Consider the following 56,003-nt stretch of genomic DNA (forward strand, 5'->3'; position numbering starts at 1 on the left):
GGAAACGCCCGGTTACATTCCGAACCCGGAAGCTAAGCCTTACAGCGCCGATGGTACTGCAGGGGGGACCCTGTGGGAGAGTAGGACACCGCCGAGCAATCTTTGGGGAAGGACCCCTGGCCACCAGCGTTCAGCTGGGACCAGGGGTCCTTTCGTTTTTACAATGCTTGTGTACCGAAGACAGGAGTCACCGATGTCCACCAACTCTCCCGACGACCGACCGGAGCGCGACCCGCGGCGACGGGACAGTGGTGACCGCGGCGATCGTGGCAACCGGGGGGAGCGCGGCGGGTTCCGTCGCGACAACGATCGCAGTGGCAGTGGCAGTGGCAGTGGCAGTGGCAGTGGCAGTGGCAGCGGTGCCGGCCGCGGTGGGTATGGCCGGCGTGATGACCGTCGTGACGATCGCCGCGGCGATGATCGCGGTGACCGTGGTGGCTTCCGTCGTGATGACAACCGCGGTGGTTACGGCGGCCGTCGCGACGACCGACGTGATGACCGGCGGGGCGGCGACGATCGAGGGGCTCGGCCGCCGTTCCGGCGCGATGACCGGCCTGCTGGTCCCCGTCGCGACGATCGCGACCGTGGTTTCCGGCGCGACGGTGACCGTCCTGCCGTCCGTCGGGACGATCGAGGCGAGCGCGGGGAGCGTCGTGACGACGACCGCGGTGGCTTCCGTCGTGATGACAACCGTGGTGGGTATGGCCGACGTGACGACCGCCGTGATGACCGTCGGAGCGATGACCGCGGTTACGGCCGACGCGACGACCGCCGCGACGGCGGGGACCGTGGCGACCGTGGTGGGCAGGGTCGGCGTGACGACCGTGACCGTGGCTTCCGTCGTGACGATCGCGGCGACCGTGGTGACCGCGGCGGGTTCCGTCGTGACGACAGCCGTGGCGGCTACGAGCGCCGTGATGACCGTCGTGATGATCGTCGGAGCGATGACCGCGGCGACCGTGGCGGGTTCCGTCGTGACGACAGCCGTGGCAGCTACGAGCGCCGTGATGACCGCCGTGATGACCGTCGTGATGATCGTCGAGGCGATGACCGCGGCGACCGCGGTGGCTTCCGTCGTGATGACAGCCGTGGCAGCTACGAGCGCCGTGATGACCGTCGTGATGATCGTCGGAGCGATGACCGTGGAGACCGCGGCGGGTTCCGTCGTGATGACAGCCGTGGGGACCGTGGTGGCTTCCGCCGCGATGACAGCCGGGGCGAGCGCGGTGGGTTCCGTGGGCGGGATGACCGACGGGACGACCGTGGTGCGCGCGGGCCGCGCAGGGACGACCGTGGCGGACGGCCCGGTGGCTTCCGTGGGCGGGACGACCGGCGCGGTGACGACCGGCGTGGCGGCGGCCGGTTCCGTGACGAGCGGGATCGGGACCGTGACCGCGAGCCGATCAAGCGGCTGCCGATCCCCGAGGACGTCACGGGCGACGAGGTCGACAAGGACGTACGGCAGGAGCTCCAGAGCCTGCCGAAGACGCTCGCGGAGGACGTCGCCAAGAACCTGGTGATGGTCGCGCGGCTCATCGACGAGGACCCCGAGGGGGCCTACGGCTACTCCAAGGTGGCCTTGCGGCTGGCGTCGCGTGTCGCCGCCGTACGTGAGGCGGCCGGGTTCGCGGCGTACGCGAACCAGAAGTACGCCGAGGCGCTCGCCGAGTTCCGGGCCGCGCGGCGGATGACCGGGACCGTGGACCTGTGGCCGCTGATGGCCGACTGCGAGCGTGGGCTCGGGCGGCCGGAGAAGGCGCTGGACATGGCCGGGGCGCCCGAGGTGCACAAGCTCGACAAGGCCGGGCAGGTGGAGATGCGGCTCGTCGCGGCCGGCGCCCGGCGTGACATGGGGCAGGTGGACGCGGCCATCGTGACGCTGCAGAGCCCCGAGCTGGCCTCCAACGCCGTACAGCCGTGGACCGCGCGGCTGCGGTACGCGTACGCCGACGCGCTGCTCGCCGCCGGGCGGCAGGGTGAGGCGCGGGAGTGGTTCGCGAAGGCCGTCGAGGCCGACAAGGACGGCAGCACGGACGCCTCCGACCGGCTCGCCGAGCTGGACGGTGTCGACTTCGTGGACGCTCTCGACGAGAACGAGGGCCAGGACGAGAACGGCGACAGCACTGGTGAGCAGGCTCAGGCCGACCCCGAAGAGGGCGACAAGGAGTGAGCCGCGAGTGAAGTGAGGGGCGGGATCCCGGGCCGGGGTCCCGCCCTTCGCCGTTCAGCCGTCCAGTGTGCGAAGGACCAGGCCCGATGCGGGTTTCGGGCCGAACGAAGTCGACTTGCGGGGCATCGTGACGCCCTGGCGGGCGAGGTCGCGTACGACGTCCTCGCGGACGGGGTGCATCAGTACGGCCGTACCGCCGTCGCGTTCCGCCTTGTCGACGGTCGCGGCGGCGTCGTGGATGTAGGCGATGCGGGTGGGGTCGTCCTCGGGGATGTGCCAGACGTGGGCGAGGAGGGTCGAGTGCAGGACCGTCGCGTCCAGGGTGCGCCAGGCTTCGGGACGGTCGGCGGGGACCGTACGGGCGAGGAGGTCCGGGTCCGGTCGGTCGACGAGGTGGAAGGCGCCGTCTCCGGCGAGGAGGTAGGCGTTGCCCGCGCAGGCGGCGTCGGCCAGCGCCTCCAGGGCCTCGGTCAGCGGGACTTCGAGGCGGCTCACGCGGAACAGGCCGTCGAGGGCGGCCAGGGCGTCCGGTACCGGCAGCGTGTGCAGAAGGCGGTGGATGGCGCGGACACGCAGGGGGTAGCGGGCCGTGTCGACCAGGAGGACCAGGCCGTAGTCCCAGGGGCTTGGCGAGCCGTGCTCCGCGCGTAGACGGAGATACGTGGCCCAGCGATGGTGGCCGTCGGCGATCAGGGCCTGGCGGTGGGTCAGGTCCGACTGGATGCGGGCCAGGTCGGCGGGGTCGGTGATCGCCCACAGGCGGTGGCTGAAGCCGTCCTCCGTGGTCGTCGAGAAGAGCGGTGGGCCTTCGATCGCGCGCTCGATCACGGACGTCGTGTCGGCCGCCGTTCCATTGCCGCGGTAGGTCAGCAGCAAGGGCTCGAGGTTCGCGGAGGTGGCGCGCATCAGGGCCGCTCTGTCCGCGACCACGTGCGGCATGACGTCCTCGTGCGGCAGGACCAGGCCCTCCGACGGCTCCGACACGCGCAGGGCGCCGATGACGCCGCGCTGGAGCATGCCCTCGCCGTCACTCTGTTCGTAGACGTAGAGACCGGGCTCGGGGTCCGTGATCAGTACGCCTTCGGACAGCCATTGGCGCAGGGTCTTCGCGGCCTGTTCGTTGCGGGCGGCGGGCGTCTCCGCCTGGGGGAGGATCAGGCGGACGATGTTGTGCGGGTCCGCGTCCTGGAGGTGGTGCAGGCCGTCGGGGCGGACGACGACGTCGTACGGAGGGGATGTCACGGCGGCCAGGCTGCCGACCCGGTCGGGGTCGTAGCGAAGTCCTCGGAACGGGGTGAGTTCGAGGCCTCGGCGCGCCGTTGCTTCCGGGTGACCTGCTGTGTTCATCCAGGCATCGTACGGGTGTCAGTGGTATGGGGGATGATCGGGGGAAAGCCGTCGAACGAGGAGCGATGCCAAATGAGCCAGAGCGTCAGGAGGAGCCCCGCGGGCAGTGGCCAGGCCCTGAGCGAGGCATACGACACGGCGCTGCTCGACCTCGATGGTGTGGTGTACGCGGGCGGGAACGCGATCACGCACGCGGTCGCGTCGCTCGCGTCCGCCCGGGCGGGCGGGATGCATCTGGCGTACGTCACGAACAACGCTCTGCGGACTCCGGACGTCGTGGCGGCGCATCTGACGGCGCTGGGGATACCCACGGGCGCGGATGACGTGATCACCTCGGCGCAGGCGGTCGCTCGGCTGATCAGTGACCATGTGCCCGAGGGCTCCCGGGTGCTGGTGATCGGCGGGGAGGGGCTGCGGGTGGCGCTGCGGGAGCGCGGACTGGAGCCGGTGGAGTCCGCGGACGACGATCCGGCGGCGGTCGTGCAGGGGTACGGCGGGCCGGAGCTGGCGTGGGGGCGGTTCGCGGAGGCGTGCTACGCCATCGCGCGCGGGGTGCCGTGGTTCGCGTCCAACACCGACCTGACGATTCCGAGCGCGCGGGGCATCGCGCCGGGTAACGGGGCGGCGGTGGAGGTCGTACGGATAGCCACCGGCGCCGAGCCGCGGGTGGCGGGCAAGCCGATGCCTCCCATGCACCGGGAGACGATCCTGCGGACCGGTGCCGAGCGGCCGTTGGTGGTCGGGGACCGGCTGGACACGGACATCGAGGGAGCGTTCAACGGGGAGGTCGACTCGCTGCTCGTCCTGACCGGCGTGACCGACGGCGCGCAGCTGCTGGCCGCGCCGCCGCAGCACCGGCCGACTTATGTCGACGCCGATCTGCGGGGGTTGCTCACCGGGCAGCCGGAGGTCACCGGGGCAGGGGAGGGCTTCCGGTGCGGTGGCTGGACGGCGACCGCGCGGGGAGAGCGGCTGGAACTCGACGGTGAGGGGGCGGCCTTGGACGGGCTGCGGGCGCTGTGTGCGGCGGCCTGGACGGCGGCCGGGGACGGTTCGTGCGCCTTGGACTCGGGAAAGGCGCTGGCACGGCTGGGATTGTGAGCCGTCGCACGGCTCCCGAGCGAGAGAGGACGCCCGGCGGGATCGTGGCCGAATGGCAGGGTAGGCTAACCTAACTGCGTGTTGGTCGACAGTCCTCCCGAACAGCGCGCGGAGTCCCAGTTCGCGCCCCCAACCCGACGGGCGATACGTGCCGTTGGGCTGCTCGTCTCTGTCCTGATCCTGCTGGTCGTCGTGTTGGCCAGCATCGCGATCGGGGCGAAACAGCTGTCTCTGGGGGAGGTCTGGCACGGGCTGTTCGAGAGTTCCGGGACCTACGGCGACGTCGTGGTGGACGACCGGATCTCGCGCACCGTCCTCGGACTGCTCGCCGGCGCGGCACTCGGTCTCGCCGGGGCCGTGCTCCAGGCGCTCACCCGCAACCCGCTCGCCGACCCCGGGCTGCTCGGCATCAACGCGGGCGCGTCCGCGGCGGTCGTCACCGCCATCACGTTCCTGGGCGTCACCAGCCTGCACGTCTACGTCTGGTTCGCCTTCCTCGGCGCTGCCGCGGTCGGGGCGCTGGTCTGGTTCCTCGGCGGCAGCCGGGGCGCCACACCGGTCCGGCTCGCGCTCGCCGGTACGGCGATCAGCGCCGCGCTCTACGGCTATCTCCAGGCCGTGATGATCATGGACGACGCGGCGCTGAACAAGATGCGCTTCTGGACGGTCGGTTCGCTGACCTCGGCGACGGACTCCACCATCAAGCAGGTGCTGCCGTTCCTCGTCGCCGGCATGGTCCTCGCGCTCGCCCTCGCCCGGCCGCTGAACGCCATGGAGATGGGCGACGACACCGCCAAGGCCCTCGGCGCCAACCTGAACCGCACCCGGGTGCTGGCGATGCTCGCCGCGACCGTGCTGTGCGGTGCCGCGACCGCGGCCTGCGGGCCGATCGTGTTCGTCGGCCTGATGGTGCCGCACGTCGTGCGCTCGTTCACCGGACCCGACCTGCGCTGGATCCTGCCGTACGCGGCCGTCCTTTCGCCGGTGCTGCTGCTCGGCGCCGACGTCCTCGGCCGGATGGTCGCCCGGCCCTCCGAGCTCCAGGTCGGCATCGTCACGGCGATCCTCGGCGGACCGGTCTTCATCTTTCTCGTACGACGGCGGAGGACGGCCCAACTGTGAAGACCGCAGTGAAGACCGCAGTGAAGAGCGAACCGAAGACCGCTGCGCCCGACGCGCCGAACCGCTCCAACCGCGCCGTGCGGACCGCGGGCGGGCTCTCCGTCCGCCTCGACGTCCGGGCGCTGACCGTCGTCGTGCTGCTGCTGCTCGCCGCGCTCGCCGCCGCCGTCCTGCTGATCGGCACCGGCGACTTCCCGATCGGGGCCGGCGACGTACTCAGAACGCTGTTCGGCGAGGGCAACGCGGGTCAGGAGTTCATCGTCAACGAGCTGCGGCTGCCGCGGGTCCTGGTCGGGCTCCTGGTCGGTGCCTCGCTCGGCGTCGGCGGGGCGCTGTTCCAGGCGCTGTCCCGCAACCCGCTGGGCAGCCCGGACATCCTCGGCCTCGGACAGGGGGCCACGGCCGGCGCGCTCGTGGTGATCGTGCTGTTCTCCGGGGACGCCGACCAGGTCACCGTCGGCGCGCTCGTGGGCGGACTCGCGACCGGGCTCGCCATCTATCTGCTCGCCTGGAAGCGGGGCGTGCACGGCTATCGACTGGTCCTGGTCGGTATCGGCATGTCCGCGATCATGACGGCGGTCAACGGCTATCTGCTGACCAAGGCCGACCTGGTCGACGCGGCCCGCGCGGTCGTGTGGATGACCGGTTCCCTCAGCGGCCGTGACTGGGCCCAGGTCTGGCCGCTGCTGGCGCTGTGCGCCGTCCTCGTGCCGCTCGTCCTCACCAATGCGCGGGGGCTGCGGATGATGGAGATGGGCGACGACGTCTCGTACGCCCTGGGGGTGCGCGTCGAACGCGTACGGCTGCTGCTGATGCTGTGTGCCGTGCTGCTCACCGCCGCCGCCACCGCGGCCGCCGGTCCGGTCAGCTTCGTGGCGCTCACCGCCCCGCAGCTCGCCCGGCGCCTGACCCGCTCGCCCGGCCCGAACCTGCTGCCCTCGCTGTGCATGGGCGCCGCCCTCCTGGTCGCCGCGGACTGGATCTCCCAGCGTGTCTTCGGCGCCGACCAGATGCCCGTGGGCGTGGTCACGGGCGTGCTCGGCGGTGTGTATCTGCTGTGGCTGCTGGTCACCGAACGCAAGGCGGGCCGGATATGAGGGCCGGCGGCAGCAACGGCGGCGAGAGCCTCAGCAGCGGGCCGAACCATGGGCTGAACAACCGAAGGAGCACTGTGAACCGCCTGTCCGCCGACCACGTCACCCTCGCCTACGACCAGCGGGTGATCGCCGAGCAGCTGTCGGTGGAGATACCCGACAACTCCTTCACCGTGATCGTCGGCCCGAACGCGTGCGGCAAGTCCACCCTGCTGCGGGCGCTGTCGCGGATGCTCAAGCCCAGCCAGGGCCGGGTCCTGCTGGACGGGCAGGTCATCCAGTCGATGCCGGCGAAGAAGGTCGCGCGCACGCTGGGTCTGCTGCCGCAGTCGTCGATCGCGCCCGACGGGATCACCGTCGCCGACCTGGTGGGCCGTGGCCGTTACCCGCACCAGGGGATCCTGCGCCAGTGGTCGACCGAGGACGAGCGGGTCGTACAGGAGTCGATGGAGCAGACCGGGGTCGCCGAGCTCGCGGATCGCTATGTCGACGAACTGTCGGGCGGTCAGCGGCAGCGTGTGTGGATCGCGATGGCGCTCGCCCAGCAGACACCGCTGCTGCTGCTCGACGAGCCGACGACCTACCTCGACATCCAGCACCAGATCGACGTTCTCGACCTGTGCGCCCAGCTGCACGAGGAGCAGGGGCGCACCCTGGTCGCGGTGCTGCACGACCTGAACCACGCCGCCCGGTACGCCACCCATCTGCTCGCCCTGCGCGGCGGGGCGGTGATCGCCGAGGGCGCGCCCCACGACATCGTCACGGCCGAGCTGGTCCAGGAGGTCTTCGGGCTGCGCTGTCAGGTCATCGACGACCCCGAGACGGGCACGCCGCTGGTGGTGCCGGCGGCGCGCAAGGCACGTACGGAAGCGAAGGTGGCGGCTACAGAAGCTTCCTGAGGAGCAGCAGGTCACGCACGCCCGCGTGCAGCGACACCCGGCCGGAGCCCCACGCCTTGGCGAAGCTCAGCTCGCCGCCGACCAGGGCGACGAGGTCGTCTCCGGTCATGCTCAGTCTGATCTGGGCCTTCTCGCGGGGCGGGCCCTCGAGCGTGTCATGGACGTGGATCCGGCCGTCCGCCATGCGGCCGACGAACGTGACGTCCAGGTCGGTGATGTGACAGCTCACCGAGCGGTCCAGGGCCGCGGCCGCCCGGGTGTCCCCTTCGGCGCGCTGCATGTTGTCCGAGAGCTTTTCGAGTGCGGCGCGGCACTCCTCAATCGTGGCCATCGCGATCGACGGTACCCCAGCGGTTCGGGGTAGCGTCTGGGCATGAGCGACACGGTTCCGGAGACGGAGATCCCGGTGGAGGAGGCGGCGGACGAGTACGCGGTCGAAGCGACCGAACCCGAGTACGATCCCGCCGCCCCCGCCCCGCTGAACGTCCCCCGCACCCCCACCGGCGACGCCGACGTCGATGCCCAGCTGGAGCGGCTCGGCGACGCCGACCACCTCGCCACCGACGGGCACCTCGAGGTGTACGAGGATGTACACCGGGGGCTGCGCGACGCGCTCACGGCGCTCGACGCCCGCCCGGGACCTCCGGCGCCCCCGTCGACGTATGGGACGAGGAGCTGAACCGAACGTGGCAGGAGTCGCACGCCGCCGTCTTGACGCGGAGCTGGTCCGCCGGAAGCTCGCGCGTTCGCGTGAGCACGCCAGCCAGCTGATCGCCGCCGGGCGGGTCACCGTCGGCAAGACCGTCGCGACCAAGCCGGCCACGCAGGTGGAGACGGCGGCGGCGATCGTGGTCCAGGCCGACGGCAGCGATCCCGAGTACGTCTCGCGCGGCGGCCACAAGCTCGCGGGCGCGCTGGAGGTCTTCGTGCCCCAGGGGCTCGCGGTGGAAGGACGCCGGGCGCTGGACGCCGGGGCGTCCACGGGTGGCTTCACCGACGTGCTGCTGCGGGCGGGGGCCGCGCATGTGGTCGCCGTCGACGTCGGATACGGACAACTCGCCTGGACTCTCCGAAGCGATGAACGCGTCACCGTCAAGGACCGTACGAACGTACGCGAGTTGACGCTCGAAGCGATCGATGGGGAACCAGTGGATCTTGTCGTGGGGGACCTGTCCTTCATCCCGCTCGGACTGGTGCTGCCCGCCCTCGTGCGGTGCGTGAAGCCGGATGCCGATCTGGTGATGATGGTCAAGCCGCAGTTCGAGGTGGGGAAGGAACGGCTGGGCAGCGGGGGAGTCGTACGGAGTCCGCAGCTGCGGGCGGAGGCCGTGCGCGGTGTCGCCGAGAAGGCGTGGGACCTCGGGCTCGGGGTGAACGGGGTCACGGCGAGTCCGTTGCCCGGACCCTCCGGGAATGTCGAGTACTTTCTGTGGCTGCGTGCCGGGGCGCCCGCTCTGGACCCGGCCGACGTTGACCGTGCAGTGGCGGAGGGGCCCCGTTGATGCAGAACCTGACTCGTACTGTTTTTCTCCTCGCCCACACCGGGCGGCCGGCGGCCATTCGCAGCGCCGAACTGGTGGTCAAAGGACTGCTGCGGTCGGGGATCGGCGTGCGGGTGCTCGAGGCGGAGGCGGAGGATCTGCCGCTGCCGGACGAGGTCGAACTGGTCAAGGAGGCGACTCCGCAGTGCCTCGACGGGTGCGAGCTGCTCATCGTGCTCGGCGGTGACGGGACGCTGCTGCGGGGCGCCGAGTTCGCGCGGGCGTCCGGGGTGCCGATGCTGGGCGTCAACCTGGGCCGTGTCGGGTTCCTCGCGGAGGCCGAGCGGGACGACCTCGACAAGGTCGTCGACCGGGTCGTGACCAAGGCGTACGAGGTCGAGGAGCGGATGACCGTCGATGTCGTCGTGCATCAGAACGGCGACATCGTCCACACGGACTGGGCGCTGAACGAGGCGGCCGTGCAGAAGGCCGGGGCGGAGAAGCTCCTTGAGGTCGTGCTGGAGATCGACGGGCGGCCGGTCACGGGGTTCGGCTGCGACGGGATTGTGCTGTCTACTCCGACCGGGTCCACGGCTTATGCCTTCTCCGCGGGTGGGCCCGTGGTGTGGCCCGAGGTCGAGGCGTTGCTGATGGTGCCGATCAGTGCGCACGCGTTGTTCGCGAAGCCGTTGGTGACCTCGCCGGATTCTGTGCTCGCGGTGGAGGTTCTGCCTCATATTCCGCCGGGGGTGCTGTGGTGTGACGGGCGGCGGACGGTCGAGTTGCCGCCGGGTGCGCGGGTGGAGGTGCGGCGGGGGGCTGTGCCGGTGCGGCTGGCTCGGCTGCATCATGCTTCGTTCACGGATCGGTTGGTGGCGAAGTTCGCGTTGCCGGTTTCCGGGTGGCGGGGGGCGCCGCATTAGCCCGTTCGCCGGGGTGTGAGAGGCACGTCGGGCGGCTGCAAGCCCGATGTGGCTGGTCGCGCAGTTCCCCGCGCCCCTGAGGGCGTGACACTCGCCTGGGTGACAATGTGCGGCCGATACCCATTCGTCACCTGCACCTTCACATCACGGACCCGGGGGCCGTCGCACTTCCCCGTGCTGACCTCGTAAGGTCGTGTCCGTGTTGGAGGAGATGCGGATACGGTCGCTCGGAGTCATCGACGATGCGGTCGTCGAGCTGTCGCCGGGGTTCACCGCCGTCACGGGTGAGACGGGTGCGGGCAAGACCATGGTGGTCACCAGCCTGGGCCTGTTGCTCGGTGGGCGGGCGGACCCGGCGCTCGTGCGGATCGGGGCCGAGAAGGCGGTCGTGGAGGGGCGGATCACCGTTCCCGCGGGCACCTCGGCCGTTGTGCGGGCCGAGGAGGCCGGGGCCGAACTCGACGACGGGGCGTTGCTGATCAGCCGTACCGTTTCGGCCGAGGGGCGGTCCCGGGCGCATCTGGGCGGGCGCAGCGTGCCCGTGGGGATGCTGGCCGAGCTCGCCGACGAACTCGTGGCCGTGCACGGGCAGACCGATCAGCAGGGGTTGCTGAAGCTGTCCCGGCAGCGGCAGGCGCTCGACCGGTACGCCGGTGACGCCGTCGCCGTGCCGCTCGCCAAGTACGGCGAGGCGTACCGGCGGCTGCGGGCGGTCTCCGTGGAGCTGGAGGAGATCGTCACGCGCGCGCGTGAACGGGCCCAGGAGGCCGACATGCTGCGCTTCGGGCTCGACGAGATCGCGGGGGTCGAGCCGCGCGCCGGTGAGGACGTGGAGCTCGCCGAGGAGGCCGAGCGGCTGGGGCACGCGGAGGCGCTGTCGTCCGCTGCCACGGCCGCTCACGCCGCCCTCGCCGGCAATCCGGAGGACCCCGAGGGCATCGACGCGGCCACGCTCGTCGGGGGCGCGCAGCGGGCCCTGGACGCCGTGCGCTCGTACGACCCGGCGCTGGCCGCGCTGGGCGACCGGATCGGGGAGATCGGGATCCTGCTGGGCGATGTCGCCGGGGAGTTGGCGGGGTACGCCGACGACCTGGACGCCGATCCCCTGCGGCTCGCGGCCGTCGAGGAACGGCGGGCCGCGCTGAACGCTCTCACCCGGAAGTACGGCGAGAACGTCGCCGCCGTGCTCGCCTGGGCCGAGGAGGGCAGCGCGCGGCTGACGGAGCTGGACAGCGACGACGACCGGATCGACGAGCTGACCGCCGAGCGGGACGCGCTGCGGACCGAGCTGGGCGGGCTCGCGCAGGCGTTGAGCGATGCGCGGGCGGAGACCGCCGAGCGGTTCGCTGCCGCCGTGACGGCGGAGCTGGCCTCGCTCGCCATGCCGCACGCGCGCGTGTCGTTCGCCATCCGGCAGACCGAGGACCCCGAGGGCGTGGAGGTCGGCGGGCGCGCCGTCGCCTACGGGCCGTCCGGCGTGGACGAGGTCGAGCTGCTGCTCGCCCCGCATCCGGGCGCGCCGCCCCGGCCGATCGCCAAGGGCGCGTCCGGCGGTGAGCTCTCCCGCGTGATGCTCGCCGTGGAGGTCGTGTTCGCGGGCACCGACCCCGTGCCGACGTATCTCTTCGACGAGGTCGACGCGGGCGTCGGTGGCAAGGCGGCCGTGGAGATCGGACGGCGGCTTGCCAGGCTGGCCAAGTCCGCGCAGGTCGTCGTGGTGACCCATCTGCCGCAGGTCGCCGCCTTCGCCGACCGGCAGTTGCTCGTCGAGAAGACCAACGACGGCTCGGTCACCCGCTCCGGTGTGAAGGTCCTGGAGGGCGAGGAGCGGATCCGGGAGCTGTCCCGGATGCTCGCCGGCCAGGAGGACTCGGAGACCGCGCGGGCGCACGCGGAGGAGCTGCTGGAGACGGCTCGGGCCGACGTGTAGGCCGGGCCTGGGGGCTGCGTAGGGTGACCGGATGATCAAGCCGGTCCTCTCCTTCGGTCTCTCCGCCACCCTCACCCGCGTCGCCGTCGCCGCCCTGCGGGCCAAGGCCCCCGGCGGCCGTGACCGCTGGGAGCGGAAGAACTACGCCGGGCGCACCGTGGAGTTGTACGCCGGGCCCGCCTCGGCCCTGGCCACCGCGGTCGGGGTCGGGCGGGTGTCGCCGGCCGCCGGGTTCGCCGTGGCCGTCGCGGGAATCTGCGGGGCGTACGACGACGTGGCCGGGGCGGGTGACGCGCGACGCGGGTTCGGGGCGCATCTGCGCGCTCTTCGGGACGGCGAAGTGACCAGCGGGGCCGTCAAGTTGTTCGGGATCTCGGCCGCCGGGCTCGTGGCGGGCGCCTTCCTGAAGGAGCGGCTGTTGGACAAGCTGCTCGCCGGGGTCGTGATCGCCGGCGCCGCGCATTTCGTCAACCTTGTCGATGTGCGGCCCGGGCGTGCCGTCGCCTCGGTGCTCGCGCTCGGCGCGCCGGGGCTGCTGCGCGCAGGGCCCGGCGCCGAGCCGGCCGCCACCGCCATGGGGGCCGCGGCGGCCGTGCTGCCCGACGACCTCGGGGAGCGGGCGATGATCGGCGACACCGGGGCTCATGCGCTGGGCGCGGCCCTCGGGGCGGCCGTCGTCGCCGGGAGCGGGCGTGCCGGGCTGGTCGCGCACGCCGCCGCCGTCGTCGCCGCGACGGTGTACGGCGACAGGGTGAGCGAGATCGCACGCGGGCCGGTTCGGTGACCGTCGTGGGCGGATGGAGTGTGCGCCACGCGCGCGTGTTCGTGCACCAACGCCGCCCCGACTCACTCGTGCAGGTGACTCCGTCCGCCGCGTTGCCCGCCCCGCGTCCCGCCGCGGTTCCCGGAACGCCCGTGCGTCCTGGCATCCTTGGCGTAAACACGTCGTACGCGTAGGGATCCTCGCGGTACACCCCCTCCGCCCGATCCTTCTGTACTTTCTTCGTGACCGCCCCACCCACAACCAGGAGCCCCGGCCACGTGACCCCCGTGAGCAGCCACTCACCGCACGGCCAGTCGTCGCTGCGCACCGTGCAGGTGCTGGGCGGCGGCAACGCCGGCAGCAGCGTGCATGTGCGATCGCTGGCCTCGGGGCTGGTCGCGCGGGGTGTGCGGGTCACGGTGTGCGCTCCGGTCGAGGCCGATCGCGCCTACGACTTCAGCGGAGCCGGCGCCGAGCACGTCCATGTGCCGCGCAGCAGCGACCCCGCCTCGGTGGCCGCCCTGCGGGCCGCCTGCGCGGACGCCGACCTGGTGCACGCGCACGGACTGCACGCCTCCTTCCGCGCGGTGCTCGCGCTGAGCGGGCGGCGCACCCCGCTCGTCGTGACGTGGCACGACCGGGCGCACGCCGAGGGCGCCCGCGCCCATCTGGTACGGCTGTTGGAGCGGCGGGTCGTCAAGGCCGCCTCCGTCGTCCTCGGGAGCACCTCGGCCCTGGTCGACCGGGCCCGCCGCACCGGCGCGCGGGACGCGCGGCTCGCCGCGGTCGCCCTGCCCGGCCGGAGCGGCCCCGTCGAGCAGGACGACCCCGACCGGCGGCGGCCCAAGGTGCGCGCCGAACTCGGCGCCACCGGGCGGCCGTTGCTGATCGCCGTCGGCTCGCTGGAGCGGCATCGCGGCTACGACGTACTGCTGGACGCCTCGCGCGCGTGGCGGCGGCTCGATCCCGCGCCGTTGGTGGTGATCGCGGGCGAGGGCGCGCTGCGGGCCGAACTGCAGCGCCGTATCGAGGACGAGGAGCTGCCCGTGCGGCTCATCGGACGGCGCGACGACGTCGCCGAGCTGCTCGCCGCCGCCGACATCGCGCTGCTGTCCAGCAGTTGGGAGTCACGGTCCGTCCTGGCCCAGGAGGCCCTCCACGCGCGCGTGCCGCTCATCGCCACCGACGTCGGCGGTATGCGGGAACTCGTCGGCGACGCGGCCGAACTCGTCCCGTACGGCGACCCGGACGCCCTCGCCGACGCCGTCGTAGGACTGCTCGCCGATCCCGAGCGGCAGGACGCGCTCAGGGAGCGGGGCGTGCGGCAGGCGGCCACCTGGCCGAGCGAGGACGAGACGGTGGCCCAAGTGCTCAGCGTCTACGACGAGTTGACGCAGCCTCGGCCCATGATCTAGACGGCCGGTTCGGCGGTCCGGCTAGGCGACATGCCGTCGCGCCCGCAGCGCCAGGCTCAACGCCAGTACCGTCTGCGGGTCGTCGAGGTCGGTGCCGAGCAACTCGCCGATGCGGGCGAGGCGGTTGTACAGCGTCTGCCGGTTGAGGTGCAGCTCGCGTGCGGTCTCCGCCTTGCGGCCGGCGTGCGCCAAGTACGTCTCCAGCGTGGGCAGCAGGGGTGGCTTGGAGCGGTCGTCGTGGTCGCGCAGCGGGCCGATCGCGCGGTCCACGAAGGCCGCGAGGTCGGGATGGTCGCGCAGCCGCCACAACAGCAGGTCGATGTCCAGGCGGCGGGCGTCGTACCAGGGGCGGTCGGTCAGGCCCTGTGCCGCCGTGGCCGTCTCCGCCGCGTGTCTGAGGCCCGCCGAGGCCGCCGCCCAGCCGCCGGCGACCCCGACGACCACGACCGGCGGCCGCGCCCCGGGCCGCTGGATCCCGGCCCGCTCCACGCCCGCCCGCAGCGCCGCCGCCACCTTGTCCGCGACCGCCGACCGCTCCGACTCCGCACGCAGGCCCAGCAGCACCGGGACGCGACCCTCCACGGGCCGTACGCCCAGCAGCACCGGCACCCCCACCGAGGCCAGCTCCTCCCCGACCGCGCGCGCCAGCACCGCCCAGCCGCCTGGCGCCGGCCCGTCCCCCAGCCGCATCACGACCGGCAGCAGCGGGCCTTCCCCCGGCTTGAAGCCCAGTACGCGCGCCTGCGCGGGAGCGTCCCCGGCCGCGATACGGCCCTCCGCGAGGTCGGTCAGGAAGTCGCCGCGGCCGCGGGCCGCCAGCTCCTCCTCCTGGCGTGCCTGCATCAGCACCACGGCGAGGATGCCCGCGGCCCGCTCGGCGGCGATCCGGTGCACGGGCGCGAGCGGGCCGAGCACCGGCAGCAGTGCGAGCCGGGCCCGGACCGAGGCGGTGCCCTGGCCGCCGCCCGGCACGTCCACCAGCACCGACCCCGCGGGCGGCGGCGCGTCCTTGTGCGGCCCGCGCAGCCCCTCCCACACCTGCAGCGGGTCCGCGCCCTCGGGCCCGGCCCCGGCGGCGTACAGCAGCCGGCCGTCCGTGGTCTCCAGGAAGACCGGGTTGTCGCTGAAGTCCGCCAGGATGCCCAGCACCTGGGGGACCCCGCCGCCGCCGAGCAGGGCTTCGGTGCAGCGGCGGTGCACCTCCTCGGCCCGTTGCAGCAGCGCGTAGTGGCCGTTGACGATCTCGGTGTGGATCTCCTCGGTGACCGTCACGAACGGGACCTGGCGATGCAGCTGGACGAGCGGGAGACCGGCCGTGCGTGCCGTGTCGACCAGCGCGGCGGGCAGCCGGGTGAAGCGGGCGCCGAGCTCGATGACCAGGGCCGCGATGCCACGCTCGGCCAGGGTGCGCACGAACGCGCGCTGGTCCGCGGGGCGGGTGCCCAGGCCGTAGCCCGTGGTCAGCAGCAGCTCCCCGCCCTTCAGCAGGGACGCGATGTTCGGCACCTCGCCCGCGTGCACCCAGCGCACGGTCCGGCCCAGCCGGTCGGCGCCAGCGAGGATCTCGGGCAGCCCACTGCGCAGACCGGGCAGCTCCAGCGCCCGCCGGACGGTGATCCCGGCGCCGTGGGTGTCGAATCCGCTGTTCATGCCGCTGTCCATGAGCCGGACGCTACCGGTGCGCGGGCTTCCCCGACAGCTTCGAACGCGTTCATGGAAGCGGGGGCCCGGGTAGCCGCGTCGGCATGGACTACAGCGTGGTTGCCGTGGCGCGGGAGGACGACAGTGCGATCGAGGAGCCGTTGCGGGTGGCCGCGGTCGCCGACCGGCTCGGGTATCGCGAGGTATGGGCGGGGGAGGGGCCGACCTGGGACTCCTTCGTCCTCGCCACCGCAGCCGGGCGGGCCACCGAGCGGGTCGCGCTGACGGCCGGGCCGGTGGCGGTGTCGGTGCGTGACGCGTTCGGCATCGCGCGGGGTGCCGCATCGGTCGCGGCCGTCGTGGGGCGGCCGGTCGGGGTGGCGCCGGGGACGTCCAGCAAGCGGGTCGTCGAGGGCGTGCACGGGGTGCCGCGGGTGCGGCCCGCGGCGGCGATGGAGGCCTCCGCGGACGCGGCTTCCTGCACGGCGAGCCCGGCGAACCGGTCGTCCCCGGCAGCACCTTCCGGCGCCGCCACCGGCCGCCCGGCGGCCCGCTCACCGTGGCAGCGTTCGGCGACATCGCCACGGCGGCGGCGCACGCCGACCGGATGCTGCTCGACAACGTCTCGCCGGCACAGGTCCGCACGCTGCGGGCGAAGCTCGACGCGGCCGCCGAGCGCGCGGGCCGTACAACGCCGCCGACCCTGGCCGCCTGGCTGCCGGCCGCCGTCGCTCCCGACCCGGCCTGCATGGCACAGGTCCTGCGGAGTATCGCCGGGTATCTCACGGTGCCCGGCTACAGCGACATGTTCGAGGCGGCCGGTTTCGGGGAGGCGGTCGAGCCGACCCGTACCGGAGCCGACGGCGACACGCTGGTCCGGGCGCTGCCCGCCGCTGCGGCCCGCACGGTCGGCCTGGTGGGCGACCTGGACGCCGTACGCGCGCGTGCCGAGGAGTACGCCGAGGCCGGACTGGACGAGATCGCCCTCGTCCCGGCCACGGCGGGCGATCCGGGCGGGGAGCGGACGCTGAGGGCGCTCGCCTGACCCGCACAGTGCGAGAGCCGGCCGCCGCAGCCGTCAGGCCGGCTTGACGTTGTGGTTGAAGCGGAACACGTTGTCGGGGTCGTAGTGGCGCTTCAGCTCGGCCAGCCGTCGGGTGTTCTCGGCGCCCAGTCCGGCCACGACCCGCTCGGCGCCCTCGTCCCCGATGAAGTTGAGGTAGACCGCGCCCGTGCTCCACGGCCGCGCGTCGGCGCGGACGTTCCGGACCCACTGGACGCACCGCTCGTCGTCCGCGGGGTCCTCCCAGATCGCGAAGGGGTGGACGGCCCAGCGCGCGTCGCGGTAGGGCACGGGGTATTCGTGCGGGCCCGCGGCGATCGCCCCGCCCAGCGGGAACAGCACATGGATGGTGCCGGTCGGCGAGGGCATGGCCTCGGCCCGGGCGCAGAAGGCGTCCAGATACTCGTCGGGCGCGCTCGTCAGGTACTCCGCCGACCAGTAGTTCCGCATCCCCGGCGGATCGTCGAGCATGCACTGGACATCGGCGTACGGCATCGCCCCGACGATCTCCGACTCGTGCGGCAGCGCCAGCAGGGGCTCGGCCAGCTTGCGCATGTCCTCCTCGGGCCCGGCGTACGTCAGCAGAGCACCGCACAGGAGCGTGCCCACCAGGTGCGGCGGTACGAACTCCTCCGGCGGCCCGATGAGATACAGCGCGCCACCGCCCGCTTCGTCGGGCGCCACGGAGATCAGCTCGCGGTAGGTGCGGACGACCTCGAGGCCGAACTCCGGGAGGTACAGGACCAGCGCGATGGAGAACTCGGGCAGCTCGTGGAGCCTCAGGGTGAGCGCGGTCGCCACGCCGAAGTTGCCGCCACCGCCGTGCAGGCCCCAGAAGAGCTCCGGGTTCTCGTCGGCGTTGGCGTGCACCCGCTCGCCGTCCGCGGTGACGAGCTCGACGCCGAGCAGGTTGTCCACGGCCAGTCCGCACCAGCGGTCCAGCCAGCCGGAGCCGCCGCCGAGGACGAATCCTCCGACGCCGGTGGTGGAGGCCCGGCCGCCGGTAGTGGCGAGGCCGTGCGGCTGGCAGGCGCGGTCCAGGTCGCTCATCGTGGCGCCGCCCGCGACCCGCACCGCCTCGGCCGCGGGATCGACGGTCACCGCGCGCATGTGACGCAGGTCGACAACCAGTCCGCCGTCGTTGACGGCCATGCCCGCCACGCTGTGCCCGCCGCCGCGCACCGCGATGTGCAGATCCAGGTCCCTCCCGAACCGCACGGCCCGTACGACGTCGTCCTCGTCCACGCACTGGGCGATGACCGCGGGACGGCGGTCGATCATCGCGTTGAAGACGGTCCGGGCCTCGTCGTAGCCCGCGTCCCCCGGGGCGAACACGTCGCCGACCAGATCCTCGCGCAGCGCGGCGAGCGCCGCGCCCGCCTTCGATGGGGAGGCCATGGGGCGCCCCCTTCCTTGCAGGGGCTGATGGTCCCAGCGTAGGCAGGCTGCGGCCGGCGGTCCTGTTCAGCCGCCGTAGGCTCCCGACGCCGTCAGACGCAGCGCCGTGTCGATCAGTGGAACGTGGCTGAAGGCCTGTGGGAAGTTGCCGACCTGACGCTGCAGGCGCGGGTCCCACTCCTCGGCGAGCAGACCGAGGTCGTTGCGCAGCGACAGCAGCTTCTCGAACAGCTTGCGGGCCTCGTCCACGCGGCCGATCATCGCCAGGTCGTCCGCCATCCAGAACGAGCAGGCGAGGAAGGCTCCCTCGTCGCCGGGGAGGCCGTCGACGCCCTTGCTCTCGCCCTCCGTCGGATAGCGCAGGATGAAGCCGTCCGAGGTGGACAGCTCGCGCTGGATCGCCTCGATCGTGCCGATGACACGCTTGTCGTCCGGCGGCAGGAAGCCCATCTGCGGGATCAGCAGCAGGGAGGCGTCCAGCTCCTTCGAGCCGTACGACTGCGTGAAGGTGTTGCGCTCCTTGTCGTAACCCTTCTCACACACGTCCCGGTGGATGTCGTCGCGCAGCTCGCGCCAGCGCTCCAGCGGGCCGTCGGCGTCGCCGGACTCGATGAGCTTGATCGTGCGGTCGACGGCGACCCAGGCCATCACCTTGGAGTGCACGAAGTGGCGGCGCGGGCCGCGCACCTCCCAGATGCCCTCGTCCGGCTCCTGCCAGTGGTCCTCCAGGTAGCGGATCAGCTTGAGCTGGAGCAGGGAGGCGTAGTCGTTGCGGGCCAGGCCCGTCATATGGGCCAGGTGCAGGGCCTCGGTGACCTCGCCGTACACATCCAGCTGGAGCTGGTGCGCGGCGCCGTTGCCGACCCTCACCGGGCCGGAGTTCTCGTAGCCGGGCAGCCAGTCCAGCTCGGCCTCGCCCAGCTCGCGCTCGCCGGCGATGCCGTACATGATCTGCAGGTTCTCGGGGTCGCCGGCGACCGCCCTGAGCAGCCACTCCCGCCAGGAGCGGGCCTCTTCGCGGTAGCCGGTGCGCAGCAGCGAGGACAGGGTGATCGCCGCGTCGCGCAGCCAGGTGTAGCGGTAGTCCCAGTTGCGGACGCCGCCGATGTCCTCCGGCAGCGAGGTGGTGGGCGCCGCGACGATGCCGCCGGTCGGGGCGTACGTCAGCGCCTTCAGCGTGATCAGCGAGCGGATCACCGCCTCGCGGTACGGGCCGTGGTACGTGCAGTGCTCGACCCAGTCCCGCCAGAAGTCCTCCGTGGCCTCCAGCGACTGCTCCGGCTCCGGCAGCGCCGGCGGCTCCTTGTGCGAGGGCTCCCAGGAGATGGTGAACGCGATCCGCTCACCCGGGGCGACCGTGAAGTCGGAGTACGTCGTCAGCGACTTGCCGTAGGTCTCGGCCTCGGTGTCGAACCACACCGAGTCCGGACCGGCGACGGCGACCGTACGGCCCTCGTGCCGGTGCACCCACGGCACCACCCGGCCGTACGAGAAACGCATCCGCAGCGTCGAGCGCATCGGCACCCGGCCCGAGACGCCCTCGACGATCCGGATCAGCTGGGGCGCGCCGTCACGGGGAGGCATGAAGTCGATCACCCGGACCGTGCCGCGCGGCGTGTCCCACTCGGACTCCAGGATCAGGGAGTCGCCGCGGTAGGTGCGCCGGGCCGCGGTGGGCGGCGGGGAGTCCGAGGCATGCGCGGGGCCGAGCCGCCAGAAACCGTGCTCCTCGGTGCCCAGCAGGCCGGCGAAGATGGCATGCGAGTCGAAGCGGGGCAGGCACAGCCAGTCCACCGTGCCGTCCCGGCAGACCAATGCCGCGGTCTGCATGTCTCCGATGAGTGCGTAGTCTTCGATGCGCCCGGCCACGTGCATCTCCAGTCGAACGGCCACGTCACCCCCTTATCGCAAGGGGGCTCTCGCTAGTGCGGTCAAGGGGTGGTTGTAATACGTCGTTGAGCGGTGAAGCAAAGCAGTCGTCCGCGCCATGAGGCAAAGCGACAGTCTCTTCTCAACAATCTCTGCTCAACGAACTGACGAGCTCTCGTTGTTCCGGTGGCTACGGGCGAGGGGTGGTGCCGTGTTGCCGGCCGCGCTCGGCAGCGAATGTCCGAGCAGGATACGACGCACGTAGATGATCTGTGTGCCGCTCCGGGCAACCCGGGTCCGCCGAACGGGTGAGCAACGGGTGAGAAACCGAAACACGTGTGCATGTTCGTGGTGAGACGTGTGCGGAGCGTGGCCGGAAGCCATCGGTTCCGGTCGCTGATACCCTGGTAGCCCGTGGACCGGTGGGCGTCAAAGACCCCCGAACCGCACTTCAAGATCGCGACCACGGGAGCCCCCTCTTGGCCATGACGCCAAAATCCACGACGACCAAGCACATCTTCGTCACCGGGGGTGTCGCCTCCTCGCTCGGCAAGGGCCTGACGGCCTCCAGCCTCGGCATGCTCCTCAAGGCCCGGGGCCTGCGGGTGGTCATGCAGAAGCTGGACCCGTACCTCAATGTCGACCCTGGCACGATGAACCCCTTCCAGCACGGTGAGGTGTTCGTCACCAACGACGGCGCCGAGACCGACCTGGACATCGGCCACTACGAGCGCTTCCTCGACCGCGACCTGGACGGCTCGGCGAACGTCACCACCGGCCAGGTCTACTCCACCGTGATCGCCAAGGAGCGGCGCGGCGAGTACCTCGGCGACACCGTGCAGGTCATCCCGCACATCACCAACGAGATCAAGCACCGCATCCGCCGCATGGCGACGGACGAGGTCGACGTCGTGATCACGGAGGTCGGCGGCACGGTCGGCGACATCGAGTCGCTGCCGTTCCTGGAGACGGTCCGCCAGGTCCGTCACGAGGTCGGCCGGGACAACGTGTTTGTGGTGCACATCTCGCTCCTGCCGTACATCGGCCCCTCGGGGGAGCTGAAGACGAAGCCGACCCAGCACTCGGTTGCGGCTCTGCGCAACATCGGTATTCAGCCAGACGCCATCGTGCTGCGCTGTGACCGCGAGGTGCCTACCGCGATCAAGCGCAAGATCTCCCTGATGTGCGACGTCGACGAGGCCGCCGTGGTGGCCTGCCCCGACGCCCGCTCGATCTACGACATCCCGAAGACCGTGCACGGCGAGGGCCTGGACGCCTACGTCGTCCGCAAGCTGGACCTGCCGTTCCGCGACGTGGACTGGACGACCTGGGACGACCTGCTCGACCGCGTCCACAACCCCGACCACGAGATCACGCTCGCGCTGGTCGGCAAGTACATCGACCTGCCCGACGCCTACCTCTCGGTCACCGAGGCGCTGCGCGCCGGCGGCTTCGCCAACAAGGCCCGCGTGAAGATCAAGTGGGTCACCTCCGACGACTGCAAGACCCCGGCCGGCGCCAAGCAGCAGCTCGCCGACGTGGACGGCATCTGCATCCCCGGCGGCTTCGGCGACCGCGGTGTGCTCGGCAAGGTCGGCGCGATCAAGTACGCCCGTGAGAACAGAATCCCGCTGCTGGGTCTGTGCCTGGGCCTGCAGTGCATCGTGATCGAGGCGGCCCGCCACCTCGCCGACATCGGCGACGCCAACTCCACCGAATTCGACCCGGCGACCTCCCACCCGGTCATCTCCACCATGGCCGAGCAGCTCGACATCGTCGCCGGTGAGGGTGACATGGGCGGCACCATGCGACTCGGCATGTACCCGGCCAAACTGGCCGAGGGCTCCATCGTGCGCGAGGTGTACGACGGCAAGGAGTACGTCGAGGAGCGGCACCGTCACCGGTACGAGGTCAACAACGCCTACCGCGCGGAGCTGGAGAAGAAGGCGGGTATCCAGTTCTCCGGCACCTCCCCGGACGGCAAGCTCGTCGAGTACGTGGAGTACCCCCGCGAGGTCCATCCCTACCTGGTGGCCACGCAGGCGCACCCCGAGCTGCGCTCGCGCCCGACGCGCCCGCACCCGCTGTTCGCCGGCCTCGTGAAGGCCTCGGTCGAGCGGAAGAATTCGAAGTAACACGAGAGTTGTACGGTGGCCGGGGTGCGAACCTTCAAAGGTTGGCACCCCGGTTTTCTTTTGTGCACGTGGAAGGGCAGGGCATGACGATCAAGGACACCCCCGAGGAGTGGGAGATCCGGGCGACGGGCACCCCCTTCGTGGGCAACAAGACCTCCGTCCGCACGGACGACGTGGTCATGCCCGGCGGCTCCGTGGTGCGACGTGACTACCAGGTCCACCCCGGCTCCGTGGCCGTCCTCGCCCTGGACGGCGAGGACCGTGTCCTGCTGATCAAGCAGTACCGCCACCCCGTGCGGCAGAAGCTGTGGGAGATCCCGGCCGGCCTGCTCGACATCCCCGGCGAGAACCCGCTGCACGCCGCGCAGCGCGAGCTGTACGAGGAGGCCCACGTCAAGGCCGAGGACTGGCGGGTGCTGACGGACGTATACACCACCCCCGGCGGCTGCGACGAGGCCGTACGGATCTTCCTCGCCCGCGATCTCTCCGAGGCCGAGGGCGACCGGTTCGCGGTGGAGGACGAGGAGGCCGACCTGGAGCACGCGCGCGTGCCGCTCGACGAGCTGGTCCGCGGGGTGCTCGCGGGCGAGCTGCACAACAACTGCCTTGTCGTGGGCGTGCTGTCGCTGGTCGCGGCGCGGGCCGGCGACGGACTCGACGCGCTCCGTCCGGCGGACGCGCCTTGGCCGGCGCGGCCGTTCGAGGCGTAGCGCTCCGCTGGGAGAGCCGAACGACTACGGAAGTGCCGCGGTGGGTCGTCGTTCGGCTGCGGCGGCGTGGTGGTTGGTCGCGCCCGCGCGGCGGAGCCGCATGTCCACACAGCCCCGCGCCGCTTTCGGGGCGTTGCTCTGACGCCCGTTTGATGTTGCCGGTCCTACGATCTGCTGATCCGGTCGGGGGACGTCTCCGCCGTGCTGCGCCCGGATCGTCGCAGAGCGTGAACTAGGCTCTGGAAACGCCCTGGCCGGAGTCCCGGCGGGCTTGCGCGTGTGTGGGACGGGAGTGTGGCCCGTGACGGATCAGGTGGTGGACACAGGCGGCGTGCAGATGTCGGCACGTACTTCCGACGGCAACCAATTCCTGGGCCGCACACGCGAGTTGAAAGAGCTGCTCGCCGACATCGAACGCGCGGGCCTGGACACCCTCTCCGGCCGCAAGGCGCCACGCGCGCGCGTACTGCTCATCGCGGGCCGTCCCGGCTCGGGTCGCACGGCACTCGCCGAGGAACTGGTACGGCGGGTGGCGGACCGTTACACCGACGGCGTCCTGCGTGCCCGCCTGAGCGAACCCGACGGTACGCCCGTCCCGGTCGAGCGCGCCGCCCGTGAACTGCTCACCGCCCTGGACCGGCCGACCCCGCCCGGCGTCGCCGCGGACGACCGCACGGCGGCCCTGCGCGAGGCCCTCGCCGACCGCCGGGTCCTGCTGCTGCTCGACGACGCGGCCGAGGCCGACCAGGTCGACGCCCTGCTGCCGGACTCCCCCGAGTGCCTGGCCGTCGCCGTCTCCGGCGGTCCGCTGACCGGGATCTCGGACGTGCGGCCCTGCACCCTCGGCGGCCTCGACACCAAGTCGGCCGTGGAGCTGCTGTCCCGGCACGCCGGCTCGGTCCGTATCACCGTCGATCCACGGGCCGCCGAGGGCCTCGTCGAGGTCTGCCAGGGCCAGCCCGCCGCGCTGATGCTGGCCGGTGGCTGGCTCGCGGCCCGGCCCAAGGCCGCCGTCGCCGACCTCGCCAAGCACCTGCGTGCCGAGGGCGAGGAGGGCACACCGCTCAGCCGCGCCTTCCGCCTCGCCTACTCCGGCCTGCCGACCCCGGCCGCCCGCATACTGCGGCTGCTCTCCCTCGCCCCCGGCGGCCTGGTCGACCCGCACACCGCCTCCGCGCTCGCCGGCTCCTCGGTGGACAGCGCCCACACCACCCTGGACGACTTCGTCGCCCTCGGCCTGCTGCACTCCGTCGACTCACCACTGCCCCAGTACGTGGTCCCGGCCTGTCTGCACCCGTACCTCAAGGCCCTCACCGAGACCCAGGACCGCCCCGCCGAGCTCCAGCTGGCCCGCGCGCGGATGCTGGAGCGGACGGTGCGGCTGCTGCAGTCCTGCCGGGCGATCACCGAGACCGACAGCCCCGAGACCCGGCAGAAGCTCCTCGGCATGCCCCGCGCCCTGCGCTTCCCCAACCCTCGGGCGGCCGCCGACTGGCTGAGCATCCGCAAGCCCGCCCTGCTGGCCTCGGCCCGCGCCGCGGTCGACGACGGGGAGCTGGACACCCTCGCCAGGCGTCTGATGTCCCAGCTGGTCAGGGCGCTGGTGACGCACTTCGGCACCCGGGCCGCCGCCCCCGAGCTGTACGACATCCACGGCTTGGTCCTCGATGTGGCCGCCCGCCGGAATCTGCCCCGCGAGAAGGCCGCGGCCCTGCTGAACCTGGGCGACCTCGACGCCCGGACGGGCCGTGCGCGCGCGGCGCTGGTGCGTTTTCGGGCCGCGCTGGACGCCGGACGGGAAGGAAACGACCCGTACGCGACCGGCCGCGCGATGGAATCCGTAGGCGGCGCCCATCTGGCGCTGGGGGACTACGACCGGGCCGCCGACTGGTTCGGCCGCGCCCTCGCCCAGCGGCTGGCCCGGGCCGAGCGGGAGGACGCCGCCCGGCTGTACGGCCGTATCGCCGAGGCGCACACCTACGCGGGCCGGTACGGCGAGGCGATGCGGAACTGGCGGGCCGCGGTCGCCGGGCACCGCAAGAACGGCGATGTCGCGGGTCACGCGCGGGCATTGAGTGAGCTGGCCCGGGTCCAGGAGTACGCCGGGCGGCTCGAGGAGTCGTTGCGCACCTGCCAGGAGGCGGTGGACTGGGCGCGGCGAGCCGAGGACTCGCGGCTCCAGGGCGCCCTGTATCTCCGGCTCGCCGACACCCTGGACCGCCTGGGCGATCCCGCGGCGGCGCAGCTGCACCGGGGGGCGGCCGAGCGGATGCTGGGAGAGGAGCCCGAGGAGTCCGAGGAGTCCGATGCGGCCGGGTCCGAGCCCCAGCAAGAGGCTTTCCAGCCGGAACATGACCCTAACGCCTGCGAAATCCGTAGTACATCTGTCGAAGATTGATGCAATGAAAGGCTAGACAGCGGGAACGCCTTCATTAGACTGGCTCTGCCGCACCTTCTCCTGCGGTGTCTCCCGGTGTGCCCTGCATGCCTGGGTATGTCTTGTAATGACCCACACCCTCTGAGCCAAGGACCGTGATCGACGTGAAGGTCGGCATCCCCCGCGAGGTCAAGAACAACGAGTTCCGGGTGGCCATCACCCCCGCCGGCGTGCTCGAGCTGGTGCGCCACGGCCACCAGGTCGTCATCGAGCAGGGCGCCGGTGTCGGCTCGTCGATCCCGGACAGTGAGTACGTCGCCGCCGGCGCTCAGATCCTGCAGACCGCCGACGAGGTGTGGGCCACCGCCGACCTGCTGCTGAAGGTCAAGGAGCCCATCGCCGAGGAGTACCACCGCCTCCGCAAGGACCAGACGCTCTTCACCTATCTGCACCTGGCCGCCTCCAAGGAGTGCACGGACGCGCTCATCGAGTCCGGCACGACGGCGATCGCCTACGAGACGGTCGAGCTGCCCTCCCGCGCCCTGCCGCTGCTGGCCCCCATGTCCGAGGTCGCCGGCCGTCTCGCCCCGCAGGTCGGCGCCTACCACCTGATGCGCGCCAACGGCGGGCGCGGTGTGCTGCCCGGCGGTGTCCCCGGCGTGCTCGCCGGCCGGGCCGTGGTCATCGGCGGCGGTGTCTCCGGCTGGAACGCCGCGCAGATCGCCATCGGCATGGGCTTCCACGTGACCTTGCTCGACAAGGACATCAACAAGCTCAAGGAGGCGGACAAGATCTTCGGTACGAAGATCCAGACCGTCGTCTCCAACACCCTCGAACTGGAGAAGGCCTGCCTGGAGGCCGACCTCGTCATCGGCGCCGTTCTCATCCCGGGCGCCAAGGCCCCGAAGCTGGTCACCAACGAGCTGGTCTCCCGGATGAAGCCGGGAAGTGTTCTTGTCGACATCGCGATCGACCAGGGCGGCTGCTTCGAGGACTCCCGTCCGACGACCCACGCCGAGCCGACCTTCCCGGTCCACAACTCGGTCTTCTACTGCGTCGCCAACATGCCGGGCGCGGTGCCCAACACCTCCACCTACGCGCTCACCAACGCCACGCTGCCGTACATCGTCGAGCTCGCGAACAAGGGCTGGGTCGAGGCGCTGCGCCGTGACGCCGCGCTGGCAAAGGGCCTCAACACGCATGACGGCAAGGTGGTTTACCGGGAGGTCGCGGAGGCGCACGGCCTGGAGCACGTGGAGCTCGCGTCACTGCTCGGCTGAGCCGATCGACTAAGTCACTTTCTGGTAAAGGCGATACGTCAACACGAGTCGTCAACCGTACGCACCCGGCCGGACCTTGCTAAAAAAGGTCCGGCTGGATGTGTGTATGGTCACTTTGCGGCACTCGGTCAACTCGCCTCGAACGCAACCCTTCGGGCGATTCGTACACCGGTGAAACCTACTGTGCGACGGCCGTACGCCCTTGACAGCGCGATGTTTCATTGTCGACACATCTGCCCGGTCCGGCGGATTGTGTTGCTGCGGACCGCCGACACGCCATAGAGTCGCCAACCGTCGGCATGGTGCCACGCTGACCTGTCTAGAAGTTTCCTGGTCACCAAGGAGGTAAGACGACTTGTGAATGAGTCGACATTTTCTCCCGGGGGTGGTCAACCAGGAATGCCGGTACGGGGCCAGGGTCCCGCGGGATTCGAGGCTGTCGGCTCCGTTGCGGTGCGCACCTTCGCAGCCCATCAGGGTCACCAGATCACCGGGGTGACTCAGACAGCACACCAGAGCATGGATGGCCATCACGTGAACGCCATGGCCGGCGACGGAAGTGGCGCGCCCCACAACCAACTCGCCGCCTACGACGAACTGCCCGACGGGCACTTCTACGACCCCGACGCGGAGTACGAGCCCGACCCCGAGTACGCGGCCACGCTCGCGCCCGACGCTGCCCGGCAGCGCCGTGAGCGCGTCGGCCCGACCGGGCGTCCGCTGCCGTACTTCCCGATCCCGGGTCCGCTGACCGACCACGGTCCCGCGAAGATCATCGCGATGTGCAACCAGAAGGGCGGCGTCGGCAAGACGACGTCGACCATCAACCTGGGTGCCGCGCTCGCGGAATACGGACGCCGGGTCCTGCTCGTCGACTTCGACCCCCAGGGCGCGCTCTCGGTCGGTCTCGGCGTCAATCCGATGGAGCTCGACCTCACGGTCTACAACCTGCTCATGGAGCGGGGCATGTCGGCCGACGAGGTGCTCCTGAAGACGGCGGTCCCCAACATGGACCTGCTCCCGAGCAACATCGACCTGTCCGCCGCCGAGGTCCAGCTGGTGAGCGAGGTCGCGCGCGAGTCGACGCTGCAGCGCGCGCTGAAGCCGCTGCTGCCCGACTACGACTTCATCGTGATCGACTGTCAGCCCTCGCTCGGCCTGCTCACGGTCAACGCGCTGACGGCCGCGCACAAGGTGATCGTGCCGCTGGAGTGCGAGTTCTTCGCCCTGCGCGGTGTGGCGCTGCTGACCGAGACCATCGAGAAGGTCCAGGAGCGGCTCAACCCGGAGCTGGAGCTCGACGGGATCCTCGCCACGATGTACGACTCGCGCACGGTGCACAGCCGTGAGGTGCTCGCGCGTGTCGTCGAGGCTTTCGACGACCACGTCTACCACACGGTCATCGGGCGCACGGTCCGCTTCCCGGAGACCACCGTCGCCGGTGAGCCGATCACCACGTACGCCTCCAACTCCGTCGGTGCCGCCGCCTATCGCCAGCTCGCCAGGGAGGTGCTCGCCCGGTGTCACGCCGAGTGAGTCTGCCGGGGGCCGACGAACTGTTCCGCACGACAGGGGGTATGGCGCTCCAGCCGTCCACTCCCCGGCGCCCGGTCAACGGCGAGGCCCGGGTGCCGGCTCCCGCGGGGGAGAGCGACGCGGCCGCCGCCGCGGAGGACGCGCCGCAGTCGGTGCCCGCGCAGGGCGGTGACGGCGACGGCGCGGAGCATGTGGCGGCCGACGCCGAGTCCGCCGACGCGGGCGAGTCGCGCAGCCGGTCCGCTGCCGCGGAGCGTTCGCCGCGACGTCAGGGGGCGCAGGAAGGTTCTGCCGCCTCTGGTGCCGACGCTTCCGCCGCCGCGCCGCGCAAGCGCGGGCGGTCGCCCTCGCGCCGGCCCAGCGGTCGCGAACGGCACGACGAGAAGATCACCGTGTATGTCTCCGCCGAGGAGCTCATGGACCTGGAGCACGCCCGTCTGGTGCTCCGCGGTGAGCATGGGCTGGCCGTCGACCGCGGGCGGATCGTCCGTGAGGCGGTGGCGGTGGTCCTCGCGGATCTGGAGAGCCGCGGAGACGCCAGCATCCTCGTACGACGGCTTCGCGGGCGGTAGCGGTAGCCTGCGGGGGCTATGACCTCGAACGACGTTCCAGCCCCCCGCGCCGGTGCCTCCGGCGGCCGCCGGCGTGCGCTGGGGCGCGGGCCTGGTGCCGCGCCGGCCGAGCCGGTGCCGGCTCCGGATCCGGATCCGGCGGAGCGGGAGGTCGCCGTCCCGGCGCCGGAACCCGAGACCACGGGGCCGGAGCCGACGGACGAGGTACGTGCGGCTGAGCTTGCTCCGGGTCCTGAGGTGCGTGCGGCTGAGCTTGCCCGGGGTCCTGAGGTGCGTGCGGCTGAGCTTGCCCTGGGTCCTGAGGTGCGTGCGGCTGAGCCTGGCCCGGTTTCCGAAGTTTCTGCGGCTGAGCTTGAGCGGGTGCGTGAGGTTCCGGGGGCTGGGCCTGGCCCTGGCCCGGGTTCCGAAATCTCTGCGGCCGAGCGTGGGCGGGTGCGTGAAGTTCCGGGGGCTGAGCCCGGCGTGGTTCCCGAGTTCCCTGCGGCTGAGTTTGCCCCAGCCCCCGATGCCCCTGTAGCCGAGGTCGAGTGGGCGCGTGGGGTTCCGGGGGCTGAGCCCGACCCGGTGTCCGAATCCCCCGCGGCCGAGCGTGCGCCGGCGTACGAGGTCCCCGCGGCTGAACTTGCCCCAGCGCTTGATGCCCCTGCGGCCGAGCGTGGACGGGCGCGTGAGGTTCCAGGGGCTCAGCCTGACCCGGTTCCCGAACTCCCTGCGGCCGAGCCGGATCCGGTTCCCGAGGTCCTTGGTACCGAGCCCGAGTCGGCCGGCCAGGTCGTCGGCACCGTGCCTGTACCGGCCCTCGAAGCCCGCGTCGCTGTCCCTTCCCCTGCGTCCGAAGCCCGTGCCGCCGAGCCTGCTCCGGCGCCAGAAGCCCCCGCCGATGAGCCCAAGCCGACAGGCCAGGTCCCCGGCACCGAGCCCGCCCCGGCAGCCGAAGCCTCCGCCGTCGAGCCCGCCCCGGCGCCCGAAGCCTCCGCCGTCGAGCCCGCCCCCGCGTCCGAAGTGCCCCTCGCCGAGCCCGAGACCGGCGTATCCGAGGAACCCGGCGACGGTGTCTTCAAGGTTCGGCTCTCCAACTTCGAGGGGCCCTTCGATCTGCTTCTCCAGCTGATCTCCAAGCACAAGCTCGACGTCACCGAGGTCGCCCTGTCCAAGGTGACCGACGAGTTCATGGCGCACATCAGGGCGATGGGGCCGGACTGGGATCTTGACGAGACGACCGAGTTTCTTGTCGTCGCGGCGACTCTGCTCGACCTCAAGGCGGCCCGGCTGCTGCCCTCCGCCGAGGTGGAGGACGAGGCCGATCTCGCGTTGCTGGAGGCGAGGGATCTGCTGTTCGCGCGGCTGCTGCAGTACCGGGCGTACAAGCAGATCGCCGACATCTTCAGCCGGCGGCTGGACGACGAGGCCCGGCGTTATCCGCGTACCGTCGGGCTGGAGCCGCAGCACGCCGAGCTGTTGCCCGAGGTCGTCATCAGCATCGGGGCGGAAGGATTCGCCAGGCTCGCGGTCAAGGCGATGCAGCCCAAGCCCAAGCCGCAGGTGTACGTCGATCACATCCACGCGCCGCTGGTGAGCGTGCAGGAGCAGGCGGGGATCGTCGTCGCGCGGCTGAAGGAGCTCGGCGAGGCCAGCTTCCGTGCCCTGGTCGGGGACACCGACGACACCCTCACCGTCGTAGCGCGATTCCTGGCGCTTCTCGAGCTGTACCGCGAGAAGGCCGTCGCCCTCGACCAGGAGACCGCGCTCGGGGAGCTGATCGTGCGCTGGACCGGTGGGGACGGCGACGAGACGCCCAAGGTGACCGACGAGTTCGACCGGCCGCCCGAGCCGCCCAAGGAGGAGAAGAAGGCGTGAGTGAGGACACCACCGAGCTTCCGGCCGGGCTGCGCGGCGTCGCGGACCTCGACCTCAAGCCCGCCCTGGAGGCGATGCTCATGGTCGTGGACGAGCCCGCGACCGAGGAGCGGCTCGCAAAGCTTCTGGAGCGGCCGCGCCGGCAGATCGCCGATGCCCTGCGGGAGCTGGCCGACGAGTACATCGTGCAGGGCCGCGGCTTCGAGCTGCGGTTCGTCGCCGGTGGCTGGCGCTTCTACACCCGCCCCGAGTACGCGGCCGCCGTCGAACGGCTGGTGCTCGACGGCCAGACGGCCCGGCTCACACAGGCCGCCCTGGAGACGCTCGCGGTCGTCGCGTACCGCCAGCCGGTCAGCCGCAGCCGCGTCTCCGCCGTGCGCGGAGTGAACTGCGACGGCGTCATGCGCACCCTCCTGCAGCGCGGGCTCGTCGAGGAGGCGGGCACGGAACCCGAAACAGGTGCGATCCTGTACAGGACGACGAACTACTTTCTGGAGCGGATGGGCCTGCGCGGTCTGGACGAGCTCCCGGAGCTCGCGCCCTTCCTCCCGGAGGCGGAGGCGATCGAGGCCGAGACGCTGGAAGGAGTCCCGTCGTTCGATCCGGACGCTCCGGATTCCGAGGACGCAGACGACAAGACGGAACTTTGATGCGAAGCAGTAGCGGCAGGAACAGCAGCGGAAACAACGGCGGGAGCCGTGGTGGCAACAGCGGCGGCCGCGGCGGGAGCAGCGGTGGCCGCGGTAATCCCCGTGGCGCCGGTAGCAACCGCGACGACAAGCAGGGCGGCCGGCCGAAGAGGCCGCGCCCGGAGGAGCGGCGCTACGACGTAGGCCCCGGCGCCACCCAGGACGGACCGAAGTCCGGCCGCGGCGCCTCCGCGCGCGGCGGCGCCAAGGGCGGGCCCAAGCAGGGCCAGCCGCGCGGCATCGGTCGGGGCCGTTCGGCTCCGGCGACCTCCCGCGAGTACGACGCGCGGGCCGAGGAGCGCAACCGCGAGCGCTACGCCGGCAAGAAGGACGTCAAGCTGCCCAAGACCTTCCCGGGCGCCGAGCAGGAGGGCGAGCGGCTGCAGAAGGTGCTCGCGCGCGCGGGCTACGGCTCGCGGCGTGCCTGCGAGGAGCTGATCGAGCAGGCCCGGGTCGAGGTCAACGGCGAGATCGTCCTCGAGCAGGGCAAGCGCGTCGACACGGAGAAGGACGAGGTCAAGGTCGACGGCCTGACGGTCGCGACGCAGTCGTACCAGTTCTTCTCGCTGAACAAGCCCGCCGGAGTCGTCTCGACGATGGAGGACAACGAGGGCCGGCAGTGCCTCGGTGACTACGTCACCAACCGGGAGACGCGGCTCTTCCACGTCGGGCGGCTCGACACCGAGACCGAGGGCGTCATCCTCCTCACCAACCACGGCGAGCTGGCGCACCGGCTGACCCACCCCAAGTACGGCGTGAAGAAGGTCTACCTCGCGCACATCGTGGGCCCGATCCCGCGCGACCTGGGCAAGCAGCTCAAGGACGGCATCCAGCTGGAGGACGGGTACGCCCGGGCGGACCGCTTCCGGGTCGTCGAGCAGACCGGCAAGAACTACCTGGTCGAGGTCACCCTGCACGAGGGCCGCAAGCACATCGTGCGCCGCATGCTGGCGGAGGCGGGCTTCCCGGTCGACAAGCTGGTACGCGTCGCCTTCGGTCCGATCACACTGGGCGACCAGAAGTCGGGCTGGCTGCGGCGGCTGTCGAACACCGAGGTCGGCATGCTGATGAAGGAAGTCGATCTGTAGGCCTGATCCCAGTCCCACGGGCGTGGCGGCCGGTTCCGGATTGCTCCGGGACCGGCCGATTCGTTTTCGCCGCTCCGCCGGTCTGTATCCATGACGGAGGGAGCGGGGATGAGTGCCACCACTGTGGACCGCGACGAGTTCGTACGGCTGACCGATCCGTACCGGCGTGAGCTGCTCGCGCACTGCTACCGGATGCTGGGGTCGGTCGACGAGGCCGAGGATCTGGTGCAGGAGACGTATCTGCGGGCCTGGCGGTCCTACGACGGATACGAGGGCCGGGCGTCCCTGCGGACCTGGCTGCACCGGATCGCCACCAACACGTGTCTGACGGCACTGGAGGGCCGCGCGCGCCGTCCGCTGCCCACGGGGCTCGGCGGGCCCGCGGAGGCGCCTGAGGAGCCGCTGAGGGCCTCTGCCGGCGACGTCCCGTGGCTCCAGCCGCTGCCCGACGCGCTGGTCGACCCGGCGAGCGTCGTCGCCGCGCGGGGGAGTCTGCGCCTGGCGCTGGTCGCGGCCCTCCAGCAGCTGCCCGCGCGGCAGCGTGCCGTGCTGATCCTGCGGGACGTACTGGCGTGGCCGGCGCCCCAGGTGGCGTCGCTGCTCGGCACCTCCACGGCGGCCGTCAAGAGCAGCCTGCAACGCGCGCGTGCCCGCCTCGACGAGCTGGCGCCCGACGAGGACCTCGTCGAGGAGCCGGAGGGCGCCGCCGACCGCGAGGTGCTCGACCGGTACGTGGCCGCCTTCGAGAACGCCGACCTGGACACGCTGATCGGCCTCCTCCAGGACGGCGTCGAACTGGAGATGCCGCCGTACCTGGAGTGGTACAGCGGCAAGAAGGACGTGCTGCGGTTCCTTGAGGCGCGTGTGCACGAGAAGGGCACCCTGCGGATGCTGCGCACGCGCGCGAACGGGCAGCCGGCCGTCGCGATGTACGTACGCCAGGCGGACGGGGTCTACCGGGTGCACTCCCTACAGGTGCTGACCGTGGCGGAGGCGTCGGTGGCCCGGATCACCGCCTTCCTCGGCCCGGACGTGCTGGGCCGGTTCGGGATGCCGAAGGAGTTGCCGTGAACTCCGGGGAGCTGCTGGAGCGTTCGCTCGCCTATGCGCTGGGCAGCGTCGCCGAGGTCCGGGCCGTGGGCATGGGCCGGCGGACGCCGTGCGCCGAGTGGGACCTCGGGGAGCTGCTCGAGCATCTCGACGACTCGCTGGACGCGCTGTACGAGGGGCTGACGGGCGGCCGGATCGGCTTGTTCCCGCGGGCCGACCGGGCCTGTGGCTTCCGTACGCGCGCGTGCGCGCTGCTCGGCGCCTGGTCCGCCGGGCCGCCTCGGTCGGTGTCCGTGGGCGAACGGCCGCTGGACGTGCGGGTGATGGGAGCCGTGGGGGCGGTGGAGATCGCCGTGCACGGGTGGGACGTCGCCCAGGCCTGCGGCCGGCCCCGGCCCATCCCGGCCCCGCTCGCGGCCGAGCTGCTGAGCGTCGCCCGCTGTGTGGTCGCGGACGAAGACCGGGGGGTGCGGTTCGGCGCGCCCGTCGTCGTGCCGCCACGCGCGCGTGCCGACGTCCGGTTGCTGGCCTTCCTGGGCCGGCGCGATTCCTTTCCGGTGTGAGCCTGGTCTGCCTTCCGTGAGTGACCCCGTCGTGATCTCACGGAAGGCATCGTCATGACCGAGATCCTCAAAGCCCCTCTCCGCACACCACCACCCGCCGATCAGGCGCCGACCCGCCGCGGGTGGACCGTCGCCCTCGCCGGGCTCGGCGCACTGCTGTGCTCCCTCGACGTAGTGGTCGTGGCCACCGCGCTGCCCGCGCTGCGGGCCGACTTCGGGGCGAGCCTGTCCGAGCTGGAGTGGACGATCAACGCCTACAACCTGGTCTTCGCCTGTCTCACCCTGACCGGCGCGGCGCTCGGCGACCGGTTCGGGCGGCGGCGGATGTACGTCGTCGGCCTCGCCGTCTTCACGCTCGCCTCGGCCGCCGCCGCCCTCGCCCAGGGACCGGGCCAGCTCATCGGCGCGCGGGTGCTCCAGGGCGCCGGGGCCGCCGTACTGCTGCCGCTCACGCTGACCCTGATCAGCGAGGCGTTCCCGGCCGAGAAGCGCGGCGTCGCCATCGGGATGTGGGGCGGGGTCACCGGGCTGGGCGTGGCCGCCGGGCCGGTGCTGGGCGGCGCCGTCACCGAGGGGCTGTCCTGGCAGTGGATCTTCTGGTTGAACGTGCCCATCGGGCTCGCGATGCTGCCCCTCGCCGCCACGAAGCTGCGCGAGAGCTACGGAACGCGCCCCCAACTCGACCTGGTCGGGCTGGCGTTGGCGGCCGTGGGCCTGACAGGCCTGGCCTGGGCGCCGGTGCGGGCGCCCGAGGCGGGGTGGGGGAGCGTCGAGGTGCTGACCGCGCTGGCCGTCGGGATCGCGTTCGTCGCGGCCTTCCTGGGCTGGGAGCGGAAGGGGGCCCGCTATCCGATGCTGCCGCTGTCGCACTTCCGGCGGCGCGGCTTCTCGACCGCCAACGCCTCCGCCTTCCTCCTCTTCGCCTCGCTGCTCGGCGCGCTGTTCATGATCACGCAGCTTTTCCAACTCGGCCTCGGCTACTCCCCGCTGGAGGCGGGCGTCCGGATCCTGGTCTGGAACGCCACGCCTCTGCTGATCGCGCCCATCGCCGGGGCGCTCGCCGACCGGTTCGGGACCCGGCCGTTCATGTTCGGCGGCCTCGTGCTCCAGGCGACGGGCCTCGCCCTGCTGGCCTGGCTGGTCGAACCAGGCGTCGGATACGGCAGCCTCGTCGTCCCGCTGATCGTCGCCGGAGTCGGTATCTCCATGGTGTTCCCGAGCGTGGCCAACGCCGTGACCTCGTCCGTGCCGCTGGGCGACGCGGGCGTGGCGGCCGGCGTCAACAACGCGCTGCGTGAGCTGGGCGGCGTCTTCGGGGTCGCCGTCGCCGCGGCCGTGTTCACGACGTACGGCGGCTATGGCTCGCCGGAGGCGTTCATCGACGGAGCCGGCGCGGCGCTGTGGGTGAGCGCGGGCGCTGCGGCCGTCGGGGCCGCGGTGGCGGCGTACGCGCCCTCCCGCGGCCGTACGTAGACAGGGGGTTGCGGTGACATTCCCACCCTCTTTATAGTCGTACTGACTATTAAGGGGGTGGGTTCGCATGGCCGACGACAACGTGGCCCGCGGCAACGTGGACTACGACAAGTACGCCCATGAACCCTTCGCCGTCACCGCCGACCTCGCGGTCCTCACCGTCATCGACGGCGTCCTGCACGTCCTGCTCGTCGAGCGCGGACAGGAGCCGTACCTGGGGCACTGGGCGCTTCCTGGCGGCTTCGTGCAGCCGGACGAGTCGGCGGAGACCACGGCCCGGCGTGAACTCGCCGAGGAGACCGGCCTGTCGGACGTGTCGGGACTGCGTCTGGAGCAGCTGCGGACCTACAGCGAGCCCGACCGCGACCCCCGGATGCGGGTCGTGACGGTCGCCTTCACCGCGCTGCTGCCCCACCCTCCCGAACCGCACAGCGGCAGCGACGCGGCGCAGGCGCGCTGGGTGCCGTACGACAAGGCGGGGCCGCTCGCCTTCGACCACGACCGGATCCTGGCCGACGCCCATGACCGCGTCGGCGCCAAGCTCGAGTACACCTGTCTCGCCACCGCCTTCTGCCCGCCCGAGTTCACGCTCGGCGAGCTCCAGCAGGTCTACGAGACGGTGTGGGGCACCGCCCTCGACCGGCCCAACTTCCGCCGCAAGGTGCTCGCCACGCCGGGCTTCGTCGAGCCCGTCCCCGGCGCCGCCCGGCTCACCGGCGGCCGCGGAAAACCGGCCGCGCTGTACCGCGCCGGCACCGCCACCGCCCTCCACCCGCCCCTGCTGCGGCCCACCCCGGAAGGACGCCCCGCATGACCACGACCACCGTCCGCAAGCGCGCCGCCACCGGCTCCCTGCTCGGCCTCGCCCTCGGGGACGCGCTCGGCTTCCCCACCGAGTTCAACGATGTGCCGTCGATCCTGGCCAAGTGCGGCCCGTGGCGCGAGATGGAACTGCCGACGCCGGCCATCGTCACCGACGACACGCAGATGACGCTGGCGTTGGGGAAGGGGCTGCGCACGGCGATGGACCGGGGCGTGCTCGGTCCGAAGCGGCTGGAGCGGCCGGTGCGGGAGGAGTTCGTCGACTGGTACCAGTCACCGGAGAACAACCGGGCGCCGGGCCGGACCTGTCTGGTCGCCTGCAATCTGCTCAAGGACGAGAGCAGGGTCTGGCAGGACGCCAGTCAGATCGGCTCCAAGGGCTGCGGCGCCAACATGCGCGTCGCGCCGATCGGGCTCATCCCCGGCCTCAGCGACGAACAGCGGGCGGGCGCCGCCCAGTTGCAGTCCGCGCTCACCCACGGGCACCCGACGGCGCTCGCCGCGTCCGACCTGACCGCGCACGCCGTACGCCTGCTCGCGCAGGGCGCCGAGCCGACCGGCCTGGTCGGGCTGCTGCGGTCGTACGCCTATGAGAACCGCACCCACTACCACGAGCGCTGGCTCGGCGACCTGTGGACCCGAAGCCAGGACCCTTCCGCCGAGCACTTCATCGCGCGGGGCTGGGACGAGTGCCTGGAGATCCTGGACCGCCTTCAGCAGGCCGTGCGCGCTGTCTCTCCCGAGACCGACCCCTGTCTGTCGACGGGCGAGGGCTGGATCGCGGAGGAGGCCATGGCGACCGGGCTGCTGTGCTTCCTGTGGTTCGTCGACGAGCCGCTGACGGCTCTGCGGCGGGCCGCCTGCACCGCCGGGGACTCGGACTCGATCGCCTGTCTTGCCGGGGCCTTCGCGGGCGCCTACCTCGGCGCGGACGCCTGGCCGACCGAGTGGGCGGACCGGATCGAGTACCGGGGGGACCTGCTGACCCTCGGAGCGCTCTGGGACGCTTGAGCGATGATCGACGCCCTGGACATCGACCTCGCGCCCGTCGTCGCCGAGCAGCCCGATCCGGTGCTCTTCGCGACCGTCTCCGGCGCGCATCTCTACGGCTTCCCGTCGCGCGACTCGGACGTGGACCTGCGCGGAGTGCACCTGCTGCCGGCCGCCGACCTCGTCGGGCTGCGGGAGCCGCAGGAGACACGGTCGCGGATGTGGGTGCGGGACGGCGTCGAGATGGACCTCGTCACGCACGACCTGCGCAAATTCGTACGGCTGATGCTGCGCCGCAACGGCTATGTGCTGGAGCAGCTGCTGTCGCCGCTCGTCGTGCACACCACGGACGCCCACCGGGAGCTGGCCGAGCTGGCGCCCGGCGTGCTCACCGGTCACCATGCCCACCACTACCGGGGGTTCGCGAACACACAGTGGCGGCTGTTCGAGAAGACCGGGGAGCTCAAGCCGCTGCTCTACACCTTCCGGGTCCTGCTCACCGGCATCCATCTGATGCGCAGCGGTGAGGTGCAGCCGCATCTGCCGACGTTGATCGGGGAGGTCGACGCCCCCGGCTATCTGCCGGAGCTGATCGCGGCGAAGGCGGAGCGGGAGCACGGGGACGCCGACGTCGAGCACGCGCGCGTGGCGGCCGACGTGGAGCGGCTGCACGGCGCGCTCGACGAGGCGCAGGCGGCCTCAGCCCTGCCCGACGCCCCGCGCGGATACGACGCCCTGCACTCCTTCGTCGTACGGACCCGGCTGGAGAGCTGAGGCGCGGCGGACGCGGATCAGGAAGTCCTCGACCCGGCGGCGGTCCGGCTCGGCCGGGAGCGGGCTGCGGGCGGCGGCCTCCTCCGCCTCGCTCGCCAGGCGCGTCATCCGGGACTCCACCTCGCGCCACGGCACCTCGCCCCGCTTGACCTCCAGCAGCGACTCGCGCCGGTCGCCCACGTCGATGGTCAGGCGACCGGTGTCCAGCAGGTCCCGGGCGCTCGCGAGGAGGCGCAGGAGATGCATCGCGTGCTTCCAGCGCGGGGCGCCGTGGAGGCGGATGTCGGCCTCCAGCTTCTTGCGCTGGCCCAGCGCGTAGCGCGTGAACGTCTCGTGGGCGCGGCGGGACAGGAACGCCTCGCGCACTGCGACGAGCTCGCGGCCGGTGGCGTCGATGTGCTCCACGAGGGGCGAGTGCAGGCACTCCAGGATGTTCGGGTTGGCGCGCAGGGCCAGTTCGCAGAAGCGTTCCAGCTCCCAGCTGAACTGCTCCGGAAGCGGGCCCTCGACATGCGTCGGCGGCTTGTCGAGGCGCCAGAAGAGGGGCGTGGGGGCGAGGAACACGCCCCGGCGGTCGGTGTCGCTCCCGTCCGTCGCCAGACCGAAGGCGCGCGAGCCCATCACACAGGCGTAGATCGTGTGTTCGCGTACCAGGGTCTCGGCGTGCATGCCCCGGAGCGTACGCGGCCGGTCACACCAGGCGGATCGAATTTCCCTCCACGATGATCTTCTCCTCGGGCAGCGGTTGCGTCGCCGGAGGGTTGGCCACCGAGCCGTCCGTGATGTTGAACTTGCTGCCGTGGCAAGGGCAGTTGATCGTCCCGTCCGAGACACTGCCGACCGTGCAGTGCTGATGCGTGCAGATGGCGGAGAAGGCCTTGAACTCGCCCTGCTGCGGCTGGGTCACCACGACCTTCTCGTCCTTGAAGATCGTGCCGCCGCCCACCGGGATGTCGGAGGTGCCGGCCAGCTCCTTGCCCTCCTTGGTCTCCTTGCCGGTCTGGCCGTCCTGGCCGGGGGAGGTGGTGGCGGTCGACGTCGAGTCGCCGTTGCCGCCGGAATCGCCGCAGCCCGCGACGAGCGCCGTCGCGCCCGTGGCGAGGAGGATTGTGCGCCGCGTCGGACCGTGGGTCATGTCGTGACTCCGAAAGTGCGGAAGAACCAGAGGGCGGAGGTCAGCCAGATGATGGTGAGAGCGGTGAGAACCAGCCCGCCGACGATCGGCACCAGCCAGCCGGGAACGCGCTCCGAGCGGAGCAGCAGCATTTTTGCACTGAAAGCGCCCAGGAAGAAGCAACCCAGGACGGAGTGCAGGAAAACGCGCATGTCGTACGTCTGGTGGCCCAGCGCGTACAGGCGGTGCACCGCCACGGGCACGGAGACCAGAAGCCGACCGCGCGGGGGCCGGCCGTCTCAGCGGGCGGGCGACGTACGTCCGCCGCACGTGGGCTGACTAGGCTGGACCGTCGTAGAGCCGATCCGTACATCAGCGATCCGTACATCAGCAAGGAGCAGCGCCGTGGCGGTACGAGCGGTCCGGGGGGCCGTCCAACTGGAGCGGGACGAAGCCGGCCACATGGACGAGCAGGTCGGGGCCCTGCTCACCGCGATCCTGGAGCGCAACGACCTCACCGCGGACGACCTGATCAGCGTCTGGTTCACGGCCACACCCGATCTGCACAGCGACTTCCCGGCGGCCGCGGCCCGCAAGCTCGGCATCGTCGACGTTCCGCTGATCTGCGCCCAGGAACTCGACATCGCGGGCGCCATGCCGCGGGTCGTACGCGTCCTCGCGCACATCGAGTCCGACCGGCCCCGCGCCGACGTCGCGCATGTCTACCTCGGCGCCGCGGCCGCCCTGCGCAAGGACATCGCCCAGTGAGAACCGCACTCGTCATCGGCACCGGCCTCATCGGCACCTCCGCCGCCCTCGCCCTGTCCCAGCGGGGCGTCGTCGTGCACCTCGCCGACCACGACCCCGAGCAGGCCCGTACGGCGGCCGCGCTCGGCGCCGGCACCGACGAGGCCCCGGACGGGCCCGTCGACCTCGCGATCGTGGCCGCCCCGCCCGCGCATGTGGCCGCGGTGCTCGCCGACGCCGTGCGCCGGGGCGTGGCCCGCGGCTACCTCGACGTGGCCAGCGTCAAGGGCGGACCGCGCCGTGAGCTGGAGGCGCTCGGGCTCGACCTGTCGTCGTACATCGGCACGCACCCCATGTCGGGCCGCGAGAAGTCCGGGCCGCTGGCCGCCACCGGCGACCTCTTCGAGGGCCGGCCCTGGGTGCTCACGCCCACCCGCGACACCGACACCGAGGTGCTGAACCTCGCCCTGGAGCTGGTCTCGCACTGCCGTGCGGTGCCGGTGGTGATGGACGCCGACGCCCACGACCGCGCGGTCGCCCTGGTGTCCCACATGCCGCATCTGATGTCCAGCATGGTCGCCGCGCGCCTGCAGAGCGCCGAGGAGACGGCCGTACGGCTGTGTGGCCAGGGCATTCGGGACGTGACCCGGATCGCCGCCTCCGATCCGGGGATGTGGATCGACATCCTCTCCGCGAACCCCGGGCCCGTCGCCGACCTGCTCACCGATGTCGCCGCCGACCTGGAGGAGACGGTGCGCGCGCTGCGGGCGCTGCAGTCGTCCGACGAGGCCAAGCGGGTCGAGGGCACGGCCGGGATCGAGGACGTGCTGCGGCGCGGGAACGCCGGCCAGGTGCGGGTACCCGGCAAGCACGGTGCCGCTCCGCGGGCCTACGAGGTCGTCGCCGTGCTCATCGACGACCAGCCGGGCCAGCTGGCGCGGATCTTCGCGGACGCCGGACGGGCCGGCGTCAACATCGAGGACGTGCGGATCGAGCACGCCACGGGCCAGCAGGCCGGTCTGGTCCAGCTGATGGTGGAGCCCAAGGCGGCGCCGGTTCTGTCGGCGTCGTTGCGGGAGCGGGGCTGGGCGATCCGGCAGTAGGGCGCCGAGCGGCGCGCGGCCGGACGAGTGACGCGCACCCAGTAACCTTGTGCGGGGCACATTCGCGCCCCGCCCATCCCGACACACCGCACCAGGAAGGTGTCCTCCCGTGGAAAACGGTGCCGCCAAGCCCGTGATTGTCGCCATCGACGGCCCCTCCGGCACGGGCAAGTCGAGCACGTCGAAGGCCGTCGCCGCGCAGCTCGGGCTGAGCTACCTCGACACCGGCGCCCAGTACCGGGCGATCACCTGGTGGATGGTGAGCAACGGGATCGACATCGAGGACCCCACCGCGATCGCCGCGGTCGCCGGCAAGCCCGAGATCATCTCCGGCACCGACCCGGCCGACCCGACGATCAGCGTCGACGGCACCGACGTGTCCGCCCCGATCCGCACCCAGGAGGTCACCTCCAAGGTCAGCGCGGTCAGCGCGGTGCCCGAGGTGCGTACGCGGATCACCGAGCTGCAGCGCTCGCTGGCGACCTCCGCCGAGTACGGCATCGTCGTCGAGGGCCGCGACATCGGTACGACCGTGCTGCCCGACGCCGACCTGAAGATCTTCCTCACCGCCTCGCCGGAGGCCCGCGCCGCCCGTCGCAGCGGTGAGCTGAAGGGTGCCGACGTCAACGCCACCCGTGAGGCCCTGATCAAGCGTGACGCGGCCGACTCCAGCCGCAAGACCTCGCCGCTGGCCAAGGCGGCCGACGCGGTCGAGGTGGACACCACCGAGCTCACGCTGCAGCAGGTCATCGAGTGCGTCGTCACCCTCGTCGAGGAGAAGCGAGCCGCGAAGTGAGCCATTCGTCCGAGCGGGGCGCGGACATCGGGCGGCGCATCGGCGTCTCCCTGATGTACGGGCTGTGGCGCCCGCGGGTCCTGGGTGCCTGGAAGGTGCCCGCGGCCGGTCCGGTGATCTTCGCGGTGAACCACAGCCACAACATCGACGGGCCGATGGTGATGGGCGTGTCGCCCCGGCCCGTGCACTTCCTGATCAAGAAGGAAGCCTTCATCGGCCCGCTCGACCCCTTCCTGACCGGCATCGGCCAGCTGAAGGTGGACCGTCACGCGGCCGACCGCACGGCCATCACACAGGCGCTCGACGTGCTGTCGCACGGCGGTGTCCTGGGGATATTTCCCGAGGGCACCCGAGGCGAGGGCGACTTCGCCGCGCTGCGCGCGGGGCTCGCCTACTTCGCGGTGCGCAGCGGCGCGCCGATCGTCCCGGTCGCCGTGATGGGAAGTTCCGAGAAGCCGGGACGGTTGATAAAGGCGCTGCCCCCGCTGCGACACCGCGTCGACGTCGTCTTCGGCGACCCCTTCGAGGCGGGCGACGGCAGCGGCCGGCGTACCCGCACGGCGCTGGACGAGGCGACCGAGCACATCCAGAAGCAGCTCACCGAGCACCTGGAAATCTCCAAGCGGCTGACCGGCCGCTAGGCGACACTGAGTAGTGGATCAGCCGGGAAAAACCGGATGTTCCACCGATCACCACGATGAACGACGAGGTACGGACTTCATGAACGACCACATCCACTCCGAGGGCTCGGGCGAAGAGCACGACCACGGAGAGCTTGGCGATGCCGAGTACGCGGAGTTCATGGAGCTCGCCGCGGAAGAGGGCTTCGACCTCGATGACGTCGAGGGTGCCATCGAGGCGGCCGGTCACGGCCCGCTGCCGGTGCTCGCCGTCGTCGGCCGGCCGAATGTCGGCAAGTCGACTCTCGTCAACCGCATCATCAGGCGCCGCGAGGCCGTCGTCGAGGACAAGCCGGGCGTCACCCGTGACCGTGTGACCTACGAGGCCGAGTGGGCGGGCCGCCGCTTCAAGGTCGTCGACACCGGCGGCTGGGAGCAGGACGTCTTCGGTATCGACGCCTCCGTGGCCGCGCAGGCCGAGTTCGCGATCGAAGCCGCTGACGCCGTGGTGTTCGTCGTCGACGCCAAGGTCGGCGCCACCGACACCGACGAAGCCGTCGTACGACTGCTGCGCAAGGCCGGCAAGCCCGTGGTGCTGTGCGCCAACAAGGTCGACGGACCCAGCGGCGAGGCGGACGCCGCGTACCTGTGGTCGCTGGGCCTCGGTGAGCCGTACCCGGTCTCGGCCCTGCACGGCCGTGGCACCGGCGACATGCTGGACGCCGTCCTGGAGGCGCTCCCCGAGGCGCCGCGCGAGGCCTTCGGCGGGGGCGGCATCGGCGGCCCGCGCCGTATCGCGCTGATCGGCCGCCCGAACGTCGGCAAGTCCTCCCTGCTGAACAAGGTGGCCGGTGAGGAGCGCGTCGTCGTCAACGAAATGGCCGGCACCACCCGTGACCCCGTCGACGAGCTCATCGAACTGGGCGGCGTGACCTGGAAGTTCGTCGACACGGCGGGCATCCGCAAGCGCGTCCACCTCCAGCAGGGCGCCGACTACTACGCCTCGCTGCGCACCGCGGCCGCCGTCGAGAAGGCCGAGGTCGCCGTCGTCCTGATCGACGCCACCGACAGCATCTCGGTGCAGGACCAGCGCATCGTCACGATGGCCGTGGAGGCGGGCCGTGCGATGGTGATCGCCTACAACAAGTGGGACACCCTCGACGAGGAGCGCCGCTACTACCTGGAGCGGGAGATCGAGACCGAGTTCGGCCAGGTCGCGTGGGCGCCCCGGGTGAATGTCTCGGCGCGCACCGGGCGGCACATGGAGAAGCTGGTCCCGGCGATCGAGACGGCCCTCGCGGGCTGGGAGACCCGGGTCCCGACCGGCCGGCTGAACGCCTTCCTCGGCGAGCTGGTCGCCGCCCACCCGCACCCGATCCGAGGCGGCAAGCAGCCCCGCATCCTGTTCGGCACCCAGGCCGGCACCAAGCCTCCGCGGTTCGTGCTGTTCGCCTCCGGCTTCATCGAGGCGGGCTACCGGCGCTTCATCGAGCGCCGGCTGCGCGAGGAGTTCGGCTTCGAGGGGACGCCGATCCACATCTCGGTGCGGGTGCGCGAGAAGCGCGGCAAGAAGAAGTGACGAACACGACGTGGGGGCGGCCCGTCACCGGGCCGCCCCCACGTCGTGTGCTCAGCCTCTGCGCGCCGGCGGCAGCGCGGCCGGGACATGGTGCATGCCCGAGCCCTGTGGGCCGATATGCCCGACGCGCTGCCACTGCGGCTGCTGACCGCCGCTGTGGCGGGCGCTGTGCGCCCCCGCGCTGTAGGCGCTGTACGAGCTGCTGAACGACCCCGGACGATGGCCGCCGTACGAGCCCGTACTGCGCTGGATGCTCCCGAAGGCGACGAACCCGAGCTCCTCCTCACCGCTGCGATCACCCGGCAGCGAACGGAAGGACTTGACGTACTCGGCGTAGAGCGCGTCGTAGATAGGCGTGGGCGAGGGACCGCCCTGATGGCGGGGAACGTCGTATGCATGCACGTATGTCCAAACGACCCGGCACCGGAAGAGATGCGGCTGGGTAACGCCCCAAAGCGGCGCGCGGCCGCATCGATGGGCGGCTCCGCCGCGTGGGCGCGACCGGGCACACCTGACCCGCGGCCGCCGAACGACGCGCGGCCCCCGCTGAACAGGCGCCGTCAGGTCCCCGCGAGCGGCAGCGCCGCGGCGACCAACTTCCCGTTCGCCGCAGCCTTGTCCAGCGCGTCCCGCAGCAGGTCCTCCCGGGGCTGGCGCCCGATGGAACCCACCGGCGCGGCGAACATCAGTACCTGCTGGTGCTTGTTGGCCGCCGCCCGCCACCCGTCCGTCACCAGCAGCGGCTGATGCGCCTGCCACCACGCGACCGGCTGCCCGCCGTTCGTGCCCGGCTGCAGTACCGCGTGCAGCTGGCCCATCGCCAGCAGCACGGACCAGCCGTGCAGCACCGGCGGCACATCGGCCAGTTCGGTCACCGGCATGAACCCCTGTTCGATGAGCAGCGGCAGGAAGTCGTCCCCGGCGCCGATCGCGCCGGGCCGCACGATGGGCCCGGTCGGCTCGACGACCAGGGCGGGGTGCAACTCCCCGGCGATCAGCACCAGTCCGCTGGTCACGCCGAGCACGGCCTGCTCCGGCACGATGCTGTCCGGCTCCAGGTCGACCGTGTCGCCGCTGATGGACTTCACCGCGCCCTTCAGCTGCTCCTCGGTGACCTGGACGACCTGCGAGGGCAGACAGGTGGCGTGGGCGAAGGCGAGGACGGCGGTCTCGTCCCCGATGAACAGGACGGTGCTGGTGCGCTCCTGTTCGGAGTCGCCCGGGGTGCGGCAGGACGTGCAGTCGTAACTGCCGGGGGCGTTCTCTCCGGCGAGCAGCCGGTCGGCTTCCTCGTCGCCGATCTCGGCACGTACCTCGTCGCTGACATCGAGCATGCGCGGCACGGGTGGCTCCTCGGGATCTGGTGCGTGGTGGGGCCGGGTGGCTCCCGGCCCGTGAACCGGGCGGGTCCCGGGCTCATGAAGATGACAACGGACGATCTGTGGCGGGAGTCACGCACCACGGCGAACGGAATCGAACCATCCGACGCGCACCGTCACCTCCCGTGCGGAATCGCCTACTCACCGTCAACTCGCAGGAGTTCCAAGGAAGTTGATTGCGTGGGCTATGTCACACATCGTCAGGACCTGTGGTCGACAAATCCTGAAATCAGCGAATGAAGTGGGTGGCCGAAAATCGCTGATACCGAAGGTAACGGCGAACTGGCCTGGAATGACAAGTAGTTGGTTGATACCTCACGGCCCGTGTCCCTACATTCCTCCGCCGTGTGCAACGAGCACCGCCCGGGTACGTCCGCCGACCGCACCAGCCAGCTCGCAGAACGACCTTCCGGCGGACGGGGCGAGCGCGACCTGAGCGCCCGATGGCGTGTCAAGTCGCGCTCCGCCTTGGGGGACCCCGGGTCCTTCGAGAGGGATCTACATGTCCGAATGTGCCGATAACACTCACGACAACGCTCGCAAGACGGCGAAGGCTCCGCACCGGAGCCAGACTCGTACGACGGTGGTCCTCGCCGGGGCGGCACTGCTCGCCCCGCTCGGACTGCTGGCCGCGACCGGCAACGCCGCAGCGGCGGACAGTGGAGTGTGGGACCGCATCGCACAGTGCGAGAGCGGCGGCAACTGGCACATCAACACCGGCAACGGCTACTACGGCGGGCTGCAGTTCTCCGCCTCCACCTGGCGCGCGTACGGCGGTACGGCCTACGCGCCGACGGCGGACCAGGCCACCAGGACCCAGCAGATCGCTGTGGCCACCAAGGTCCAGCGCGCCCAGGGATGGGGCGCGTGGCCGACCTGTTCGGCCCGGGCCGGGGCGAACGGCGGCGCACCCGCCGCTCCCGACACCGGCGCGCAGGCCCCCGCCGCCAAGGCGGCCCCGGCTCCGGCGACTCCCTCGCGGACGCCGCAGCGTTCGTCGGAGCACACGACCCGCGACTCGTCCCGCGGTGACCTCACCGTCCGTGAGGGCGACACGCTGAGCGGCATCGCCGCCCGGCACGGGACCACCTGGCGGCAGCTGTACGCCGCCAACAAGTCCGTCATCGGCGGCGATCCCGACCTGATCGTTCCCGGGCTGCGCCTCGAACTCTGAGCACCCTCCAGGGGCCCCGCCCGGTCCGCCGACCGGGTGGGGCCCCCGCGGCCCTCGGACGCGCCGCGCAGGACGACGGCAATCAGCTGCCTAGCGTGCTCATATGAAATACGCACCGCTCACGATCGCCGTCGCCGCTGCCCTGTTGACCTCCGTCACCCCGGGCCCGGCGCACGCGCACGCCATGCACGCGCCCCAGGTGGCGCATGTGGAACATATGTCCGGACCACCGCCCAAACCCGCGTCCCTGTCCTGTGCCAAACGCCATTGGCCCTGGAGCTGTGTCGCCAAGTGCGAGAGTGGCGGCGATTGGCACATCAACACCGGCAACGGGCACTACGGAGGGCTTCAGTTCTCCCAGCCCACCTGGGAGGGCTTCGGCGGGCGGAAGTACGCCCCGCGCGCGGATCTCGCCACCCGCAAGGAGCAGATCGACATCGCCCGGAAGGTGGTGGCCGTACAGGGCTGGGGGGCCTGGCCGCACTGCTCCAGGCGGTACGGGCTCAAGGGCCGCATGAAGTTGGAGAAGCCCAGCCGTCCCCAGTCCGCGAAGCCCAGGCTGAACGGCGCTGTGCTGCTCATGCCCAGGAGGTCGATCCGGTTGGGCGCGCCGCTGCCCGGCGCTCGTACTCGCCCGCCTCTCCGCTGAACACGACCGCGCCACGCCGCAGTTCGTGAACGAGTGCCGCCCGGCCCCGCAGGACGGGCGGCAGTCGTTGCTCGGCGACGATCACGCACGCGTCCAGCCCGCTCAGCAACTCGTACGTACGGGCCGCCACAGCGGGTGACATGCCCTGCGCGGGCTCGTCCACGAGCACGACACGCGCGCGTGCCAGCAGAGCGCGGGAGAGGGCGAGCATGCGTTGCTCACCGCCGGACAGGGTGCCGGCACGGCGTGCCAGGAGACGTTCCAGGCGCGGGTAGGCGTCGAGGGCGACGTCGTACGACGGGGCCGCGAGTTCGAGGTTCTCGCGCACGGTGAGGGAGCCGAACACCGCCTGCCGCTCGGGGACCAGGCACAGCCCGCGCCGGGCCCGCTCGTGGGCGGGCACCCGGGTGATGTCGACGCTGTCCCACACCACCGCGCCGCCCGACAGCCGCACCGTGCCCGCCAGGGCGCGCAGAACCGTCGTACGGCCGGATCCGTTGCGGCCCAGCAGAACGGTCAGGCCGGGGCCGTGGGCCGCGATCGTGATGCCGTGGAGGGCTTCCAGGGGGCCGTAACGCACGCGCGCGTGGCGCAGGGAGATCGTGGTCATGCGGGGGTCTCCTCGGCGCCTGTCGCATCGAGTACGCGGTCGGGTGGGCCGGAGGCGACGACGCGGCCCGCCGCCATGACGTGCACGGTGTCGGCGAGGTCGGCGACCAGGTCGAGGTCGTGCTCGACGACGAGCAGCGCCATGCCGTCCGCGGCCAGGGCCTTCAGGACCCGGGTCAGTGCGATGACTTCGGCCGTGTCGAGACCGGCGGCCGGTTCGTCGAGCAGCAGGACGCGGGGGCCGCCCGCGAGGGCCCGGGCCAACTCCACACGCCGCAGCGTGCCGGTGGGCAGGCCTGCGGCGGGCAGAGAGCGTACGGGGCCGTCCAGGCCCAGCAGTCTCAAGGATCGTTCCACCGCCGCCGGGTCCTGGAGGCGGCCCTGTTCGGCGCCTACGCGGACGTTCTCGGCCACGGTCAACGAGGGGAAGACCGCAAGCTGCTGGAAGGTGCGTGCGATGCCGAGGCGGGTGCGGGCGTGGGCGGACTGGCGGGTGATGTCGCGGGGGCCGAGGAGGACTTGGCCGTGGGTGGGGCGGTGGGTGCCGGCCAGGCAGTGGAAGAGGGTGCTCTTTCCCGCGCCGTTGGGGCCGATGATCGCGGTGATGCGGCCTGGGGGGACGGTGAGGGTGATCTCTTCGAGGGCGGTGAATCGGTCGTAGCGGGCCTGGAGGTGGCGGGTCGTCAGTGTGGGTGTGGGTGCGGGTGGGCGTGGCCGTCGTGGGGGCTCAGCGCCGTCGGCGGTCGCGGCGGTCCGGGGGCGTGCCTGGCGCGATGCCGTCAGGCCCGCCAGGAGTGGTTGAGGCGTGGCTGCTCGCTCTGCCGGGCGCAGTCGCCCCCGTACCCGCGCGCCCAGCGGCGTCAGCGTCGCCCCCCGCCGAGTCCGCAGCCTCTCCGTCGCCGCCCGCACCGCCTCGTACGGCCCCCCGGGGAACCGCCCCACCAGCACCGCCAGCACCCCGATCAGCGCCGCCGCCACGCCGCCCCGGGCGCCCGCGTCGAGGCCGACCAGAAGGGCCGCGGCGGCCAGGGCGCCCAGGGTGCTGTCGGCGCCCAGGACCACCACCGCGGCGAACCAGAGGAGGCCGCGGACCGGGTCGTAGGCGGCGGGGTCGAAGGCGCGCAGGCCCATGCCGAGCATGCCGCCGCCGAGGGCGGCCAGGGCGGCGCCCGAGACGAAGGCCAGCAGCTTGAGGGAGGGCACCTGGACGCCCGCCGCCGACGCCCCGGACTCGTGGTCCCGCATCGCGGCCAGGGCCCGGCCCGTGCGGCCCCGGCGCAGCAGCCAGGTCGTCAGCAGGGCGGCCGCCAGCAGACAGAGCTCCAGGACGTAGTACGCGCGGTCGCCCTCGAAGCCCGCCGGGCGCCCAAGGGACAGCCCCGAGATCGCGTACGGCTGGGCGAAGACGAAGCGGCTCACGCCGACGCCGACCGCGAAGGTGGCCAGCGCGAGCGCCAGGCCCCGGCGGCTGATCGCCGGCCAGCCCGTGAGGAGGCCCAAGGAAGCCACCAGGACGACCGCCAGCGCCAGTGCCGCGAGCTCCGGCAGGCGGGGCAGGCCCGGGAAGCCGCCCGCGGCCAGCAGGGCCGTGAACAGGGCGCCCAGGCCCGCGTACGCCGCCTGCCCGAGCGAGATCTGGCCGCCGCGGCCCGTGACGACGACCAGGGAAAGCAGCACCACGCCCAGCGCCGGCACCTGCACCGACGTATGCAGGTCCGAGCCCGCGAAGCCCAGGGGCAGCAGAAAGAGGACGGCTGCCACGATCCAGGCGCCCGGAGGGGTCGGCACGCGCGCGGTGGCCGTGCGGGGGAGGGCGTCCCGGGTGCCGACGCGGGGGAGTGCCAGGGCCGCGATCAGCAGGGCGACGACGAAGAGGTTCGTGCTCACGGCCTGCAACAGGGGCGCGCCCCAGCCCGACGGGTGCAGGCGCGTCAGCTGGCTCTGGGCGACCGCGATCGTCAGCGCCGCCAGCACCGCGATCGGAAGGCTGCGCATGCGGGCCGCCACCGCGACCGCGACCACCTCCATGACCAGCAGCGGCATGCCGTACGGGTCCAGGCGCACGTACGGCGCCAGCAGTACGCCCGTCAGACCCGCGGTGAACGAGCCGAACGCCCAGCCCGCCGCCGCGACCCGGTCCGCGTCGATGCCCCCGAGGACCGCCAGCTCCCGGTCGTCGACCACGGCCCGCAGCTCCCGGCCGAAACGCGTCCAGCGGATCACCGCGCCCACCCCGGCCGCCAGCAGCAGCGCCACCGACAGCTGGCCCCAGGGGTCCGCCGGCACCAGCTCCGGAGCGTCGTCCCGGGCGCCCTGGCCCCACAGCAGCGCCGCCCCGCCCACCAGCAGCACGAACACCCCGATGGACGCCACCAGGGTCTGCGCCGGGTCGCCGCCGAGGACCGACAACGGTCGGAAGACGAATCGTTCCAGCGTCATCCCGACGGCCGGTGCGAGGACCAGCAGCGTCACCGTCGCGCCCGCCCACAGCGGCCAGCCCCACTCCACCACGCACTGGCGCAGCACATACGCGCACACCATCGCGATCGCCCCGTGCGCGAAGTTCAGCACGCCGGTCGCGCGGTACGTCACGACCAGACCGATCCCGGTGAGCGCGGCGGCGCTGCCGACCGAGAGGCCGGCCAGGGTGAGGTCGTACGTAAGCGAGGCCATCAGTCATCCGCTTCGGCGGGTTCACAGATCGGGCACGGGCCCAGTTCGCCGCTGCGCACCAGCTTCGCGTCGACGGGGACGGCCTCCACCTTCCCGGCGACCAGTGGGCAGTCCGCCCGGTGCCAGAGGGTGCCGCCGGGCACCATCAGCAGCTCCCCGCTGACCGCCAGGGGCGCCGCGGCCGACCGCCCGGACTCCTCGGCGTCGGAGGGCTCGGCGGCGACCAGAAGGCCGTACAGCTCCTCCACGCGCGCGGCGGCGAGCGCGCTCCGGCCGTGGGTCAGCAGCACCGCCCCGGCGATGATCAGGGCGGCGCCGGGGACCGTGCAGGACGCGAGATACGGCAGCTGCCGCTCGGCGAACCGCTCGCCGGAGACGCCGTACCAGCCGATGACGCACAGCACCGCGCCCGCGGCGAGCGCGGCCCAGCCGGCCCAGAGGACGGGGTGCACGGTCCGCAGTCGGGCTGTCCGCATCGCCGGCTCCCACATGTCGGGTTCGAGCGCACGCACATCGGCATTCTGCGCATGTGCCTGTCCATGTCAGCCAATGGCTTGCACTATGCCTCCTGCAAGCTGACCCTGAAAGCACCGGGCGCACACGGCCCGGATCGACACCCGGTGGTGAGCCAGATGGTTCTCGGGAGCGACCTCAGGCGGCGCAACGCGCACAGGGGGCGGGGGAGGGTGCTGGCGGCCGCCCTGCTCCTCTGTCTCGCCCCGGCCTTCGTGGCCTGCAGCGACGACGAGGGAGGCGGCGGCAACGAGACACCGCCGACCCCGACCGCCGAGCGGACCGAGCAGTCGCCGGCCGCGACCGCGCCCGCGGACGTCGGGGCGGCCGAGACGGAGATCAAGCAGAACTGGCAGAAGTTCTTCGACCCGGACACCGCCCTGAAGGACAAGCAGGCCGTCCTGGAGAACGGCGACCGGCTGGCGCCGGTCCTCGACGCGTTCAGCGGTGACGAGCGCGGCGGGCAGGTCCAGGCTCAGGTCTCCAAGATCGAGTTCACCTCGCCGACCGAGGCGAACGTGACCTACGACCTCACCCTCAAGGGCGCCACCGCCCTCCCGGACGCCTCCGGAACGGCCGTCGAACAGGACGGCACCTGGAAGGTGTCCGCCAAGACCCTGTGCGCGCTGGTCCAGTTGAGCGGCAATGGGTCGCCGATCCCGGGGTGCTGAGGCGGCGATCGCCGTGCTGGTCCTGGCTCTGAGTACGGCGTGCGGCAGCCGGCTGCCCGAGAGCGACTTCGAACACCGCGACCGGGGCCCGACCGCCGAACCGCCCGCGGATCGCACCCCGGTCCGCGTCGGCGTCATCACCAGCGCCACCAGTCCTGTCGGCGGCAACGCCTTCACCGGCCCGCGCGACGGCGCCAAGGCGTACTTCGACCGCCTCAACGCGCGCGGCGGCATCGACGGCCGCCGCGTCGAGGTGCACCTGTGCGACGACGGCGGCAGCGGCGTCGGCAACAACGAGTGCGTGCACAAGCTGATCGACGAGGACCACGTCGTCGCCCTGGTCGCCACCACCGCCCTGGACTACGCGGGCGCCTCACGCGTCTCACGCGCACGCGTGCCCGACATCGGCGGCCAGCCCATCGGATCCGCCTACGACACCTGGCCGCACCTGTACGGCATCTACGGCAGCCTCGCGCCCCGCGACGGCACCACCGGCTGGGACGGCAAGCAGTACGGCGGTACCGAGGTCTACCGTTACTTCAAGCGCGAGCACGGCGCCCGTACGGCCGCCGTCGTCTCGTACAACCAGCCCGCGTCCGCCGCCTACGCCCGCCTCGTCGAGCGGGGGCTGAAGGCCGAGGGCTACAAGGTGGTCACCGAGCAGGTCGACTTCGCGCTGCCCAACTTCCGCGCGGCGGCGGCCGATCTGAAGGAGCAGGGCGCCGACCTCGTCTTCGACGCCATCGACACCCACGGCAACGCCCGGCTGTGCGCGGCGATGGACGACGTCGGCGCCGAGGTCACCGCCAAGGTCACGAACGTACAGAACTGGACGTCCACCGTCGCCGAGGACTACAAGGACGCCCCGCGCTGCCGCAACGCCCTGTGGGCGACCGGCTCGTCCCGCAACTACCAGGACACCGGCCAGGACGCCGTACGGGAGTTCAGGGACGCCACGAAGGGCCTTGAGACGCACTCCCAGTGGCAGCTGGAGGGCTGGGCGGCGGCGATGTGGTTCACGGACGCGGCGAAGGCGTGCGCCGGACAGGGCGTCACGCGCGCGTGCGTCGACGACCACATGAACCGCAGCCGGGGATACACCGCCGACGGGCTGCTGCTCCCCGTCACGTTCGAGCGGCTGCCGGAGCCGCCGAAGAGCCGCCGGACCTGTCTGTCGGTGGCCCGCTGGGAGGACGGCCGGGGCTGGGTCTCCCAGACGGACATGAACGACTCGTGCTTCGAAGTGCCGCAGCTGTCGTACCAGCCTTGAGACGCAACCAAAAGGCCGCGTCGCCGGTCCAACCGACAGAGCCCACAGAGCCGACAGCCGAGGGAGGAACCGCAGCGCATGACGCCCGTGCCGCAGACCGCACCACTGCGCGCCGACTGCATCGCGGATTCGGCCGGCGGGCTGACCTTCGACGTCACGGCGGCCGGGGCCACCGATGAGGCCCACTTGGTGCTGCGCCACCGCGAAGGCCGCGAGGAGGTCAGCCTTCCGTTGACCCCGGCCGCGCGTGGCCATCTGCGCGCCGCACTCCCCAGCAGCGTCGCGCTGCCGGAGGGCCACTGGGACGCGTACGCGCGCGTGACGGAGGGCGAACCGCACCGTTTGGCACCGGGCGCGATGGAGGTCCACATCCTCGCCTCCCGAGTCCCGTACGAGACCCGACAGGGCAACCTGAGCGTCGTGTGCCGGTTAGCGGCAACACCCTTAGGGGCGCGGGGAACTGCGCGATCAACCACGACGAGCCCGCACCCGCCCGCAAGATCCGCACCCCCGAGCCATTAGGCGACCGGTGGCGGCGATCAGGACTGCTCAGGGCCGGCTTGCTCGCTCTTCGGCTCGGGCTGCGGAGCCTCCAGCGCGTGGTCCGGGTGATGCAGATCGAACGCCGGGGACTCGGAGCGGATCTTCGGCAGGGTCGTGAAGTTGTGCCGCGGGGGCGGGCATGAGGTGGCCCACTCCAGGGAGCGGCCGTAGCCCCAGGGGTCGTCGACCTCGACCTTCTTGCCGTACTTGGCGGTCTTCCAGACGTTGTAGAGGAACGGCAGCGTCGACAGGCCGAGCAGGAACGCGCCGATCGTCGAGACCGTGTTCAGCGCCGTGAAGCCGTCGGCGGCGAGATAGTCGGCGTACCTGCGGGGCATGCCCTCCGCGCCGAGCCAGTGCTGCACCAGGAACGTGGTGTGGAAGCCGATGAACAGCGTCCAGAAGTGGATCTTGCCGAGCCGTTCGTCGAGCATCTTCCCGGTGAACTTGGGCCACCAGAAGTGGAAGCCGGCGAAGATCGCGAAGACGACCGTGCCGAAGACGACGTAGTGGAAGTGGGCCACGACGAAGTACGAGTCGGAGACATGGAAGTCCATCGGCGGTGACGCAAGGATCACCCCGGTCAGACCGCCGAACAGGAACGTCACCAGGAAGCCCGTCGCCCACAGCATCGGGGTCTCGAAGGACAGCGAGCCCTTGATCATGGTCCCGGTCCAGTTGAAGAACTTCACGCCCGTCGGCACCGCGATCAGGAAGCTCATGAACGAGAAGAACGGCAGCAGCACCGCGCCCGTGACGAACATGTGGTGCGCCCACACCACGATCGACAGACCGGTGATCGCCATCGTCGCCCCGACCAGCGTCAGATAGCCGAAGATCGGCTTGCGGCTGAAGACCGGGATGATCTCCGTGATGATGCCGAAGAACGGCAGCGCGATGATGTACACCTCGGGATGCCCGAAGAACCAGAACAGGTGCTGCCACAGCAGTGCACCGCCGTTGCCCGCCTCGAACACCACCGAGCCGAACCGGCGGTCCGCCTCCAGCACCAGCAGCGCGGCCGCCAGCACCGGGAACGCCATCAGGATCAGGATCGATGTGAACAGGGTGTTCCACACGAAGATCGGCATCCGGAACATCGTCATGCCGGGGGCGCGCATCCCGATGATCGTGGTGATGAAGTTGACCGCGCCCAGGATCGTGCCGAACCCGGCCAGCGCCAGTCCCATGATCCACAGGTCGGGACCGACGCCGGGGGAGCGCTCCAGGCTGTTGAGCGGCGCGTAGGCGAACCAGCCGAAGGCGGCCGGCCCGTCCGGCACGATCAGCGAGCCCATCACGATCAGGCCGCCGAACAGGAACAGCCAGTACGAGAACATGTTCAGCCGTGGGAAGGCCACGTCCGGGGCGCCGATCTGCAGCGGCATCAGCTCGTTGGCGAAGCCCGCGAAGGTCGGGGTCGCGAACAGCAGCAGCATGATCGTGCCGTGCATGGTGAACAGCTGGTTGAACTGCTCGTTGCTCAGCATCTGCATACCGGGCCGGGCCAGCTCGGCCCGCATCAACAGGGCCATGACACCGCCGGCCAGGAAGAACCCGAACGAGGTGATCAGGTAGAGATGGCCGATCTTCTTGTGGTCGGTGGTGGTCAGCCAGTCGACGACCACACGGCCGCCCGGTGGCCTGCTACGCATGGGCCGTGCCGTCGCCTGTACGGTCTGCGTCCGCATCGCTCGCTCGCCCCTTCGCTCGTCGCGTCCCGGGCCCGCTGAAGCCCGCGTCGCACGCGCCGACGCGAGCTCACGCCATGATGCTCGCGTCGGCGGCGCTCCGACAGAGGGCGTACGGAGGTTCTGTGGTGGAACCATGTACTTCCTGTGCGGCACCGGCTCCCGTGGCCCGCGCGGAATCGAGGGGAAAAGGGGTCCGGAGGCAGTTTCTCGGGAACTTTTGCGCCAGGCCGTCGGGCCCGTCGTCACGACACGCGGGAATTGCGATCGAATGCCTGCGAAAGGCTCAGAGAATCCCCCGTCCGTGTGACGGTCCGTCGATGTCGAAGTGACCGAAACGCGTGTCGTGATCCTGTGACAAAAGCGTGACCGGAGAGGGACGTGTGACCCGGATGACCGCTGCAAAGGATCCCGGTCGGCTCTGGCCCGATCACCGCGCGAGGCCCTAGCGTTGGCCGTATGGCACCCATTCCGAAACCCCCCGCGGAACCCCAGGACAACCCGGACGCGTATGTCGGTCTCGATGCCGACAGGGCCGAGCGACTCGCCCGTGACCGCGGGTGGTCGACGGTGCGTTCGCTGCCGCCGGGGGCGATCATCACCATGGAGTACCGCAGCGGTCGCCTGAACTTCGAGGTGAAGGACGGCCAGGTGGCGCGGGCCTGGAAGGGCTGACACACGGCGACGGCCCCGGTTCCTCGACAGGAACCGGGGCCGTCGCCATGCGGTGGTCGTGTGTA

At 71.6% G+C, this 56,003-nt stretch carries 52 protein-coding genes, 1 rRNA gene and 2 pseudogenes; 41 read left to right on the plus strand and 14 right to left on the minus strand.

Annotated features, from left to right (window positions below; genetic code table 11):
* From rrf to ACZ7NC_RS36040, 3 genes are all read left to right on the plus strand, one after another.
* Positions 1-97 (plus strand): 5S ribosomal RNA (gene rrf / locus ACZ7NC_RS36030); the annotation flags it as partial.
* A 292-nt stretch (positions 98-389) separates the two neighbouring features.
* On the plus strand, positions 390-1,520 hold the full coding sequence (locus ACZ7NC_RS36035) for a hypothetical protein (protein WP_471494877.1): 1,131 nt from the start codon (positions 390-392) through the stop codon (positions 1,518-1,520).
* On the plus strand, positions 1,412-2,170 hold the full coding sequence (locus tag ACZ7NC_RS36040) for a tetratricopeptide repeat protein (protein WP_471494862.1): 759 nt from the start codon (positions 1,412-1,414) through the stop codon (positions 2,168-2,170). Before ACZ7NC_RS36035 ends, ACZ7NC_RS36040 begins: the two co-directional genes overlap by 109 nt.
* Positions 2,171-2,224: 54 nt before the next feature.
* Here the strand turns inward: ACZ7NC_RS36040 and ACZ7NC_RS36045 are convergent, their stop codons facing one another.
* Entirely contained in the window at positions 2,225-3,517 is a 1,293-nt protein-coding gene (locus tag ACZ7NC_RS36045; RefSeq protein WP_471494746.1) for a DUF1015 domain-containing protein, read from the minus strand.
* 72 nt (positions 3,518-3,589) lie between these two features.
* Between ACZ7NC_RS36045 and ACZ7NC_RS36050 the strand changes: the two genes are divergently transcribed.
* The 4 genes from ACZ7NC_RS36050 (at position 3,590) to ACZ7NC_RS36065 (ending at position 7,733) form a co-directional block, all read left to right on the plus strand.
* Positions 3,590-4,618, plus strand: coding sequence for an HAD hydrolase-like protein (locus ACZ7NC_RS36050; RefSeq protein WP_471494748.1), 1,029 nt, complete (start codon positions 3,590-3,592; stop codon positions 4,616-4,618).
* A 78-nt stretch (positions 4,619-4,696) separates the two neighbouring features.
* Positions 4,697-5,740 carry a FecCD family ABC transporter permease gene (locus tag ACZ7NC_RS36055; protein WP_471494750.1) on the plus strand — a complete coding sequence of 348 codons (1,044 nt, stop codon included), beginning with the start codon at positions 4,697-4,699 and terminating at the stop codon, positions 5,738-5,740.
* Positions 5,741-5,760: 20 nt separating this feature from the next.
* Positions 5,761-6,837 carry a FecCD family ABC transporter permease gene (locus tag ACZ7NC_RS36060; RefSeq protein WP_471494863.1) on the plus strand — a complete coding sequence of 359 codons (1,077 nt, stop codon included), beginning with the start codon at positions 5,761-5,763 and terminating at the stop codon, positions 6,835-6,837.
* Positions 6,834-7,733: an ABC transporter ATP-binding protein gene (locus ACZ7NC_RS36065; RefSeq protein WP_471494752.1), complete on the plus strand. Its 900-nt coding sequence runs from the start codon at positions 6,834-6,836 to the stop codon at positions 7,731-7,733. The genes ACZ7NC_RS36060 and ACZ7NC_RS36065 overlap by 4 nt, the downstream gene beginning before the upstream one ends.
* Here the strand turns inward: ACZ7NC_RS36065 and ACZ7NC_RS36070 are convergent.
* Positions 7,717-8,064: a sterol-binding protein gene (locus ACZ7NC_RS36070; protein WP_471494754.1), complete on the minus strand. Its 348-nt coding sequence runs from the start codon at positions 8,062-8,064 to the stop codon at positions 7,717-7,719. The genes ACZ7NC_RS36065 and ACZ7NC_RS36070 overlap by 17 nt on opposite strands.
* Before the next feature lie 42 nt (positions 8,065-8,106).
* Here ACZ7NC_RS36070 and ACZ7NC_RS36075 point away from each other — a divergent pair, with 42 nt between their 5' ends.
* From ACZ7NC_RS36075 to ACZ7NC_RS36100, 6 genes are all read left to right on the plus strand, one after another.
* Entirely contained in the window at positions 8,107-8,412 is a 306-nt protein-coding gene (locus ACZ7NC_RS36075) for a hypothetical protein (protein ID WP_471494756.1), read from the plus strand.
* A gap of 7 nt (positions 8,413-8,419) precedes the next feature.
* Complete coding sequence (locus ACZ7NC_RS36080; protein ID WP_471494758.1) at positions 8,420-9,235, plus strand: TlyA family RNA methyltransferase; 816 nt, start codon at positions 8,420-8,422, stop codon at positions 9,233-9,235.
* A complete protein-coding gene (locus tag ACZ7NC_RS36085; protein ID WP_471494760.1) occupies positions 9,232-10,137 on the plus strand; it encodes an NAD kinase in 906 nt (301 codons plus the stop codon). Before ACZ7NC_RS36080 ends, ACZ7NC_RS36085 begins: the two co-directional genes overlap by 4 nt.
* 211 nt (positions 10,138-10,348) lie before the next feature.
* Entirely contained in the window at positions 10,349-12,067 is a 1,719-nt protein-coding gene (gene recN / locus ACZ7NC_RS36090; protein WP_471494865.1) for a DNA repair protein RecN, read from the plus strand.
* A gap of 31 nt (positions 12,068-12,098) precedes the next feature.
* On the plus strand, positions 12,099-12,851 hold the full coding sequence (locus tag ACZ7NC_RS36095) for a hypothetical protein (protein WP_471494761.1): 753 nt from the start codon (positions 12,099-12,101) through the stop codon (positions 12,849-12,851).
* Positions 12,852-13,108: 257 nt separating this feature from the next.
* Positions 13,109-14,245, plus strand: coding sequence for a glycosyltransferase family 4 protein (locus tag ACZ7NC_RS36100; protein ID WP_471494763.1), 1,137 nt, complete (start codon positions 13,109-13,111; stop codon positions 14,243-14,245).
* 21 nt (positions 14,246-14,266) lie between these two features.
* Here the strand turns inward: ACZ7NC_RS36100 and ACZ7NC_RS36105 are convergent, their stop codons facing one another.
* Complete coding sequence (locus ACZ7NC_RS36105) at positions 14,267-15,907, minus strand: PucR family transcriptional regulator (RefSeq protein WP_471494765.1); 1,641 nt, start codon at positions 15,905-15,907, stop codon at positions 14,267-14,269.
* Between the two features lie 83 nt (positions 15,908-15,990).
* Between ACZ7NC_RS36105 and ACZ7NC_RS36110 the strand changes: the two are divergent.
* Together ACZ7NC_RS36110 and ACZ7NC_RS36115 are read left to right on the plus strand one after the other, a co-directional pair.
* Positions 15,991-16,284, plus strand: a pseudogene (locus tag ACZ7NC_RS36110) (LLM class flavin-dependent oxidoreductase); the annotation flags it as partial.
* Between the two features lie 161 nt (positions 16,285-16,445).
* Positions 16,446-16,931, plus strand: coding sequence for an LLM class flavin-dependent oxidoreductase (locus ACZ7NC_RS36115; protein WP_471494767.1), 486 nt, complete (start codon positions 16,446-16,448; stop codon positions 16,929-16,931).
* Positions 16,932-16,964: 33 nt separating this feature from the next.
* Here the strand turns inward: ACZ7NC_RS36115 and ACZ7NC_RS36120 are convergent, their stop codons facing one another.
* Together ACZ7NC_RS36120 and ACZ7NC_RS36125 are read right to left on the minus strand one after the other, a co-directional pair.
* Positions 16,965-18,347, minus strand: coding sequence for an FAD-binding oxidoreductase (locus ACZ7NC_RS36120; protein WP_471494769.1), 1,383 nt, complete (start codon positions 18,345-18,347; stop codon positions 16,965-16,967).
* Positions 18,348-18,413: 66 nt separating this feature from the next.
* Positions 18,414-20,216 carry a glycoside hydrolase family 15 protein gene (locus ACZ7NC_RS36125; protein ID WP_471494867.1) on the minus strand — a complete coding sequence of 601 codons (1,803 nt, stop codon included), beginning with the start codon at positions 20,214-20,216 and terminating at the stop codon, positions 18,414-18,416.
* 485 nt (positions 20,217-20,701) lie between these two features.
* On the opposite strand from ACZ7NC_RS36125, the gene ACZ7NC_RS36130 reads away from it, so the two are divergent.
* The 15 genes from ACZ7NC_RS36130 (at position 20,702) to ACZ7NC_RS36200 (ending at position 38,132) form a co-directional block, all read left to right on the plus strand.
* On the plus strand, positions 20,702-22,351 hold the full coding sequence (locus ACZ7NC_RS36130) for a CTP synthase (protein ID WP_471494771.1): 1,650 nt from the start codon (positions 20,702-20,704) through the stop codon (positions 22,349-22,351).
* Between the two features lie 83 nt (positions 22,352-22,434).
* Positions 22,435-23,061 (plus strand): NUDIX domain-containing protein, encoded by a 627-nt coding sequence (locus tag ACZ7NC_RS36135; protein ID WP_471494773.1) that lies wholly within the window; start codon positions 22,435-22,437, stop codon positions 23,059-23,061.
* A gap of 301 nt (positions 23,062-23,362) precedes the next feature.
* Positions 23,363-25,459, plus strand: coding sequence for a tetratricopeptide repeat protein (locus ACZ7NC_RS36140; RefSeq protein WP_471494775.1), 2,097 nt, complete (start codon positions 23,363-23,365; stop codon positions 25,457-25,459).
* A 134-nt stretch (positions 25,460-25,593) separates the two neighbouring features.
* Positions 25,594-26,718 carry an alanine dehydrogenase gene (ald, locus tag ACZ7NC_RS36145; protein WP_471494776.1) on the plus strand — a complete coding sequence of 375 codons (1,125 nt, stop codon included), beginning with the start codon at positions 25,594-25,596 and terminating at the stop codon, positions 26,716-26,718.
* Positions 26,719-27,117: 399 nt separating this feature from the next.
* Positions 27,118-28,254, plus strand: a complete 1,137-nt coding sequence (locus tag ACZ7NC_RS36150; protein ID WP_471494778.1) for a ParA family protein — start codon at positions 27,118-27,120, stop codon at positions 28,252-28,254.
* Positions 28,239-28,826 carry a hypothetical protein gene (locus tag ACZ7NC_RS36155; RefSeq protein ID WP_471494780.1) on the plus strand — a complete coding sequence of 196 codons (588 nt, stop codon included), beginning with the start codon at positions 28,239-28,241 and terminating at the stop codon, positions 28,824-28,826. The genes ACZ7NC_RS36150 and ACZ7NC_RS36155 overlap by 16 nt, the downstream gene beginning before the upstream one ends.
* A gap of 783 nt (positions 28,827-29,609) precedes the next feature.
* Complete coding sequence (locus tag ACZ7NC_RS36160; RefSeq protein ID WP_471494782.1) at positions 29,610-30,683, plus strand: segregation and condensation protein A; 1,074 nt, start codon at positions 29,610-29,612, stop codon at positions 30,681-30,683.
* Positions 30,680-31,333, plus strand: a complete 654-nt coding sequence (gene scpB / locus ACZ7NC_RS36165; protein ID WP_471494784.1) for an SMC-Scp complex subunit ScpB — start codon at positions 30,680-30,682, stop codon at positions 31,331-31,333. Before ACZ7NC_RS36160 ends, scpB begins: the two co-directional genes overlap by 4 nt.
* Positions 31,333-32,460 (plus strand): pseudouridine synthase, encoded by a 1,128-nt coding sequence (locus tag ACZ7NC_RS36170; protein ID WP_471494786.1) that lies wholly within the window; start codon positions 31,333-31,335, stop codon positions 32,458-32,460. The genes scpB and ACZ7NC_RS36170 overlap by 1 nt, the downstream gene beginning before the upstream one ends.
* 108 nt (positions 32,461-32,568) lie before the next feature.
* Positions 32,569-33,531 carry a sigma-70 family RNA polymerase sigma factor gene (locus ACZ7NC_RS36175; protein WP_471494788.1) on the plus strand — a complete coding sequence of 321 codons (963 nt, stop codon included), beginning with the start codon at positions 32,569-32,571 and terminating at the stop codon, positions 33,529-33,531.
* On the plus strand, positions 33,528-34,073 hold the full coding sequence (locus tag ACZ7NC_RS36180) for a TIGR03086 family metal-binding protein (RefSeq protein ID WP_471494790.1): 546 nt from the start codon (positions 33,528-33,530) through the stop codon (positions 34,071-34,073). The genes ACZ7NC_RS36175 and ACZ7NC_RS36180 overlap by 4 nt, the downstream gene beginning before the upstream one ends.
* 54 nt (positions 34,074-34,127) lie before the next feature.
* Complete coding sequence (locus ACZ7NC_RS36185; RefSeq protein WP_471494792.1) at positions 34,128-35,546, plus strand: MFS transporter; 1,419 nt, start codon at positions 34,128-34,130, stop codon at positions 35,544-35,546.
* A gap of 67 nt (positions 35,547-35,613) precedes the next feature.
* Positions 35,614-36,360 (plus strand): NUDIX hydrolase, encoded by a 747-nt coding sequence (locus tag ACZ7NC_RS36190; protein WP_471494794.1) that lies wholly within the window; start codon positions 35,614-35,616, stop codon positions 36,358-36,360.
* Positions 36,357-37,379 carry an ADP-ribosylglycohydrolase family protein gene (locus tag ACZ7NC_RS36195; protein ID WP_471494796.1) on the plus strand — a complete coding sequence of 341 codons (1,023 nt, stop codon included), beginning with the start codon at positions 36,357-36,359 and terminating at the stop codon, positions 37,377-37,379. The genes ACZ7NC_RS36190 and ACZ7NC_RS36195 overlap by 4 nt, the downstream gene beginning before the upstream one ends.
* 3 nt (positions 37,380-37,382) lie before the next feature.
* A complete protein-coding gene (locus ACZ7NC_RS36200; RefSeq protein ID WP_471494798.1) occupies positions 37,383-38,132 on the plus strand; it encodes a nucleotidyltransferase domain-containing protein in 750 nt (249 codons plus the stop codon).
* Here ACZ7NC_RS36200 and ACZ7NC_RS36205 read toward each other — a convergent pair.
* The 3 genes and pseudogenes from ACZ7NC_RS36205 to ACZ7NC_RS36215 form a co-directional block, all read right to left on the minus strand.
* The gene (locus ACZ7NC_RS36205) at positions 38,058-38,801 is read right to left on the minus strand and encodes a nucleotidyltransferase domain-containing protein (RefSeq protein WP_471494800.1); all 744 of its coding nucleotides are present in this window, start codon (positions 38,799-38,801) and stop codon (positions 38,058-38,060) included. The genes ACZ7NC_RS36200 and ACZ7NC_RS36205 overlap by 75 nt on opposite strands.
* A gap of 22 nt (positions 38,802-38,823) precedes the next feature.
* On the minus strand, positions 38,824-39,267 hold the full coding sequence (locus ACZ7NC_RS36210) for a Rieske (2Fe-2S) protein (protein WP_471494802.1): 444 nt from the start codon (positions 39,265-39,267) through the stop codon (positions 38,824-38,826).
* Positions 39,264-39,530, minus strand: a pseudogene (locus ACZ7NC_RS36215) (DUF6529 family protein); the annotation flags it as partial. The gene ACZ7NC_RS36210 and the pseudogene ACZ7NC_RS36215, both read right to left, overlap by 4 nt.
* 121 nt (positions 39,531-39,651) lie before the next feature.
* Here ACZ7NC_RS36215 and aroH point away from each other — a divergent pair.
* The 5 genes from aroH (at position 39,652) to der (ending at position 44,091) form a co-directional block, all read left to right on the plus strand.
* Positions 39,652-40,014, plus strand: coding sequence for a chorismate mutase (gene aroH, locus ACZ7NC_RS36220; RefSeq protein ID WP_471494804.1), 363 nt, complete (start codon positions 39,652-39,654; stop codon positions 40,012-40,014).
* Positions 40,011-41,096, plus strand: coding sequence for a prephenate dehydrogenase (locus ACZ7NC_RS36225; RefSeq protein ID WP_471494806.1), 1,086 nt, complete (start codon positions 40,011-40,013; stop codon positions 41,094-41,096). Before aroH ends, ACZ7NC_RS36225 begins: the two co-directional genes overlap by 4 nt.
* Positions 41,097-41,205: 109 nt before the next feature.
* Positions 41,206-41,892, plus strand: coding sequence for a (d)CMP kinase (gene cmk / locus ACZ7NC_RS36230; RefSeq protein WP_471494808.1), 687 nt, complete (start codon positions 41,206-41,208; stop codon positions 41,890-41,892).
* 53 nt (positions 41,893-41,945) lie between these two features.
* Positions 41,946-42,533 carry a lysophospholipid acyltransferase family protein gene (locus tag ACZ7NC_RS36235; protein WP_471494869.1) on the plus strand — a complete coding sequence of 196 codons (588 nt, stop codon included), beginning with the start codon at positions 41,946-41,948 and terminating at the stop codon, positions 42,531-42,533.
* Between the two features lie 79 nt (positions 42,534-42,612).
* Positions 42,613-44,091 (plus strand): ribosome biogenesis GTPase Der, encoded by a 1,479-nt coding sequence (gene der, locus ACZ7NC_RS36240; protein WP_471494810.1) that lies wholly within the window; start codon positions 42,613-42,615, stop codon positions 44,089-44,091.
* A gap of 51 nt (positions 44,092-44,142) precedes the next feature.
* Here der and ACZ7NC_RS36245 read toward each other — a convergent pair whose 3' ends face one another.
* Entirely contained in the window at positions 44,143-44,493 is a 351-nt protein-coding gene (locus tag ACZ7NC_RS36245; protein ID WP_471494812.1) for a hypothetical protein, read from the minus strand.
* A 158-nt stretch (positions 44,494-44,651) separates the two neighbouring features.
* Positions 44,652-45,434: a hypothetical protein gene (locus ACZ7NC_RS36250; RefSeq protein ID WP_471494814.1), complete on the minus strand. Its 783-nt coding sequence runs from the start codon at positions 45,432-45,434 to the stop codon at positions 44,652-44,654.
* Between the two features lie 538 nt (positions 45,435-45,972).
* On the opposite strand from ACZ7NC_RS36250, the gene ACZ7NC_RS36255 reads away from it, so the two are divergent.
* Both ACZ7NC_RS36255 and ACZ7NC_RS36260 read left to right on the plus strand, forming a co-directional pair.
* A complete protein-coding gene (locus ACZ7NC_RS36255; RefSeq protein WP_471494816.1) occupies positions 45,973-46,644 on the plus strand; it encodes a LysM peptidoglycan-binding domain-containing protein in 672 nt (223 codons plus the stop codon).
* A 217-nt stretch (positions 46,645-46,861) separates the two neighbouring features.
* The gene (locus ACZ7NC_RS36260) at positions 46,862-47,293 is read left to right on the plus strand and encodes a transglycosylase family protein (RefSeq protein WP_471494871.1); all 432 of its coding nucleotides are present in this window, start codon (positions 46,862-46,864) and stop codon (positions 47,291-47,293) included.
* On the opposite strand, the gene ACZ7NC_RS36265 is transcribed toward ACZ7NC_RS36260, so the two are convergent.
* From ACZ7NC_RS36265 to ACZ7NC_RS36275, 3 genes are read right to left on the minus strand one after another with little or no spacing between them, the layout of a single operon-like run.
* On the minus strand, positions 47,223-47,903 hold the full coding sequence (locus tag ACZ7NC_RS36265) for an ATP-binding cassette domain-containing protein (protein WP_471494818.1): 681 nt from the start codon (positions 47,901-47,903) through the stop codon (positions 47,223-47,225). The genes ACZ7NC_RS36260 and ACZ7NC_RS36265 overlap by 71 nt on opposite strands.
* A complete protein-coding gene (locus ACZ7NC_RS36270; protein ID WP_471494820.1) occupies positions 47,900-50,575 on the minus strand; it encodes an ABC transporter permease subunit in 2,676 nt (891 codons plus the stop codon). The genes ACZ7NC_RS36265 and ACZ7NC_RS36270 overlap by 4 nt, the downstream gene beginning before the upstream one ends.
* Positions 50,575-51,051, minus strand: coding sequence for a hypothetical protein (locus ACZ7NC_RS36275; protein ID WP_471494873.1), 477 nt, complete (start codon positions 51,049-51,051; stop codon positions 50,575-50,577). The genes ACZ7NC_RS36270 and ACZ7NC_RS36275 overlap by 1 nt, the downstream gene beginning before the upstream one ends.
* 156 nt (positions 51,052-51,207) lie before the next feature.
* Here ACZ7NC_RS36275 and ACZ7NC_RS36280 point away from each other — a divergent pair, with 156 nt between their 5' ends.
* The 3 genes from ACZ7NC_RS36280 (at position 51,208) to ACZ7NC_RS36290 (ending at position 53,551) form a co-directional block, all read left to right on the plus strand.
* A complete protein-coding gene (locus ACZ7NC_RS36280) occupies positions 51,208-51,759 on the plus strand; it encodes an MTB12 C-terminal domain-containing protein (RefSeq protein ID WP_471494822.1) in 552 nt (183 codons plus the stop codon).
* A complete protein-coding gene (locus ACZ7NC_RS36285; protein WP_471494824.1) occupies positions 51,734-53,029 on the plus strand; it encodes an ABC transporter substrate-binding protein in 1,296 nt (431 codons plus the stop codon). The genes ACZ7NC_RS36280 and ACZ7NC_RS36285 overlap by 26 nt, the downstream gene beginning before the upstream one ends.
* Before the next feature lie 78 nt (positions 53,030-53,107).
* Positions 53,108-53,551, plus strand: coding sequence for a hypothetical protein (locus ACZ7NC_RS36290; protein ID WP_471494826.1), 444 nt, complete (start codon positions 53,108-53,110; stop codon positions 53,549-53,551).
* A gap of 17 nt (positions 53,552-53,568) precedes the next feature.
* Here ACZ7NC_RS36290 and ctaD read toward each other — a convergent pair whose 3' ends face one another.
* Positions 53,569-55,263 carry an aa3-type cytochrome oxidase subunit I gene (ctaD, locus tag ACZ7NC_RS36295; RefSeq protein WP_471494828.1) on the minus strand — a complete coding sequence of 565 codons (1,695 nt, stop codon included), beginning with the start codon at positions 55,261-55,263 and terminating at the stop codon, positions 53,569-53,571.
* Between the two features lie 459 nt (positions 55,264-55,722).
* On the opposite strand from ctaD, the gene ACZ7NC_RS36300 reads away from it, so the two are divergent.
* Complete coding sequence (locus ACZ7NC_RS36300) at positions 55,723-55,938, plus strand: I78 family peptidase inhibitor (RefSeq protein WP_383421615.1); 216 nt, start codon at positions 55,723-55,725, stop codon at positions 55,936-55,938.
* Positions 55,939-56,003 lie beyond the last annotated feature (65 nt).

It is taken from the genome of Streptomyces sp. NPDC111802, from assembly GCF_055634335.1.

Coding starts and splice junctions, on each gene's coding strand:
- ACZ7NC_RS36035 (WP_471494877.1), top strand. CDS start 390: ATGACCGTCGTGACGATCGCCGCGGCGATGATCGCGGTGACCGTGGTG.
- ACZ7NC_RS36045 (WP_471494746.1), bottom strand. CDS start 3,517: ATGAACACAGCAGGTCACCCGGAAGCAACGGCGCGCCGAGGCCTCGAA.
- ACZ7NC_RS36050 (WP_471494748.1), top strand. CDS start 3,590: ATGAGCCAGAGCGTCAGGAGGAGCCCCGCGGGCAGTGGCCAGGCCCTG.
- ACZ7NC_RS36065 (WP_471494752.1), top strand. CDS start 6,834: ATGAGGGCCGGCGGCAGCAACGGCGGCGAGAGCCTCAGCAGCGGGCCG.
- ACZ7NC_RS36070 (WP_471494754.1), bottom strand. CDS start 8,064: ATGGCCACGATTGAGGAGTGCCGCGCCGCACTCGAAAAGCTCTCGGAC.
- ACZ7NC_RS36075 (WP_471494756.1), top strand. CDS start 8,107: ATGAGCGACACGGTTCCGGAGACGGAGATCCCGGTGGAGGAGGCGGCG.
- recN (WP_471494865.1), top strand. CDS start 10,349: ATGCGGATACGGTCGCTCGGAGTCATCGACGATGCGGTCGTCGAGCTG.
- ACZ7NC_RS36095 (WP_471494761.1), top strand. CDS start 12,099: ATGATCAAGCCGGTCCTCTCCTTCGGTCTCTCCGCCACCCTCACCCGC.
- ACZ7NC_RS36105 (WP_471494765.1), bottom strand. CDS start 15,907: ATGGACAGCGGCATGAACAGCGGATTCGACACCCACGGCGCCGGGATC.
- ACZ7NC_RS36120 (WP_471494769.1), bottom strand. CDS start 18,347: ATGGCCTCCCCATCGAAGGCGGGCGCGGCGCTCGCCGCGCTGCGCGAG.
- ACZ7NC_RS36130 (WP_471494771.1), top strand. CDS start 20,702: ATGACGCCAAAATCCACGACGACCAAGCACATCTTCGTCACCGGGGGT.
- ACZ7NC_RS36135 (WP_471494773.1), top strand. CDS start 22,435: ATGACGATCAAGGACACCCCCGAGGAGTGGGAGATCCGGGCGACGGGC.
- ACZ7NC_RS36150 (WP_471494778.1), top strand. CDS start 27,118: ATGCCGGTACGGGGCCAGGGTCCCGCGGGATTCGAGGCTGTCGGCTCC.
- ACZ7NC_RS36170 (WP_471494786.1), top strand. CDS start 31,333: ATGCGAAGCAGTAGCGGCAGGAACAGCAGCGGAAACAACGGCGGGAGC.
- ACZ7NC_RS36175 (WP_471494788.1), top strand. CDS start 32,569: ATGAGTGCCACCACTGTGGACCGCGACGAGTTCGTACGGCTGACCGAT.
- ACZ7NC_RS36185 (WP_471494792.1), top strand. CDS start 34,128: ATGACCGAGATCCTCAAAGCCCCTCTCCGCACACCACCACCCGCCGAT.
- ACZ7NC_RS36190 (WP_471494794.1), top strand. CDS start 35,614: ATGGCCGACGACAACGTGGCCCGCGGCAACGTGGACTACGACAAGTAC.
- ACZ7NC_RS36195 (WP_471494796.1), top strand. CDS start 36,357: ATGACCACGACCACCGTCCGCAAGCGCGCCGCCACCGGCTCCCTGCTC.
- ACZ7NC_RS36200 (WP_471494798.1), top strand. CDS start 37,383: ATGATCGACGCCCTGGACATCGACCTCGCGCCCGTCGTCGCCGAGCAG.
- ACZ7NC_RS36205 (WP_471494800.1), bottom strand. CDS start 38,801: ATGCACGCCGAGACCCTGGTACGCGAACACACGATCTACGCCTGTGTG.
- ACZ7NC_RS36210 (WP_471494802.1), bottom strand. CDS start 39,267: ATGACCCACGGTCCGACGCGGCGCACAATCCTCCTCGCCACGGGCGCG.
- ACZ7NC_RS36235 (WP_471494869.1), top strand. CDS start 41,946: ATGTACGGGCTGTGGCGCCCGCGGGTCCTGGGTGCCTGGAAGGTGCCC.
- der (WP_471494810.1), top strand. CDS start 42,613: ATGAACGACCACATCCACTCCGAGGGCTCGGGCGAAGAGCACGACCAC.
- ACZ7NC_RS36255 (WP_471494816.1), top strand. CDS start 45,973: ATGTCCGAATGTGCCGATAACACTCACGACAACGCTCGCAAGACGGCG.
- ACZ7NC_RS36260 (WP_471494871.1), top strand. CDS start 46,862: ATGTCCGGACCACCGCCCAAACCCGCGTCCCTGTCCTGTGCCAAACGC.
- ACZ7NC_RS36265 (WP_471494818.1), bottom strand. CDS start 47,903: ATGACCACGATCTCCCTGCGCCACGCGCGCGTGCGTTACGGCCCCCTG.
- ACZ7NC_RS36270 (WP_471494820.1), bottom strand. CDS start 50,575: ATGGCCTCGCTTACGTACGACCTCACCCTGGCCGGCCTCTCGGTCGGC.
- ACZ7NC_RS36275 (WP_471494873.1), bottom strand. CDS start 51,051: ATGCGGACAGCCCGACTGCGGACCGTGCACCCCGTCCTCTGGGCCGGC.
- ACZ7NC_RS36280 (WP_471494822.1), top strand. CDS start 51,208: ATGGTTCTCGGGAGCGACCTCAGGCGGCGCAACGCGCACAGGGGGCGG.
- ACZ7NC_RS36285 (WP_471494824.1), top strand. CDS start 51,734: ATGGGTCGCCGATCCCGGGGTGCTGAGGCGGCGATCGCCGTGCTGGTC.
- ACZ7NC_RS36290 (WP_471494826.1), top strand. CDS start 53,108: ATGACGCCCGTGCCGCAGACCGCACCACTGCGCGCCGACTGCATCGCG.
- ctaD (WP_471494828.1), bottom strand. CDS start 55,263: ATGCGGACGCAGACCGTACAGGCGACGGCACGGCCCATGCGTAGCAGG.
- ACZ7NC_RS36300 (WP_383421615.1), top strand. CDS start 55,723: ATGGCACCCATTCCGAAACCCCCCGCGGAACCCCAGGACAACCCGGAC.